Source organism: Clostridium sp. CTA-7, from assembly GCF_054768095.1.
The window spans coordinates 1-57,671 of sequence record NZ_BAAAAV010000002.1; the positions used below are offsets into that span (position 1 = coordinate 1).

At 28.9% G+C, this 57,671-nt stretch carries 50 protein-coding genes, 8 tRNA genes, 1 pseudogene and 2 riboswitches (1 of these 61 running past the window's edge); of the genes and pseudogenes, 50 read left to right on the top strand and 9 right to left on the bottom strand.

Going from position 1 to position 57,671, the window contains the following annotated elements; all coding sequences use genetic code 11:
- The 4 genes and pseudogenes from ACYUEX_RS02990 to rho all read left to right on the top strand — a co-directional run.
- Positions 1-152: pseudogene (locus tag ACYUEX_RS02990) on the top strand (ABC transporter permease); the annotation flags it as partial.
- Between the two features lie 23 nt (positions 153-175).
- Complete coding sequence (gene fsa / locus ACYUEX_RS02995; RefSeq protein ID WP_460286518.1) at positions 176-823, top strand: fructose-6-phosphate aldolase; 648 nt, start codon at positions 176-178, stop codon at positions 821-823.
- A gap of 233 nt (positions 824-1,056) precedes the next feature.
- A complete protein-coding gene (locus ACYUEX_RS03000; protein ID WP_460286519.1) occupies positions 1,057-4,590 on the top strand; it encodes a 5'-nucleotidase C-terminal domain-containing protein in 3,534 nt (1,177 codons plus the stop codon).
- A gap of 307 nt (positions 4,591-4,897) precedes the next feature.
- Positions 4,898-6,322, top strand: a complete 1,425-nt coding sequence (rho, locus tag ACYUEX_RS03005; protein ID WP_460286520.1) for a transcription termination factor Rho — start codon at positions 4,898-4,900, stop codon at positions 6,320-6,322.
- Between the two features lie 38 nt (positions 6,323-6,360).
- Here rho and ACYUEX_RS03010 read toward each other — a convergent pair whose 3' ends face one another.
- Both ACYUEX_RS03010 and rpmE read right to left on the bottom strand, forming a co-directional pair.
- Positions 6,361-7,461, bottom strand: a complete 1,101-nt coding sequence (locus ACYUEX_RS03010; protein ID WP_460286522.1) for an MGDG synthase family glycosyltransferase — start codon at positions 7,459-7,461, stop codon at positions 6,361-6,363.
- Between the two features lie 154 nt (positions 7,462-7,615).
- Positions 7,616-7,822 (bottom strand): 50S ribosomal protein L31, encoded by a 207-nt coding sequence (gene rpmE, locus ACYUEX_RS03015; protein WP_008676589.1) that lies wholly within the window; start codon positions 7,820-7,822, stop codon positions 7,616-7,618.
- Between the two features lie 151 nt (positions 7,823-7,973).
- Here rpmE and ACYUEX_RS03020 point away from each other — a divergent pair, with 151 nt between their 5' ends.
- The 24 genes from ACYUEX_RS03020 (at position 7,974) to mreB (ending at position 30,700) form a co-directional block, all read left to right on the top strand.
- Positions 7,974-8,561, top strand: coding sequence for a thymidine kinase (locus ACYUEX_RS03020; RefSeq protein WP_460286523.1), 588 nt, complete (start codon positions 7,974-7,976; stop codon positions 8,559-8,561).
- A gap of 17 nt (positions 8,562-8,578) precedes the next feature.
- Entirely contained in the window at positions 8,579-10,342 is a 1,764-nt protein-coding gene (gene prmC, locus ACYUEX_RS03025) for a peptide chain release factor N(5)-glutamine methyltransferase (RefSeq protein ID WP_460286524.1), read from the top strand.
- Between the two features lie 63 nt (positions 10,343-10,405).
- Complete coding sequence (gene prfA, locus ACYUEX_RS03030) at positions 10,406-11,491, top strand: peptide chain release factor 1 (RefSeq protein ID WP_460286525.1); 1,086 nt, start codon at positions 10,406-10,408, stop codon at positions 11,489-11,491.
- 52 nt (positions 11,492-11,543) lie between these two features.
- Positions 11,544-12,131 (top strand): hypothetical protein, encoded by a 588-nt coding sequence (locus ACYUEX_RS03035; RefSeq protein WP_460286526.1) that lies wholly within the window; start codon positions 11,544-11,546, stop codon positions 12,129-12,131.
- A gap of 20 nt (positions 12,132-12,151) precedes the next feature.
- A complete protein-coding gene (locus tag ACYUEX_RS03040; RefSeq protein WP_460286527.1) occupies positions 12,152-13,201 on the top strand; it encodes an L-threonylcarbamoyladenylate synthase in 1,050 nt (349 codons plus the stop codon).
- Between the two features lie 77 nt (positions 13,202-13,278).
- On the top strand, positions 13,279-13,728 hold the full coding sequence (gene rpiB, locus ACYUEX_RS03045; RefSeq protein ID WP_411168994.1) for a ribose 5-phosphate isomerase B: 450 nt from the start codon (positions 13,279-13,281) through the stop codon (positions 13,726-13,728).
- A gap of 31 nt (positions 13,729-13,759) precedes the next feature.
- A complete protein-coding gene (gene upp / locus ACYUEX_RS03050; protein ID WP_411168993.1) occupies positions 13,760-14,389 on the top strand; it encodes a uracil phosphoribosyltransferase in 630 nt (209 codons plus the stop codon).
- 491 nt (positions 14,390-14,880) lie between these two features.
- A complete protein-coding gene (gene wecB / locus ACYUEX_RS03055; RefSeq protein WP_460286528.1) occupies positions 14,881-16,032 on the top strand; it encodes a non-hydrolyzing UDP-N-acetylglucosamine 2-epimerase in 1,152 nt (383 codons plus the stop codon).
- 108 nt (positions 16,033-16,140) lie between these two features.
- The gene (locus ACYUEX_RS03060) at positions 16,141-17,322 is read left to right on the top strand and encodes an acetyl-CoA C-acetyltransferase (RefSeq protein ID WP_460286529.1); all 1,182 of its coding nucleotides are present in this window, start codon (positions 16,141-16,143) and stop codon (positions 17,320-17,322) included.
- 636 nt (positions 17,323-17,958) lie between these two features.
- A complete protein-coding gene (locus ACYUEX_RS03065) occupies positions 17,959-18,321 on the top strand; it encodes an ATP synthase subunit I (RefSeq protein WP_460286530.1) in 363 nt (120 codons plus the stop codon).
- A complete protein-coding gene (locus ACYUEX_RS03070) occupies positions 18,322-19,020 on the top strand; it encodes a F0F1 ATP synthase subunit A (protein ID WP_322412599.1) in 699 nt (232 codons plus the stop codon).
- A 75-nt stretch (positions 19,021-19,095) separates the two neighbouring features.
- Positions 19,096-19,326, top strand: coding sequence for an ATP synthase F0 subunit C (gene atpE, locus ACYUEX_RS03075; RefSeq protein ID WP_008676605.1), 231 nt, complete (start codon positions 19,096-19,098; stop codon positions 19,324-19,326).
- Between the two features lie 39 nt (positions 19,327-19,365).
- Complete coding sequence (locus ACYUEX_RS03080) at positions 19,366-19,848, top strand: F0F1 ATP synthase subunit B (protein WP_411170729.1); 483 nt, start codon at positions 19,366-19,368, stop codon at positions 19,846-19,848.
- Entirely contained in the window at positions 19,848-20,387 is a 540-nt protein-coding gene (locus ACYUEX_RS03085; RefSeq protein ID WP_460286531.1) for a F0F1 ATP synthase subunit delta, read from the top strand. The genes ACYUEX_RS03080 and ACYUEX_RS03085 overlap by 1 nt, the downstream gene beginning before the upstream one ends.
- Before the next feature lie 10 nt (positions 20,388-20,397).
- Positions 20,398-21,912 (top strand): F0F1 ATP synthase subunit alpha, encoded by a 1,515-nt coding sequence (gene atpA / locus ACYUEX_RS03090; protein WP_411168988.1) that lies wholly within the window; start codon positions 20,398-20,400, stop codon positions 21,910-21,912.
- 36 nt (positions 21,913-21,948) lie between these two features.
- Positions 21,949-22,800 carry an ATP synthase F1 subunit gamma gene (gene atpG / locus ACYUEX_RS03095; RefSeq protein WP_460286532.1) on the top strand — a complete coding sequence of 284 codons (852 nt, stop codon included), beginning with the start codon at positions 21,949-21,951 and terminating at the stop codon, positions 22,798-22,800.
- 15 nt (positions 22,801-22,815) lie between these two features.
- Entirely contained in the window at positions 22,816-24,207 is a 1,392-nt protein-coding gene (gene atpD / locus ACYUEX_RS03100) for a F0F1 ATP synthase subunit beta (protein WP_411168986.1), read from the top strand.
- A gap of 11 nt (positions 24,208-24,218) precedes the next feature.
- Positions 24,219-24,623 carry an ATP synthase delta/epsilon chain alpha-helix domain-containing protein gene (locus ACYUEX_RS03105; protein WP_460286533.1) on the top strand — a complete coding sequence of 135 codons (405 nt, stop codon included), beginning with the start codon at positions 24,219-24,221 and terminating at the stop codon, positions 24,621-24,623.
- A 205-nt stretch (positions 24,624-24,828) separates the two neighbouring features.
- Positions 24,829-25,476 (top strand): hypothetical protein, encoded by a 648-nt coding sequence (locus tag ACYUEX_RS03110; RefSeq protein WP_460286534.1) that lies wholly within the window; start codon positions 24,829-24,831, stop codon positions 25,474-25,476.
- 21 nt (positions 25,477-25,497) lie between these two features.
- Positions 25,498-26,757 (top strand): UDP-N-acetylglucosamine 1-carboxyvinyltransferase, encoded by a 1,260-nt coding sequence (gene murA, locus ACYUEX_RS03115; protein WP_411168983.1) that lies wholly within the window; start codon positions 25,498-25,500, stop codon positions 26,755-26,757.
- Between the two features lie 367 nt (positions 26,758-27,124).
- Positions 27,125-28,177: a stage II sporulation protein D gene (gene spoIID / locus ACYUEX_RS03120; RefSeq protein ID WP_460286535.1), complete on the top strand. Its 1,053-nt coding sequence runs from the start codon at positions 27,125-27,127 to the stop codon at positions 28,175-28,177.
- Between the two features lie 271 nt (positions 28,178-28,448).
- Positions 28,449-29,180, top strand: a complete 732-nt coding sequence (locus ACYUEX_RS03125; RefSeq protein WP_411168981.1) for a peptidoglycan DD-metalloendopeptidase family protein — start codon at positions 28,449-28,451, stop codon at positions 29,178-29,180.
- A 95-nt stretch (positions 29,181-29,275) separates the two neighbouring features.
- Positions 29,276-29,527 carry a sporulation transcriptional regulator SpoIIID gene (gene spoIIID / locus ACYUEX_RS03130; RefSeq protein WP_195262752.1) on the top strand — a complete coding sequence of 84 codons (252 nt, stop codon included), beginning with the start codon at positions 29,276-29,278 and terminating at the stop codon, positions 29,525-29,527.
- A gap of 138 nt (positions 29,528-29,665) precedes the next feature.
- Positions 29,666-30,700: a rod shape-determining protein gene (gene mreB, locus ACYUEX_RS03135; protein WP_411168980.1), complete on the top strand. Its 1,035-nt coding sequence runs from the start codon at positions 29,666-29,668 to the stop codon at positions 30,698-30,700.
- Between the two features lie 60 nt (positions 30,701-30,760).
- Here mreB and yyaC read toward each other — a convergent pair whose 3' ends face one another.
- Complete coding sequence (gene yyaC, locus ACYUEX_RS03140) at positions 30,761-31,282, bottom strand: spore protease YyaC (protein WP_460286536.1); 522 nt, start codon at positions 31,280-31,282, stop codon at positions 30,761-30,763.
- A 109-nt stretch (positions 31,283-31,391) separates the two neighbouring features.
- On the opposite strand from yyaC, the gene ACYUEX_RS03145 reads away from it, so the two are divergent.
- The 8 genes from ACYUEX_RS03145 to metK all read left to right on the top strand — a co-directional run bounded on the left by ACYUEX_RS03145 (position 31,392) and on the right by metK (position 34,226).
- A complete protein-coding gene (locus ACYUEX_RS03145) occupies positions 31,392-31,826 on the top strand; it encodes a hypothetical protein (protein WP_460286537.1) in 435 nt (144 codons plus the stop codon).
- A gap of 299 nt (positions 31,827-32,125) precedes the next feature.
- Positions 32,126-32,210, top strand: a tRNA-Tyr gene (locus ACYUEX_RS03150).
- 25 nt (positions 32,211-32,235) lie between these two features.
- Positions 32,236-32,310: transfer RNA gene (locus ACYUEX_RS03155), tRNA-Thr, on the top strand.
- A gap of 6 nt (positions 32,311-32,316) precedes the next feature.
- Positions 32,317-32,401 (top strand) — tRNA-Tyr (locus tag ACYUEX_RS03160).
- Between the two features lie 22 nt (positions 32,402-32,423).
- A tRNA-Val gene (locus ACYUEX_RS03165) sits at positions 32,424-32,499 on the top strand.
- Positions 32,500-32,524: 25 nt separating this feature from the next.
- Positions 32,525-32,599 (top strand) — tRNA-Thr (locus tag ACYUEX_RS03170).
- A 5-nt stretch (positions 32,600-32,604) separates the two neighbouring features.
- A tRNA-Tyr gene (locus tag ACYUEX_RS03175) sits at positions 32,605-32,689 on the top strand.
- Between the two features lie 150 nt (positions 32,690-32,839).
- A riboswitch (SAM riboswitch) is annotated at positions 32,840-32,948 on the top strand.
- A gap of 102 nt (positions 32,949-33,050) precedes the next feature.
- The gene (gene metK / locus ACYUEX_RS03180; RefSeq protein WP_411168977.1) at positions 33,051-34,226 is read left to right on the top strand and encodes a methionine adenosyltransferase; all 1,176 of its coding nucleotides are present in this window, start codon (positions 33,051-33,053) and stop codon (positions 34,224-34,226) included.
- Between the two features lie 39 nt (positions 34,227-34,265).
- Here the strand turns inward: metK and nagA are convergent, their stop codons facing one another.
- Positions 34,266-35,396, bottom strand: a complete 1,131-nt coding sequence (nagA, locus tag ACYUEX_RS03185; RefSeq protein WP_411168976.1) for an N-acetylglucosamine-6-phosphate deacetylase — start codon at positions 35,394-35,396, stop codon at positions 34,266-34,268.
- Between the two features lie 122 nt (positions 35,397-35,518).
- On the opposite strand from nagA, the gene recD2 reads away from it, so the two are divergent.
- From recD2 to prfB, 6 genes are all read left to right on the top strand, one after another.
- A complete protein-coding gene (gene recD2, locus ACYUEX_RS03190; protein WP_460286538.1) occupies positions 35,519-37,747 on the top strand; it encodes an SF1B family DNA helicase RecD2 in 2,229 nt (742 codons plus the stop codon).
- 14 nt (positions 37,748-37,761) lie between these two features.
- The gene (locus ACYUEX_RS03195) at positions 37,762-38,787 is read left to right on the top strand and encodes a hypothetical protein (protein ID WP_460286539.1); all 1,026 of its coding nucleotides are present in this window, start codon (positions 37,762-37,764) and stop codon (positions 38,785-38,787) included.
- Complete coding sequence (locus ACYUEX_RS03200) at positions 38,760-39,404, top strand: ComF family protein (RefSeq protein WP_460286541.1); 645 nt, start codon at positions 38,760-38,762, stop codon at positions 39,402-39,404. The genes ACYUEX_RS03195 and ACYUEX_RS03200 overlap by 28 nt, the downstream gene beginning before the upstream one ends.
- A gap of 442 nt (positions 39,405-39,846) precedes the next feature.
- Positions 39,847-40,383: a ribosome hibernation-promoting factor, HPF/YfiA family gene (hpf, locus tag ACYUEX_RS03205; protein WP_411168972.1), complete on the top strand. Its 537-nt coding sequence runs from the start codon at positions 39,847-39,849 to the stop codon at positions 40,381-40,383.
- 178 nt (positions 40,384-40,561) lie between these two features.
- Entirely contained in the window at positions 40,562-43,075 is a 2,514-nt protein-coding gene (gene secA / locus ACYUEX_RS03210) for a preprotein translocase subunit SecA (protein WP_460286543.1), read from the top strand.
- Positions 43,076-43,146: 71 nt separating this feature from the next.
- Positions 43,147-44,248, top strand: a protein-coding gene (gene prfB, locus ACYUEX_RS03215; protein WP_460286544.1) for a peptide chain release factor 2 whose coding sequence is annotated in 2 segments (ribosomal slippage) — positions 43,147-43,221 and positions 43,223-44,248 — 1,101 coding nt in all. Because the reading frame shifts where the segments join, the coding sequence is not laid out codon by codon here.
- A 29-nt stretch (positions 44,249-44,277) separates the two neighbouring features.
- On the opposite strand, the gene ACYUEX_RS03220 is transcribed toward prfB, so the two are convergent.
- Both ACYUEX_RS03220 and ACYUEX_RS03225 read right to left on the bottom strand, forming a co-directional pair.
- The gene (locus ACYUEX_RS03220; RefSeq protein WP_460286545.1) at positions 44,278-45,633 is read right to left on the bottom strand and encodes a M28 family metallopeptidase; all 1,356 of its coding nucleotides are present in this window, start codon (positions 45,631-45,633) and stop codon (positions 44,278-44,280) included.
- Between the two features lie 85 nt (positions 45,634-45,718).
- Complete coding sequence (locus tag ACYUEX_RS03225; protein WP_411168968.1) at positions 45,719-46,060, bottom strand: hypothetical protein; 342 nt, start codon at positions 46,058-46,060, stop codon at positions 45,719-45,721.
- A gap of 209 nt (positions 46,061-46,269) precedes the next feature.
- Here ACYUEX_RS03225 and ACYUEX_RS03230 point away from each other — a divergent pair, with 209 nt between their 5' ends.
- From ACYUEX_RS03230 to ACYUEX_RS03245, 4 genes are all read left to right on the top strand, one after another.
- The gene (locus ACYUEX_RS03230; RefSeq protein WP_460286547.1) at positions 46,270-48,444 is read left to right on the top strand and encodes a Tex family protein; all 2,175 of its coding nucleotides are present in this window, start codon (positions 46,270-46,272) and stop codon (positions 48,442-48,444) included.
- A gap of 50 nt (positions 48,445-48,494) precedes the next feature.
- Positions 48,495-48,612: riboswitch (FMN riboswitch) on the top strand.
- 213 nt (positions 48,613-48,825) lie between these two features.
- Positions 48,826-49,428, top strand: coding sequence for an ECF transporter S component (locus tag ACYUEX_RS03235; protein ID WP_460286548.1), 603 nt, complete (start codon positions 48,826-48,828; stop codon positions 49,426-49,428).
- A 204-nt stretch (positions 49,429-49,632) separates the two neighbouring features.
- Entirely contained in the window at positions 49,633-50,046 is a 414-nt protein-coding gene (locus ACYUEX_RS03240; protein WP_460286549.1) for a MarR family winged helix-turn-helix transcriptional regulator, read from the top strand.
- A gap of 43 nt (positions 50,047-50,089) precedes the next feature.
- Entirely contained in the window at positions 50,090-51,466 is a 1,377-nt protein-coding gene (locus tag ACYUEX_RS03245) for an MATE family efflux transporter (RefSeq protein WP_460286550.1), read from the top strand.
- A gap of 30 nt (positions 51,467-51,496) precedes the next feature.
- On the opposite strand, the gene rimI is transcribed toward ACYUEX_RS03245, so the two are convergent.
- Genes rimI through tsaE form a run of 3 tightly spaced genes read right to left on the bottom strand, consistent with a single transcriptional unit; the run spans position 51,497 to position 53,113 of the window.
- A complete protein-coding gene (rimI, locus tag ACYUEX_RS03250; protein WP_460286551.1) occupies positions 51,497-51,955 on the bottom strand; it encodes a ribosomal protein S18-alanine N-acetyltransferase in 459 nt (152 codons plus the stop codon).
- Complete coding sequence (tsaB, locus tag ACYUEX_RS03255) at positions 51,939-52,655, bottom strand: tRNA (adenosine(37)-N6)-threonylcarbamoyltransferase complex dimerization subunit type 1 TsaB (RefSeq protein ID WP_460286552.1); 717 nt, start codon at positions 52,653-52,655, stop codon at positions 51,939-51,941. Before tsaB ends, rimI begins: the two co-directional genes overlap by 17 nt.
- Positions 52,652-53,113 carry a tRNA (adenosine(37)-N6)-threonylcarbamoyltransferase complex ATPase subunit type 1 TsaE gene (tsaE, locus tag ACYUEX_RS03260; RefSeq protein ID WP_460286553.1) on the bottom strand — a complete coding sequence of 154 codons (462 nt, stop codon included), beginning with the start codon at positions 53,111-53,113 and terminating at the stop codon, positions 52,652-52,654. Before tsaE ends, tsaB begins: the two co-directional genes overlap by 4 nt.
- A 214-nt stretch (positions 53,114-53,327) precedes the next feature.
- Between tsaE and ACYUEX_RS03265 the strand changes: the two genes are divergently transcribed.
- From ACYUEX_RS03265 to ACYUEX_RS03280, 4 genes are all read left to right on the top strand, one after another.
- Entirely contained in the window at positions 53,328-54,221 is an 894-nt protein-coding gene (locus ACYUEX_RS03265; RefSeq protein WP_460286554.1) for a metal ABC transporter substrate-binding protein, read from the top strand.
- A 39-nt stretch (positions 54,222-54,260) separates the two neighbouring features.
- A tRNA-Trp gene (locus ACYUEX_RS03270) sits at positions 54,261-54,336 on the top strand.
- A gap of 158 nt (positions 54,337-54,494) precedes the next feature.
- Positions 54,495-54,570, top strand: a tRNA-Trp gene (locus ACYUEX_RS03275).
- 141 nt (positions 54,571-54,711) lie between these two features.
- Positions 54,712-57,671 carry the 5' portion of a two-component regulator propeller domain-containing protein gene (locus ACYUEX_RS03280; RefSeq protein ID WP_460286555.1) on the top strand. It continues 280 nt past the right edge of the window, so only the first 2,960 of its 3,240 coding nucleotides appear in the window; its start codon is at positions 54,712-54,714; its stop codon lies off the right edge, out of view.

Below are 57,671 nucleotides of genomic sequence, written 5' to 3' on the forward strand. Positions count from 1 at the left end.
TCAATCAAGTTATACCATCATTAGCATCTATACCAGGTGTATTATTAAAGATTTTCCCATACGTTGTTACTTTAATAGCGTTAGTACTATTCTCTAAATCATCACAAGCTCCAAAGGCTTCTGGTGAACCATTTGATGCTGGTAAGAGATAAGAAAGAATATGGAGGTTTAAGCTATGAAAATATTTATAGATACAGCAAATGTAGATGAAATTATATCTGCAAATGATATGGGGGTGATTTGTGGTGTTACCACAAATCCTTCTTTAATAGCAAAAGAAGGAAGAGATTTTAAGGAAGTTATAAAAGAAATAACTACTATAGTTGACGGACCTATAAGCGCAGAAGTAATTAGTCTTAAATATGATGAAATGGTAGGTGAAGCACTTGAGCTATCTAAAATTCATCCAAATATTGTTATAAAGGTACCTATGACCATAGATGGGCTAAAGGCAGTTAAAATATTATCTTCTAAGGGAATAAAAACTAATGTTACATTAATATTCTCTACTGCACAAGCTTTATTGGCTTCTAGAGCCGGAGCTAGTTATGTAAGTCCTTTTATTGGAAGAGTAGATGATATAGGAAGTAAAGGTATTGAACTTGTAAAAGAAATTGCATCAGTTTTTAAAACACATAATATAGAGACTGAAATTATAGCCGCAAGCGTTAGAAATCCTATACACAGTATAGAGGCTGCTTTAGCTGGAGCTCATATAGCTACAATACCATACAATGTTTTAGTTCAAATGACTAAAAATCCATTAACTGACATAGGGATAGAAAAATTCTTAAGTGATTGGGAAAATAGTAATAAGAAATAGAGAAATATATAATTTTATTATATGGTATGGTCATTAACTGTTAATTTATTTTTTAATCATATTAATGAAGTAAAAGCATTAATATGATTAAAATAATAAATTTTAAAACTACTTTTATTAACGACATCTGAAGTATTAACTAGAGATAATATAATTTATATCTAAGTACTTTAGATGTCTATTTTTATGGTTATTATTAATAATAACATAAATAAAAAATTAGGAGGGGTAAAATGAGAATTAAGAGAAATCTAAAAAAATTCTTAGCTTCTGCAGTAGCTTTTACTTTTATAATGGGTAATTTGCCAATGAATTTAGTAAAAGCAGCTGCTGAAGAATTAAACGCTAAAACAGTTCAAATTCTTGCAACTACAGATTTACATGGAAAATTTGTTCCGTATGATTATGCAAGAGCAACAACATCATATGGAGGATTAACTCAAATATCAACATTAGTAGACCAACAAAGAGAGAAAAATCCGAATACTATACTTGTTGATAATGGAGATAACATTCAAGGAAATTATAATCATTTATTTTTGAATGATGAAAAAAATCCTATGATGCTAGCAATGAAAGATATAGGATATGATTCATTTAATTTAGGAAATCATGAATTTAATTTTGGTATGGACAAGTTATTTAAAATAACGAATCAAATCAAAGATGATGTAAAGGTTTTATGTGCCAATTTATACAAGGATGGAAATAGAGTTTTTGATGCATATACAATCAAAGAATTACCTAATGGAATAAAAGTTGCAACAATTGGTGTTGCTACTCCACATATTGACAAGTGGGATGGGCCAAATTTAGTTGGTTATACACCTACTAATCCAACTGAAGAAGTTGCGAAGGTTATCAATGAAATAAAAAAAGCTGGTGGTGCTGATGTATATGTAGTTACAGCACATATGGGTTTCAATGGTGAATACGGCAAGGGAGATTCAGCAAAGGAACTTGCCGAAGCAAATCCAGATGTTGATGTAATTGTTATGGGACATAGTCATGAAACCGATGTTAAAAAAACAGCTGGAAATGCAATTTTAATTCAACCAACCAATAATGCCGGAAGTTTAGGCAAAGTAGAAATTACTTTAAAAGCAACTGAAAATAATGGATATGAAATAAAAGATAAAGTAGGATCATTTATATCTGTAAATAAGGATGTAGCTGAAGATAAAGCTTTATCAGAAGCTTTAAAAGAATATGACAATAAGGCAAAGGCAGATGCTAGTATCGTTATTGGTAAATTAGAAGGACCAAGTTTAGCAGACAAAAATGAAATAGCTGATATTCCAGAATCTTTGGTTAGAGATCAAGGTATAACAGATTTGGTTAATGAAGTTCAATTATATAACAGCAAAAAACACTTAGAATCAAAGGGAATAGATCCTAATTCAGGATATCAAGTATCTGCAGCTGCATTGTTTGATGCAAGTTCAAATATGTTATCTGGAGACATAAAGAAATCAGATGTATCAAATATATATAAATATGATAATAAACTTTACACAATAAAAACAAATGGAAAGCAACTTAAGAGATTTATGGAATGGACATCATCCATATATAATACATTTAAAACTGGAGATTTAACAGTATCATTAAATCCTGATATAAGATTGTATCAATATGATATGTTTGATGGTATTAGTTATGAAATAAATATTTCTAAGCCAGCAGGAAAAAGAATTGAAAATGTAAAGTTTGAAAAAGATGGAAAAGCTGTTGGAGATAATGATATAGTTTATTTATCAGTAAATAACTATAGATATGATTCAATACTTAATGCAACTACAAATCCTGTATTTGAACCAGGAACGCATGAAAAAATATATGATACAAATAATGATAAAATCTCAGATATGAGAGATTTAATAACTGATTATATAGTTAAAGTTAATGGTGGAACTATAAAAAGAAATATAGATAACAACTGGAAGTTAACAGGGGTTATTTATGATGAGGCCTTAAGAGCACAAGTAGTTAAATTAGTTAATGAAGGTAAATTAACTATACCTAAAACAGAGGATGGAAGAACTCCAAATGTAAAGAGTTTAACTTGGAGTGATGTTTTAAAAGCTCTAAATACAAGACGAATAGATATAATGAGTTTTAATGATTTTCATGGAAATGTAGAAGAAAGTGGCAAGAATGTAGGAGCAGCTAAATTAGCAACTGCTATTAAAGATAGAACATCTTTAAATGATTCAGCAAATTATGAAGCAATCCCATTATCAGCAGGAGATTTATATCAAGGAACTGCTATATCTAATTTAACTCATGGAGCACCTGTAACTGAATTCTTAAAAGAAATAAAATTAAAAGGTTCAGCAATTGGTAATCATGAATTTGATTGGGGAAGAGAAAATATACAAAAATGGGCTAAAGAAGGTGAGTTCGAATTCTTAGCAGCTAATATAGTTGATAAAAAAACAGGAAAAGCTGTGGATTGGGCAAAACCTTATAAGATTATTGAAGCAGATGGTTTAAAGATAGGTATAATAGGAATAACAACACCAGAAACTGCTTATAAAACAACACCAGAAAATGTAAAGGATTTAAGTTTCTTAGCTCCAGCAGAAGTAGTTAATAAATATGCAAAACAACTAAAAGAGCAAGACAAAGTAAATGCAGTAGTCGTACTTTCACACTTAGGAGCTAAACAAGACCCTGCAACAAAAGAAGTAACTGGAGAAGCAGTAGATTTAGCTAAGGCTGTAAGTAATGTAGATGGAATAATAGCAGCACATGACCATCAATTCACTAAAGCAAAAGTAAATAATATAAATATAATTGAAGCTGGATATAATGGAAGAGGATTAGGAACACTTTCATTTGATTTTGATGAATCTGGTAAACTTCTAGCAGTTAATTCTAATTTAGATGAACTATATAAGAGAAGTTCAAATATAGTTCCAGATGAAAATGTTTTAAATATAGTTAATAAGTATAGAGATGATTTAAGATATGTACTAGATGAAAGGATAACAGACTTAAGTGTTGATTTAGAGCATGATAGCTATAATGGGCTAACACCACTTGGAACAGTTATATCAGAAGCAATGAGAAAAATAACTAATTCAGATATAGCTATTACAAATGGTGGAGGAATAAGAGCTCCATTATCAGCAGGTGTTCTAACAATGGGAAATTTATATACAATAATGCCATTTGACAATACTCTATTTACAATGGAGTTAAAAGGTTCAGATATTAAAACTGCTATAGAACACGGAATAATGCCAGGCAATATGGGATGGGGTCAATTCTCAGGAATAAAGGTTTGGTATGATAAAGATGCTAAAGCAGGTGAAAGAGTTACATCTATTAGATTAGCAGACGGTACACCTTTAGATATGAATAAATATTATAAGGTAGTAACTAATGACTTTATGGCAAGTGGCGGAGATGGATATGACTTCAGCAATGCAAGAAACATGTCAGATACTAACTTAGTTATGAGAGATGAGATAATAAAAGAGTGGAAAGCTAATGGTGTAAATACCAATATACAAGAACTTTTAATAGCTGGTGTTGATGATACAAAGGATAATACAAAACCTGAAGAAGGCGGAAACACAGGAGAAAATGGAAGTACAGGAGAAACAGATAATAATGGGAATAAGGGGGATAACAATAACCCAAACAATTTACCAGCTACAGGAGGACAAAATTCAATGAATTTATTAATATTTGCTTTATTAATATCTGGAGTTGGATATGTTATGTTTAGAAAGAAGACAGAAGAAAAAGCTAATTAGTAATAAATAATTGTTTAAAGAACTATCTTATAATCTAAGATAGTTCTTTTTAAATATGTAAGTATTAAAATGATAAATTAGGAAATAATAGTAATAAAGCAATTAATAAAATTATCTTGAAAAATTAATTATATTAATTCATAATATAGGTACATATATAAAATCTATGAGATTCATATCTTTAAATTTATATCTGAAAATATCCCAAGTGAAATTAATAAACTATTTAAAACTTTGATTTGTATCATAGTTAATTTTATTAACTATAATTATGCTATAAATAAAAATAATATATGGAGGTGTAGTTTTGACTAAAGAAACATATGAAAGAAAAACTTTAGCAGAATTAAAAGAAATAGCCAAAGAGCTTAACATAAAAAATATAAGCAAGCTTAAAAAAAGCGAATTAATAGATGCAATAATTGAGAATTCACCAAAAAGTATAGAAAAGAATGGTGTAATATTACAAGAAAAGATAACTCCTAAGGTAAGAGTAGAAGATATAAGCGCAACAAATAATACTTTTACTAAGGAAAATAAAGAGGAAAATAAAGAAGAAAATAAAGAAGAGAAAAGAGAAAGATTAAAGGTTATGATAAATGAATCTAATACTGCAAAAGGAGTATTAGAGATATTAGAAAATAATAGCTTTGGATTTTTAAGATGTAGCAATTATCAAACAGGTGAAAATGATGTTTATGTATCGCCTTCTCAAATAAGAAGATTTAATCTTAGAACTGGGGATGAGGTAGAAGGAAAAGTTAGAGAAGCAAAAGAAGGAGAAAAATTCAAGGCGTTACTTTATGTTGAAAGAGTAAATGGAGAAAATCCTGAAAGAGCTGTTGGGAGAAAATCTTTTGAGACTCTAACACCTATTTATCCACAAGAGAGATTACATTTAGAAACTGATAATGAAGGTGATTTATCATCAAGACTTATGGATATAATTTGTCCTATAGGTAAAGGGCAAAGAGGAATAATAGTTGCTCCGCCTAAGGCAGGTAAGACTACTTTATTAAAGAAGGTTGCTCAAAATATATCTAAAAATTATCCAGATGTAAAGCTAATAGTTTTACTTATAGATGAAAGACCAGAAGAAGTAACAGATATGAAGAGATCTATAAATGGAGATGTTATTTACTCAACTTTTGATGAGGAGCCTCAAAACCATGCTAAGGTTTCTCAAATGGTATTAGAAAGAGCTAAAAGAATGGTTGAGCAAGGAAAAGATGTAGTTATATTATTGGATAGTTTAACAAGATTATCTAGAGCATATAATTTAACTATTACTCCAACTGGTAGAACTTTATCAGGTGGATTAGATCCAGGAGCATTAATAATGCCTAAAAAGTTCTTTGGAGCAGCGAGAAACATAGAAGAAGGTGGAAGTTTAACTATACTTGCAACTGCTTTAGTTGATACAGGTTCTAGAATGGATGATATGATATTCGAAGAGTTTAAAGGAACAGGAAACATGGAAGTGCATCTAGATAGAAAGCTTCAAGAAAGAAGAATCTTCCCAGCAATAGATATATACAAGTCAGGAACTAGAAAAGAAGACTTAATTCTATCAGAAGAAGAAAAAGAAGTTGCATATTCTATAAGAAGAGTTATGTATAGAGATGGAAATGTAGAAAATGTAACAGAAAAATTAATAAATATGCTTTCCAAAACTAAAAGTAATAAAGAGTTTATAAGTATATTTACAAAAAGTGAAATAGAAAAGAAATAATAAAATGCGTATAAGGGAATTACTCTTATACGCATTTATTACTTTAATATTAATTTATCAGCTAAATCTACTATACTTTGTTTAGAATAACAAGAAGATAATTTAGATAGTTTAAAACGCATTTGTTCTAATTCTTTAGGGCTAGAAATTAAATTATCTATTTCTAAATTTAATTCAAGTAGATTATCTACATATAGGGCATAGCCGTTAGAAGTTAAAAATTCTACGTTTTCTGTTTCTTGCCCAGGAATAGCAAATGGAATTAATAAAGGTAAGTTTTTATTTATAGCTTCACTTACTGTCAAACCACCAGGTTTACTTATTATTAAATCAGAGTATTCCATTAAAGAATCTATATCTTTAGAAAAACCTAATATGTGAAGTTTTTTATCTTTAATTGAATACTTATATTCATTTAGTAAAGTTTCTTTTAGATTTTCATTTCTACCACAAACTACCGTTATCCTAAGTTTATTTGAATTATTTAACAATTCTTTTAAAACGTAAGAAATATTTTTTAGTCCCATGCTACCACTCATTAATAAAATATTAAAGTAATCATCATTTTTAGCAGTTTTAACGTCAAAATTATTTTCTAAAAATTCATCTTTTACAGGAATTCCAAATGGAAAAATTATTCTAGAATCTATTCCTCTATTAGATAACTCTTTTCTTGTATATTCACTTGCTGTTATATACGCATCTATATTCTTATCAATATAAGTTGAATGAGCTTTAAAATCCGTTACTATAACTATAGTTGGTTTATCTAGGCCTTTTCTTTTAAGAGAGCCCATTATATTTACAGCAAATGGATGAGTAACTAAGATAATATCAGGATTAGTAGAGTTAATAAGCTTTGACAACTTTTTTCTAGTAAAAGAAAATACTATAGATAATAGTTTGTTCGTAAGCTTTGTATCTGTAATTTTGTATCCCAATCCATAAGTTTTAGGAAATAATGAAGCTGATATTTCATATCCTGTAATAAATAACCTAGTTAGAATTTTACTATTGTTCTTTAAAAAGTCATGACGTATTATTTCGTAACCAGACTTTTCAAAGGAACTAGATATAGAACTTGCTGCTTGATTATGACCTTCTCCTGTAGAAGTAGTTAATATTAAAATTTTCTTCATGATCATATAACACTCACTTTTCTAAAATAACATAATAAATAATTACCATTATATTATAATACAAATTTTAAAATAAAGCATAGAAAAGTAAAATTCTAAGATAAATTTAAGAAACAAAAGAAAAATGGGAAAGACTAAGTCTTTCCCAGAATTTCTATTTGTTAAGATTAAATCTCTTATTGAATTTGTCAACTCTTCCGCCAACATCAATGATTTTTTGTTTACCAGTGAAGAATGGGTGGCATTTAGAGCATATTTCTACTTTAAGTTCATCTTTAACTGAACCAGTTGTAAAAGTATTTCCACATGCACACTTAACTACAGCTTCGTGGTTGTATTTTGGATGTATGCCTTCTCTCATATTTTTCACCTCTTTCGACTACTTAAATAACCATTTGAGTATATCATAGGAGCATAGTTGAGTCAAGTTGGTTACATAATAAAAATATCTTTGATTAGTTGTAATATAAAATGCTATAATCGTAATATATCTAAGGAAAAGGAGACGTATTATGAGTAAATTATATTTTAGATATGGAGCTATGAATTCTGGAAAATCAACACATCTTATGCAGGTAGCACACAATTACGAGGAAAGAGGAATGAAAGCTATACTAATGAAACCTTCTACTGACAAAAAGGGTGGGGAAAATTTAGTTTCTAGATTAGGTGTTGAGAGAAAAGTAGATTTAGTTATTTTTAATGATGACAATATATTGGAAAAGGTTCAAGAATATAGAGATATCAACAAAGATATAGATTGTATATTAGTAGATGAAGTACAATTTTTAAAAGCAGATCAAATAGACCAGTTATTTGAATTAGCAGTTGTACTAGATATACCAGTGATTTGTTATGGTTTAAGAACTGATTTTAAAATGCAAGGTTTTGAAGGAAGTACAAGACTGCTATTACTTGCTCATAGCATAGAAGAAATGAAAACAATATGTAAGTGTGGAAGGAAAGCTGTGCTAAATGGAAGAAAAATTAACAATAGATTTGTTTTTGAAGGGGAACAAATTGCTATAGATAATGTAGATGATGTAGAATATGAATCTTTATGTGGACACTGCTATTTTAAATACAAAAATAATTTATAAATAGGAAGAGTGGTAAAATGAAAAAGTGTGATGTTGGAGGACAAGCTGTTATAGAAGGTGTTATGATGAGAGGGAGTAAAGGCCAAGCTACTGCTGTTAGAACACCTAATAAAGAGATCGAAATAGATTTTAAAAAGATAATTCCTATAACTAAAAAATATAAATTTTTAAATATTCCTTTTATTAGAGGTATATTCGTACTTGTTGATTCATTAATTACAGGAATAAAAACATTAAATTATTCAGCATCTTTTTTTGAAGATGAGGATGAAAGTGAATCAAAATTTGAACTTTGGCTTAAAAATAAGTTTGGCGAAAAAAGTAATGACTTAATAATTGGTGGAACTATGATTTTATCTTTTGCTATTGCAATAGGATTATTCGTTGCATTACCTACAGCAATTGCATCAATATTTAATTTATTAAATTTATCACCTGTAGCTTTAAATTTAATAGAAGCTGTAGTTAGAATAATAATCTTACTTATATATATGTATTCTATAAGTAAGATGGAGGATATATATAGAGTTTTTCAATACCATGGAGCAGAGCATAAATCAATATTTTGCTACGAAGCTGGTGAAGAATTAACTATAGAAAATGTTAAAAAGTTTAGTAGGTTTCATCCTAGATGTGGAACTAATTTTTTATTTTTAATTATGTTCGTAAGTATAATTATATTTAGCTTTACAGGATGGGGAGGTTTCTTAGAAAGAATTTTATTAAGAATATTACTAATCCCAGTTGTATCAGGAATAACATATGAGTTAATAAGATGGCTTGGCAAAAATAATAATAAATTATCTAAAGTAATAGCATATCCAGGTTTAAAGCTTCAAGAGCTTACAACAAAAGAACCTGATGATGATCAAATAGAAGTTGCTATTGCAGCTCTTATGAGTGCAGAGGGAATAAAGCCAAAAGAAAATACCATAGGTGAGTTACTTCAAATAGGCTCAAAGAGATTAAAGAGCAAAGAAATAGAAAACTATATGTTAGATACACAATTATTACTAGGAAATGTTTTAGCAAAGGATAAATTGTATATAATAACAAATAGAGACAAGAAGGTTTCTATTAATGATGAAAAAGAATTTTTTAAGTTAATAGAAAAAAGGGAAAATAGAATGCCTATTAAGTATATTTTAGGTGAAACTGAATTTATGGGTTTAGATTTTAATGTAAAAGAAGGAGTTTTAATTCCAAGAGGAGATACAGAAGTTTTAGTTGAAGAGTTATTAAAGCTTATTCCAGAAGATAAAAGTTTAGATGTTTGTGATTTATGTTCAGGAAGTGGTGCTATCGGAATAGCTCTTGCTCATTACAGAAAAAATATAATGGTTGAAGAAATAGATTATTATAAAACTCCAGAAGAAGTAACCAAGGAAAATATTATTAAGCAGGGTTTAGAGGATAGAGTTAAATTTATCAAAAGTGATTTATTAAAAGAGCCTATAGCCAAAGGAAAAAAATATGATATTATTGCATCAAATCCACCATATATAAGAGAAGAAGAAATAATTAGTTTAATGGATGATGTTAAAGATTATGAGCCTCATACAGCTTTAGATGGAGGGGTAGATGGATTAGACTTTTATAGAAGAATAATAGAAGAAAGTAAACTTGTTTTAAATGAAAATGGAATACTTGCATTTGAAATAGGTCATGATCAAGGTGAGGAAGTTACAAAACTGATGAGTTTATCAGGCTTTAATAGATTGAAAGTATTTAAAGATTTGGCAGGATTAGACAGAGTTGTACTTGGTTACTTTACTTATTGATAAATTTCTATCTTTTGTGATATAATAGGTAGATGTTAAAAAATATAGTACGGAGTGATATTTATGTTATTAGATAAATTGGCTTTTATAGAAAATAAATATGATGAATTATCTGTAAAGATATCAGATCCTTCAATTATGGCTAATCAAACAGAATGGAGAAAGCTATGTAAGGAACACGCTGATTTAGAAATTATAGTTAATGCATATAAGGAATATAAAACTGTTGTAGAAGATTTAAGTGCAAATAAAGAGATGTTATCAGAAGAAAGCGATAGAGAAATGAGAGAAATGCTTTCAGAAGAAATATCAATGCTAACAGCTAGAGAAGAAGAGTTAGAAAAGCATATACAAATACTTCTATTACCTAAAGATCCTAACGATGACAAGAACGTTTTTGTAGAAATCAGAGGGGGTGCAGGTGGAGATGAAGCTGCTTTATTTGCAGCAAATCTTTTTAGAATGTACACAAGATATGCAGAAACTCAAAGATGGTCAGTAGAATTAATGAGTGCAAATGAAACTGATATAGGTGGATTTAAAGAAGTAGTATTTATGATTAAAGGTAATGGAGCTTATTCAAAGCTTAAGTATGAAAGTGGAGTTCATAGAGTGCAAAGAGTTCCAGATACAGAATCAAGTGGTAGAATTCATACTTCAACAGCAACAGTAGCAGTTTTACCAGAAGTTGATGATGTTGAAATAGAAATAAATGAAAAAGACTTAAGAATAGACGTTTATAGATCTTCAGGTAATGGAGGACAATGTGTTAATACAACAGATTCAGCAGTAAGAATTACACATTTACCAACTGGCGTTGTTGTTGCATGTCAAGATGAAAAATCACAATTAAAAAATAAAGAAAAAGCTATGAAGGTTTTAAGATCTAGATTATACGAAGCTGCAGAAGCAGAGAGAAGTGCTGGTATAGCAGAGGATAGAAAGAGTCAGGTAGGTTCGGGTGATAGAAGTGAAAGAATCAGAACTTATAATTATCCTCAAGGAAGAGTTACTGATCATAGAATAGGATTAACCCTTTATAAGCTAGAATCATATTTAAATGGTGATATAGAAGAAGTAATTAATGCATTAATTACAGCAGATCAAGCTGAAAAAATGAAAAATATGGGTAATACTGACGCTATTTAATAAAAAAAGCCTTGCATTTAATTATGTAGGGCTTTTAAAGTAGGTGGGAAGAATGAAAATAAACAAAGCATTAAAAAAAGAAAAGAATCATAAAAAGCAATTCTTTATATTAATGTTAATATTATTTACAATACTTCCTTTAGTAGCTTTCTTATCACAAATTAAGGTTATATTTTTATGGGTATATTTAGCTATAATAGAATGTTTAATAACAATAGCTTGCATAACAAAGCTAAATTATCATAGGTTAAAATTTACTTGTAGCAACAATAAGCTTAAGTTTAAAAGTGGGTTGTTTTTTAAAGAATCAGTAATTATATGTGATAAAGTGGCAGTGGTACATACAGATAAAACTAAGGAAGATATGGATATAATACTAATAACTATTGTTAAGTTTAGAAATAGATATTTAAAAGAAATAACAAAAGGATTTATTAAAAGGTATCCAGAAGCTGCAGAAGAATATTTAAAGGCTAAAAAAATAAATCCAGAAGAAACATACTATTTTCAAGTTATAAAAAGAGGTGCTCTTAAAAAGTATAATTTATTAGATGAAATATATAAAAATTGTGTTAGGGCATCATACACATCTTCTGCTATAGAAAACATAAAGATAGCTAGAGAGCAAATAGAAATATAAAAAGAAAGAAGGTAGGACTTTTGGAAACAAAGGTAGCTATTATCAAAGATATTAATAATGATATTAAATACATAAAAGAAGCAGCTAAAATTATAAAGGATGGAGGAATTGTTACATTTCCAACAGAAACTGTATATGGATTAGGAGCTAATGCGTTAAATGATAAAGCTGTAGAAAAAATATTTAATGCAAAAGGAAGACCACAAGATAATCCTTTAATAGTTCATGTTTCATCAAAGGATATAAATAATCTGGTAAAGAATGTACCAGAAGTAGCACAAAAGCTTATAAATAAATTTTGGCCAGGACCATTAACAATAATATTAAATAAAAAAGAAATAATTCCTAATAGAACTAGTGCTAATCTTGATACAATAGGTATTAGAATGCCTGATAATGATATTGCATTAAAACTTATAGAGTTATCAGGATGCCCTATTGCAGCTCCTTCAGCTAATATTTCAGGAAGACCAAGTCCAACAGAAGTTGAAAGATGTATTGAGGATTTAAATGGAAGAGTTGACTATATTGTTGGAGGAAAAAGAAGTAATGTTGGAGTGGAATCTACTATAGTTGATTGTACAGTTAACCCACCAGTAGTATTGAGACCTGGTGGTATAACATTAGAAATGTTAAAGGAAGTTAATAAAGATATAAATATTGATGAAGCTATAAAAGGAAAACCAAATGAAAATTTAAAGCCAAAAGCTCCTGGAATGAAGTATAGACATTATGCACCGAAGGCAAAATTAAAAATAATAAAGGGAAATAAAGAAAAAACTATTGAAAAAATTAATGAAATGGTACAAAATTATATAGATAATCAAAAAGAGGTTGTAATATTATCAACTGATGAATTATATAATAATTTCAATAATTGCAAAGTAATTTCTTTAGGAAGTGAAAAGAATCTATATGAAGTAGCGAGGAATCTTTTTGAGTCACTTAGAGCTTGTGATGATTTAAATGTTGATGTGATTTTATGTCAGGCTTTTGATGAAAAAGGTGTAGGGCTAGCTATAATGAATAGATTAAATAAGGCATCAGGTTTTGATATAGTAGAAGTATAATTAGGGAGGGAAGGGGGATACCTTTTCCTTTTTATTATATAAAATTTACCATTATAATGGTTAGGAGGTACATTCTTATGAAGATAGCATTAGGCTCAGATCATGGTGGAGTTGAATTAAAGGAAGAAATAAAAAAATATTTAACTCAAGAAGGATATGAAATAAGGGATTTTGGAACTAGTTCCAATGAATCATGTGATTATCCAGATTATGCTATACCAGTAGCAGAAGCAGTAGTAGCAAAAGAATTTGATTTTGGAATTTTAGTATGTGGAACAGGAATAGGAATAGGAATTGCAGCAAATAAGATTCCAGGTGTAAGAGCAGCTTTATGTAGTGATACGTTTAGTGCACATGCCACAAGAGAACATAATGATGCAAATATATTAACTATTGGACAAAGAATTGTTGGGCCTGGATTAGCTTTAGACATAGTAAAAACATTTTTAAATACTAAATTTGAAGGTGGAAGACATCAAAATAGAATTAATAAAATAACAGAGTTAGAAAAAAGATATAATAAATAATATAATTGTTAATGCAATAGGAGGAATATAAATGAGTAAAGTAACACAAATAGATCATCCATTAATATTACATAAGTTGGCTTTTATAAGAAGTAAGGAAACTGGTTCAAAGGATTTTAGAGAACTAGTAGAAGAAGTTTCAATGCTTATGGCTTACGAAGTAACAAGGGATTTAAGTACAGAGGAAGTAGAAATAGAAACTCCAATTTGTAAAACAAAGTGTAAGATGTTAGCAGGTAAAAAAATGGCTATAGTTCCTATCTTAAGAGCAGGCCTTGGAATGGTAGATGGTATGCTAAAGCTTATACCAGCAGCAAAGGTTGGTCATGTAGGATTATATAGAGATGAAGAAACTCTTCAACCAGTAGAATACTTCTGTAAGTTACCTCAAGATATAGCAGAAAGAGATGTAATAGTAGTAGATCCAATGTTAGCTACAGGTGGATCAGCAGCAGATGCTATAACTATGTTAAAGAAGAGAGGAGCTAAGAATTTAAGACTTATGTGCTTAATAAGCTCTCCAGAAGGTATAGAGTTTGTTCAAAAAGCTCATCCTGATGTAGATATATATGTTGCTGGAATAGATGAAAAATTAAATGAACATGGATATATAGTTCCTGGGCTTGGAGATGCAGGCGATAGATTATTTGGAACTAAATAATTAAATTAATATAAATAAGGAGTAGCTTTTTATAAGTTGCTCCTTATTTAATGTCGAGGAAAGTATAAAAATTTAAAGTTTTGAAAATGTGATTATATAAGGCTTTTAGTAATTCAATGTAAAGAAGTAGAGTTGTTTTATACTTTCCTAACCTTCAGTTTGTAAGTGACATATGTAAGTTTGCGTTGACTTGGAGCGGAGCGAAGGAATAAGTAAACTTACATATCGCTACTTTTTTATTATTGAGCATAAAAAAGATATCTCAAATATATTTAAAAAAAGTTAGATTAATAGAGTTTAAATATAGAAAAATTAAGGCTTAAGATAGAGCAATATTTGTTTATTTGCTAGTAAGAGTGTATAATTATATAAGCATTGAATTTACGAAAATATGTAATAATTAAACTAGAATAAAGCTTATAAAAAATAGAAATAGTAAATATTAATAATGGAAATAATTTAATTTATATATAAATCAGGAGGAATCTAGAATGAATAAGAAAAAAGTTATAACTATATTTGGAACCAGACCAGAAGCTATAAAGATGGCTCCTTTAGTAAAAGAACTAGAAAAAAGGGAAGGAATAGATTCAAAGGTTTGTGTAACAGCACAACATAGAGAAATGTTAGATCAAGTATTAGATTATTTTGATATAAAACCAGATTTTGATTTGAACATAATGAAGAGCAAGCAAACTTTAACTGGAATAACTAATAGGGTTCTAGAAGGATTAGAAGAAATATTTTTAGAAGAAAAGCCTGATATGATACTTGTTCATGGGGATACGACTACTACATTTTCAGGAGCACTTGCAGCCTTCTATCAACAAATTAAAGTTGGGCATGTTGAAGCAGGTCTCAGAACCTTTGATAAATATTTTCCATTCCCTGAAGAAATGAATAGAAAACTTACGGGAGCATTAGCAGATTTGCATTTTGCACCAACAAAAGGTTCTAAAGCAAATCTTTTAAGAGAAGGTGTTAATGAGAAAGATATCTACATAACTGGTAACACTGTTATTGATGCTATGCTTCACACAGTAAAGGAAGAATATATATTTGAAAATGATATACTAAACACGATAGATTTTGAAAATAAAAAAGTTATAATGATTACTGCTCATAGAAGAGAAAACTGGGGGCAAGGAATAGAAAATATATGTGATGCATTAAGTAAGATAGTAGAAGAAAATAAGGATGTAGAGCTAGTATATTTAGTGCATTTAAATCCAGTTGTTAAGGATGTTGTAAACAGAAAATTAGGAGACAAGGAAAGAGTTCATTTATTATCACCATTAGATACTAAAGAAACTCATAATTTAATGAATAAGTGCTTTATGGTAATGACCGATTCAGGTGGACTACAAGAGGAAGCACCACACCTAGGAAAACCAGTATTAGTTCTTAGAGATGTAACAGAAAGGCCAGAAGCAGTTGAATATGGAACTGTAAAATTAGTAGGTACTGATATTGAAAAGATAATAACTGAAGCTAATAATTTAATAAATAACAAAGATGAATATACTAAAATGAGTAAGGCTGCTAATCCTTATGGAGATGGTTTAGCATCAAAGAGAATTGCAAATATAATTGAAGATTATTTTAACATAAGAACGTTAGAAATAGATGAATTTTTAAGATAGATTTTGAAAATTATGGTTGAATAAAAGGGATAAAGTGATATAATTAAATTGTGTTAATTGTTTAACAAATTAGATAATTCTGACTATTATATGGAGGAGATGTGGATTATGAGAGAAGTTATAATTGCAAGTGCAGTAAGAACTGCTATTGGTTCATTTGGAGGAGCATTAAAAGACGTATCAGCAGCAGAATTAGGAGCAGTAGTAATAAAGGAAGCTGTAGCTAAAGCAGGTATAAAGGGTGAATTAGTAGAAGAAGTTGTAATGGGTAATGTTATTCAAGCAGGGCTTGGACAAAATGTTGCAAGACAAGCAGCTATAAAAGCTGGATTACCAGTAGAAGTACCTGCTATGACAATAAATAAAGTTTGCGGATCAGGTTTAAGAACGGTTGCATTAGCAGCTCAAATGATAAAAGCAGGAGATGCAGACATAGTTGTAGCTGGTGGTATGGAAAATATGTCTCAAGCTCCTTATCTATTAAAAACATCTAGATGGGGCCAAAGAATGGGCGATGGAAAAATGGTTGATTCTATGATAAATGATGCCCTATGGGATGCATTTAACAATTATCACATGGGAGTAACTGCAGAAAATATAGCTAAAGAATGGAATTTAACAAGAGAAGAGCAAGATGAATTTGCAGTTAACTCACAATTAAAGGCTGAAGCTGCTATTAAGGCAGGTAAATTTAAAGATGAAATAGTACCAGTTGTTATACCACAAAGAAAGGGAGAGCCAAAGGTAGTTGATACTGATGAATATCCAAGGTTTGGTGCTACAATTGAAGGAATGGCTAAGTTAAAGCCTGCATTTATAAAAGATGGCACAGTAACTGCAGCTAATGCATCTGGTATAAATGATGGAGCAGCAGCTTTCGTAGTTATGAGTGCTGAAAAAGCAGAAGAATTAGGTATTACACCATTAGCAAAAATAGTTTCTTATGGACAAAAAGGATTAGATCCTTCAATTATGGGATATGGACCTTTCCATGCAACAAAAAAAGCTTTAGAAGTAGCAAATTTAAAAATTGAAGATTTAGATTTAATAGAAGCCAATGAAGCTTTTGCAGCTCAAAGTTTGGCAGTTGCAAAAGATTTAAATTTTGATATGAGTAAAGTTAATGTAAATGGAGGAGCCATAGCATTAGGCCATCCAGTTGGAGCATCAGGTGCAAGAATATTGGTTACATTACTTCATGAAATGCAAAAGAGAGATGCTAGAAAAGGTTTGGCAACTTTATGCATAGGTGGAGGAATGGGAACAGCTCTTATAGTTGAAAAAAAATAACTTTATATATAAAAGCTCTCGATATAAAATCGAGAGTTTTTATTTTGATATGAATTATAAAGATATTAATAGATAATAATAATAAATGAGAAAATATAATATTTACAATATAAAAGTGATATGTAGAACTGTATAAAATTTAAAGTAATATCTATAATAAGATTATTAAAACCTATATAACTGTTATATATATATAAAATATAAATACATACAAAAATATTTAGGAAAAATTATAAAGAAAAAAACTAAAAAATGAATAATCGAATAAATATTTATTCATCCTTTAAAATAGACACTAATAAATTATTACAGTATAAATGAATAAAAATTCATATAAACAAACAAAAATTGAAAAAAATGTAAATTTAATTTGAAAAAACTATTATGAAAATGATAACAACGGTAAAAATCTATATTTATAATATTCTGAATATTCTTCAAAATGAATAATAATTCTTTGATATTACTACACGAGAAGAAAATAGATGTAAAAATGAAGTTTGTTAAGTAAATAGAACTTAAATACTTAAAATCGTTAAATATAGATGTTAAATGTATTATATGAATAAATATAAGATTTTCATTAATGTTTTCAGAGTAATATAATAACAAGAGTTAGTTGGGAGTGAGGATAAAATGAGTAGAGAAATGAATAAGTTAATTTCTAATATGATAAAATATGATTTAATAGCAGGATTCATTTTTGTACTTATATTATCCTTTCTAATAGACTTAAAAGTGGCTTGTGTATTTTTATTAGGATTAATAGTATCATTAACAAATTCTATAGTTAGTGGATTAATCTTAGAATATTCTTTAAATAATGATAAAAGTATATTTTTAATTCTTGGATATATTATAAGAATATTTACTATCATTGTTATAGCATTGCCATTTTTAAATAACTTAATACAACTTATATCATATCTTACAGGATATTTATCACATTTTGTTTTGATAGTATTCTATTGGATAAAAACAGGGAAAGGAAGTGATTAAGTGGAACCACTAGAACCAATATGGTCTTACGTTGCTGGGCCAATTAAGATTGAAATAGTTCCAGAGGTGGTAATGCAGTGGATAACCATTGTGTTAATAGCTATTATTGCTATATGGTCAACAAGAAATATGAAGCTCAGACCTAATAAAAAGCAAGCAATAGTAGAATCTATATATACTATGTTAAAAAATGTAGTAACGGCTAATATGGGAGAAGAGTTTTTAGACATTATTCCTTTTATAGGAAGTTTAGCGGTATTTTTATTGTTTATGAATTTTACTGGATTAATAGGACTTCCTGTACCAACAAAGAACTTTACTGTAACAGTGGCATTAGCCTTAATAACTTTTTATATGGTACAATTTTATACTATACGAAAATACGGTTTGAAAAGTTATTTCGGAGGATATACATTCCCTCTTGCTATAATTACACCAATAAATATATTAGAGAGAATAATGCTTCCAGTATCATTGGCACTGAGACTATTTGGTAATATACTAGCAGCTACATTCTTAGTAGAATTGTGTTATGAAGCATTGCATCACATAGGATTTATAGCACAGATAGGAGTTCCTGTACCGTTACATGCATATTTTGATATTTTTGACGGTGGTATTCAAACAGTAATATTTGTAATGTTAACGATGATAAATATTAAAATGATAGCAGAACATTCAGGACATACAGAGCATTAATTTTTAGTTAAGTATTATATTAATTTATTAATTATATAATTATTATATTGTTTTATATTAAAGGAGGATTTTATTATGGAAATATCAATGAGAGCATTAGGAGCAGCTATAGCTGTATTAGTAGGTATAGGAGCTGCAATTGGAATAGGAAATGCAACAGCTAAGGCTGTAGAAGGAATATCAAGACAACCAGAAGCTAGTGGTAAGATAACTACTGCATTAATGCTTGGATCAGCTTTTGCAGAAGCAACTGCGATTTATGGCTTATTAGTATCAATCCTTTTAATATTCGTTGGAGTAAAATAGTGTCTTATGGCTCCAGAAGGGAGGTAGTTATATATGTTAATGGAAATAAATCCTAGCACCCTTATAGCCACTATAATTAACTTTATTATTCTTTTTGCAATTTTAAAATATTTCTTTTTTGCTAAGGTTGAGGCTATTGTTAGTGAAAGGGAAAATCTGATTAATGATCAACTAGATAATGCAGAAGAAGAATCAGAAAAAGCAAGAATGCTAGCAATAGAAAATGAAAGAGTATTAAAAAATGCTAGAGAAGAAGGTAAAAAAGTTACTGAAAGATATAAACAAAAAGCAGAAAAAATATATGAAGAAATAGTTGAAGAGGCTAATCAAGAAGCTAAGGTTATTTTAGAGAGGGCAAAAGTAGAAATCAATAGAGAAAAGGAAAAAGTAGAATATCAATTAAAGAAAGAGGCTATAGATTTAGCTATTGAACTTTCTAAAAAGGTTATAGAGAAAAATATAGATGAAGAAAAGAATAGAGAGTTAATTGGAGAATTTATAACCAAGGTAGGTAATTCATAATGTATGAATATTTAGACCGTAGATATGCATTAGCTCTTTACGAAGTAGCAGAAGAAAAAGGAAAAGTTCAACAGTATCTTCAAGATTTAAGAGAAATTTGTAACCTTATAGAAACAAATAAAGAATTCTACGAAGTAATTAAACACCCTCAAATTAGTACAAAAAAGAAAAAAAGGACTTTTATAAATATATTTAAAGGTCATATAGATGAGGAATTATTATCATTTTTATTAATTCTTATAGAAAAAGATAGAATACTTTATTTAAAAGAAAAGTTAAAGGAAATGGAAAAAATAGATTTAGAGAGAAAAAACACTCTAAATGGAATAGTAAAGACCACAGTTCCTTTAAATGAAGAAGAGTTCAGTAATTTAAAGTCTAAATTAGAAGAAAAGTATAATAAGAATATTATGCTTGAACAGATTATTGATGAAAGCATTCTTGGAGGAATATACGTAAGAGTTAATAATGATGTTATAGATGGAACAGTTAAATCTAAATTAGATGAGCTAAGAGATTTGATGCTTAGAACAGAATAGAGGTGAAGGTATGAATATTAAGCCTGAAGAAATAACTTCCATAATCAAAAAGGAAATAGAGAGATATGAAAAAGAAATAAAAACTGTAGACTCGGGTACTATAATCCAAATTGGTGATGGTATAGCAAGAGTTTACGGGTTAGATGATTGTATGGAAGGTGAATTATTGGAATTCCCTAACAATGTTTATGGAATGGCTTTAAACTTAGAGCAAGATAACGTAGGTTGTGTTCTTTTAGGATCAGAAGAAGGAATAAGAGAAGGCGATATCGTTAAAAGAACTAATAAAATTGTTGAAGTACCAGTAGGTGAAGCTTTATTAGGAAGAGTAGTTAACTCATTAGGAGATCCTATAGATGGAAAAGGTCCTATAAATAATTCTGGTTATAGATCAATAGAAGTACCAGCTCCTAGTATTATAGACAGAAGCTCTGTTAATGAGCCTTTACAAACAGGTATAAAAGCAATAGATTCTATGATACCGATAGGAAAAGGCCAAAGAGAGCTTATAATTGGAGATAGACAAACAGGTAAAACAGCTATAGCTTTAGATACAATATTAAATCAAAAAGGTAAAGATGTAATTTGTATTTATGTTGCTATTGGACAAAAACAATCAACTGTTGCAAATATAGTTAATACTTTAGAAGAGTTTGGTGCATTAGATTATTCTATAGTAGTAAGTGGTACAGCTTCAGAATCAGCACCATTACAATATTTAGCTCCATATGCAGGATGTAGTATGGGTGAATATTTTATGCATCAAGGAAAAGATGTACTTATAATTTATGATGATCTTTCTAAGCATGCAGTAGCTTATAGAACAATGTCATTATTACTTAGAAGACCACCAGGCAGAGAAGCTTATCCAGGAGATGTTTTCTATATTCACTCAAGATTACTAGAAAGAGCAGCTAAGCTTTCAAAAGAGAATGGTGGAGGATCTTTAACAGCTCTTCCGATAATTGAAACCTTAGCAGGTGATGTAACCGCATATATACCAACTAACGTTATCTCAATAACAGATGGTCAAATATTCCTAGAAGCAGATTTATTCCACTCTGGACAAAGACCAGCAGTAAATGCAGGTATATCAGTATCAAGAGTTGGGGGAAATGCTCAAATTAAAGCTATGAAACAAGTATCTGGTACTTTAAGATTAGAGCTTGCACAATATAGAGAGCTTGAGTCATTTGCTCAGTTTGGATCTGACTTAGATAAAGATTCTAAGAAGAGATTAGAAAAGGGTAAGAGATTAGTAGAGATATTAAAGCAAGATCAATATTCACCTATGGCAGTTGAAAAACAAATAGTAATTTTATATGCAATAGTGAAAGACTTTTTATCAGATGTCAAAGTTAGTGATGTTAGAAAGTTTGAGAGAGAGCTTTTAGAATATATGGATACTCATAATAGAGAATTATTAAAGAAAATAGTTGAAGTTAAGTCTTTAACTGATGAAATAAATGTAGAATTAGAAAAATCTATATTAGAGTTTAAGAAAATATTCTTACAAGATGCATAGCTTAAATAGCTATGCACTTCTTTAGGAGGTGGAAATTTGGGATCAGCAGGACTTATAGAAATAAAAAGAAGAATAAAGTCGGTTGAAAGTACAAGAAAGATAACAAAAGCTATGAATCTTGTAGCCACTTCTAAACTTAGAAAAACAAGGAAAGAACTTAATGATAATGAACAATACTATAGTTTATGTCAAGAAATATTAGATAATCTAATGGCTGTTTTACCACAAGATTATGAAAGTCCTTTCTTTAAAGAAGATTCTAAGAATTTAGATAAACTATATATTGTTATAGCTTCAGATACAGGTCTTTGTGGAGGCTTTAATGGTAATATAGCTAATATAATGAATGAAATGATTAAAGATAAAGGGTCATCAAAAGTAGTTGTGGCAGGAAGTAAGGGAATTTCTTATATGAAAAAATACGGATTTGATACTGTAAGAGAATATGTAGAAATTCCAGATATCCCTACTATAAAAGAAGTAAGGGCTATATACGAAGATTCTTTATATATGTTTAAAAGGGGAGAAATTGGAGAAGTTAATATAGTTTTTACAGAATTCATATCCCCAATAAAGCAAGAGGTTAGAATAGAGAAATTATTTCCTTTGCAAATAGAAAGTAAAGAGTCACAACAATTTTTAATTGAGCCTAGTTTAGAAGAGGTTTTAAATTCAAGTTTAGATGCATATTTTAAAAGCAAATTAAGAAGAGCTATGTTGCATTCAAAAGTTAGTGAGCAAAGTGCTAGAATGACTGCTATGGATGGAGCAACACGAAATGCTAATGATATATTACAATCTTTAAATCTTAAGTATAACAGAATAAGACAAGGAATGATAACACAAGAGATATCTGAGATTGTAGGAGGAGCAGAAGCTCAAAAATAGTAAGGAGGTATTGCTATGCCTGAAAAAGTAGGAAAAGTAGTTCAGGTAATTGGACCTGTAGTAGATATAAAATTTAATTCAGATGATTTACCTAATATCTATAACGAAATAAGAATAGATATGGAAGAAAAGTTATTAGTAGTTGAAGTTGAACAACATATGGGAGATGACATTGTTAGAACTATAGCTATGGAATCTACTGATGGCTTAAAAAGAGGTATGAAAGCTGTTGACATGGGAAGATGTATATCTGTTCCCGTAGGTAGGGAAGTTTTAGGAAGAGTATTTAATGTTCTTGGTCATCCTATAGACAATGCTGGTAATGTAGAAATTAAAGAGATGTATCCAATTCATAGACCAGCACCTAGCTTTAAAGAACAAGCATTAGAACCACAAATGTTTGAAACTGGAATTAAAGTTATAGACTTATTAGCTCCATATCAAAAGGGTGGTAAAATAGGTTTATTTGGAGGAGCTGGAGTAGGTAAAACAGTTCTAATACAAGAGCTTATTAATAATATAGCTAAAGAACATGGAGGTCTTTCTGTATTTACAGGGGTTGGAGAAAGATCAAGAGAAGGTAACGACTTATATTATGAAATGAAAGAATCAGGAGTTATCGATAAGACAGCTCTAGTATTTGGTCAAATGAATGAGTCACCAGGAGCTAGAATGAGAGTATCATTAACAGGTCTAACTATGGCTGAATATTTTAGAGATCAAGGTCAAGATGTTCTTTTATTTATAGATAACATATTTAGATTTACTCAAGCAGGATCAGAAGTTTCTGCTTTATTAGGAAGAATTCCTTCAGCTGTTGGATATCAACCAACTCTTGCAACTGAAATGGGAGCACTTCAAGAAAGAATAACATCAACTAAGAATGGATCAATAACATCTGTTCAAGCAGTATATGTACCTGCAGATGACCTTACAGACCCAGCTCCAGCTACAACATTTAGTCACCTTGATGCAACAACAGTTTTATCAAGAAGTATAGCAGAGCTTGGAATATATCCAGCAGTTGATCCATTAGAGTCTAATTCAAGAATATTAGATCCAAGAATAGTAGGAAGAGAGCACTATGATATAGCTACAGAAGTTAAAAATATCTTAGAAAGATATAAAGAGTTACAAGATATAATTGCAATCTTAGGTGTAGATGAATTATCAGATGAAGATAAAAAAGTAGTTGCAAGAGCAAGAAGAATTCAAAGATTTTTATCTCAACCATTTACAGTTGCGGAGCAATTTACAGGAATGCAAGGTAGATATGTTCCAGTAAAAGAAACAGTAAGAGGATTTAAAGAGATTTTAGAGGGCAAGTATGACGATCTTCCAGAATCAGCATTTTTATTTGTTGGATCTATAGAAGAAGCTATAGAAAAAGCTAAGACCTTAAGATAGGGGATGATGTTATGAGTAAAACTTTTAGTGTAACTATAATAGCCCCTGGAAGAGAAGCTTTAGTAATGGAAGCAGAAAGATTGACTACTTTAACTAAAGATGGTGAAATTGAATTTAGAGCAAATCATACTCCAATAATAGTAAGTACTATTCCAACTACAACATTAGTAGTTAATGGAGGTAATAAGCAAGAAATGTTCACATCATCAGGAATAATTTATATAAAAAATAATGAATTAAAGTTCTGTTGTGATGCCGTAGAGATGCCTTCAGATATTCACATTGATAGAGCACAAGAATCAAAGGTCAGAGCGGAAAGAAGATTAAAAGAAGGTAAGGATATAGATGTTGAAAGAGCTAAAAGATCATTAGCAAGAGCAAATGCAAGAATTGGTACCTTAGATACGAATAATTAACTTTAAGATTAAAAATAGAGTAATAAAAGAATTATGAAATTCTTTTATTACTCTATTTTTCATTTTACTAAAATACTATAAGTGTAAATAGTGACAATTAATCACAAAATTCAACCTAATCTATATATTATATTATAGCTATAGATTTTGAATAAAAAAGAATAAATTGGACAATACTTAAAAAAGAAAGGTATGGGGGGAATTTATGAAAAAAGTCATAAAAGTTATATCTTCTTTAATCTTCTCTTTGTTAATTATTGGGGCATTTCCAATTAAATCTGAGTCCATTTCCAATAAATTTAATTTAATAGAAACTCAGTTAATGGATACAAATGACTTTGTTGAAAATGGCGTTAAGATCGAATATAGTGTAAATCAATCTATATATAAAGAGAAAATTCTAATTGAAGAGCAATTAAAAAAAGTCTTTGGAGAAAATGTAGATATAAATAATAATAGTATTATTTATAGAGATGACTCCAAAGAAATAAAAGTATTATTATGGAGTGATAATGAAAATACAAAAGTTCAAATCACTTATATAAATAATAATAAGAATACCAATACTCTTGAAATTAGAAAAGAATTAAAAAAAATCCAAAATATTTCAGCAAAAAATATAAAATATTTTGATTTTGTAAGGGTAAAAATAATAGAGGATCAAAAACAACATCTGTTGGAGGTACTAAGGAACAATATAAAACAGGATACTTTAGAAATATTAGATATTTATAATGGTTCTGTAGCAAAGGGAAGATTATATGATGGAAATAGAATCAGTATAGGTCATATTAAATATGATACAGGAGAATATCTAATTATAGGAACACCAGTGATATTCGTAACATACTAACAATTCATTATGGAGGATAATATGGAAAAAATTGTAGTTGAAGGTGGTAATAAACTAAGAGGTGAAGTGAATATTAGTTTAGCTAAAAATTCTGTTTTACCAATAATAGTTGCAGGTATTTTAAGTCCAAATGATATTATTATCAATAATGCACCTATGTTAGAAGATGTAGTAGTTTTAACAGATTTGTTATTAGGAATGAACTGTGATATAGAAAATGACTCAAAAGGTAATTTAAAGATAAATACTTCTAATATTAAAGCAATTGATATGAATACTGAGTTAATAAGAAAAATGAGAGCATCTTTTCTAATTATGGGACCAATGCTATCGAGATTTGGAAGATGCAAAATTTCCATGCCTGGAGGATGCAATATAGGTAGTAGGCCTATAGATTTACATTTAAAAGGATTTAAGCTTTTAGGGGCAGAGATTGAAATAGGACATGGTTTTGTAGAAGCGAAGGCTAAAAAACTTAAAGGAAATAGAATATATTTAGATTTTCCATCTGTAGGTGCAACTGAAAATTTGTTAATGGCGTCTGTTTTGGCTGAAGGCACAACAATTATAGAAAATGCTGCAGAAGAACCAGAAATATGGGACTTAGCTAATTTTCTAAATTCAATGGGAGCTAAAGTTCAAGGAGCAGGAATGGGGAAAATAACAGTAGAAGGCGTAGATTCTTTAACTGGGATAAGCTATAAACCTATATATGACAGAGTTGAAGCAGGAACCTTTATGGTTGCAGCAGCTATAACAAATAGTAAGATAATCATAAATGGAGCTAATGAAGACCATTTAAGACCTACAATAGAGAAATTAAAAGAGTGTGGAGTAAAGTTTGAGAGTATAAAAGAAAATGTTATGTTAGTTGATGGAACAGATAAGAAGAGACCTGTTGATATAAAGACATTACCTTATCCTGGTTTTCCAACTGATATGCAAGCTCAAATGATGACATTATTGTCGGTAACAAAAGGATCAAGTATTATAACAGAAACGATATTTGAAAATAGATTTATGCATGTTGCAGAATTAGTAAGAATGGGAGCAAATATAAAAATTGATGGAAGAACAGCAATTATAGAAGGAGTAGATTCTTTAACAGGATGTGATGTTAAAGCTACTGATTTGAGAGCTGGAGCAGCTATGATACTAGCTGGGTTAGTGGCTCAAGGAAATACAGAAATTAGTGATATATATCATATAGATAGAGGTTATGTGAATATAGAAGAAAAATTTAGAGGCTTGGGAGTTAATGTATATAGAGTTGATAAATAGATATATTATAAATAATTATAGCTATATTCGCCTAATTAAAGAACTTAGATTTATTCTAAGTTCTTTAATTTTATACTTTAATATATAGGAAAGCATAAAGATTTGAAATTTTGAAAATATCAATATATAAGGCTTTTAGGAATTAGATTTAGAAAAGTAGATTTGTTTTATACTTTTCTTACCTTCAGTTTGGAAGTGGACATATGTAGGTTTGTGTTGATTTGGAGCGGAGCGACGGAATAAGTAAACTTATATATGTTCACTTTTTTTATTATAATGATTTAAATAACTCAACATAAAGAATAAAAAATAAAGTATAATTAGGAAATTTTAACATATATTAAATTGTATTAGTTAAAGGGAGGCGATGTTTTTGAAAAATAAAATAAGTTCAATGAGAGATTTAGTAGAACTTGGACTTTTCAGTACTTTAGTTTTAATATTTATGATTGTAATTCCAATGATTGTAATCAAATCTTCTTCAGTAAGTGCATTAGAGGAAATTTCTCAAAATGGTATAGAAGATAATGTTGGTTCAAACGAAAATAAGTTTATAACTTTATCTGGAAATGATGTTATAAAAGTTTATATAACTAATGAAGACAAGATAGTAGATATACCTTTAGAAGAGTACGTAAAGAGCGTAGTTTCAGGAGAAATGCCAGCAAGCTTTGAAATAGAAGCTTTAAAAGCACAAGCTATAGCAGCAAGAACTTATGTATCTGCAAAAAGAACTAGACCCTGTAATAATGCTAAAGGTGGCGATGTTTGTGATACTACACATTGTCAAGTGTATATAAGTAAAGAAATTAGGTTAGAAAAATGGGAGAATAGTAGTAGTGAGAACTGGTCAAAAATTTCAGAGGCTGTTGATGCTACAAAGGGACTGGTTTTAGCATATAATAGTGAATTAGTTCAATACCCACAATTTTTCTCTACAAGTTCAGGAAAAACAGAAAATGCTGTGGATGTATTCTCGAGCGATGTTCCTTATTTAGTTTCTACTGAAAGTAAAGGGGAAGAAATAGCTCCTAAATACACAGATGAATCCAAATTTAACATAGATGATTTTGTAAATAAAATAAATTCCAAATACGCAGATGCAAATATTAGTAAGGATAATTTACAAGGTAATATAGAGATTTTATCTAGAAGTGATGCTGGTGGGGTAAAAGAAATAAGATTTGGTAAAGCAAAAGTAAAGGGAACAGATTTCAGGTTATCTTTTGGCCTAAACTCAACAAATTTTGATTTTAAAATAAGTGGAAATGAAGTAATATTCAATTGCAGGGGCTATGGACATGGAGTTGGTATGAGCCAATGGGGAGCAAATGTTATGGCTAAGGATGGTAAAAAATATGATGAAATTTTAAAACATTATTATACAGGTATTGATTTAAAGGAAGTAAAATTTAATTAAGAATCATAAGTATGTTTAAGTAAGTAGTAAAAAGTAATGGAAATTTAATTAAAAGTTTTAATTTTTAAAAGACAATATACATGTTTATTTTAAATAGGCATATATATTGTCTTTTTATATTTTACATATTTAAAGTGAATACAACAACTAGTTAGATGATAGTTTAGATGAGGTTTTTTGTTATTAAATGTAGAAATTTGATGTAAATAAATCAATTTGCATTTGTATTAATTTATGATAACGGGCAAGAATACAAAAAGGAGGTGTTGATATGGACCAAAATAAGAAAGACAAGGTAAAAGACTTTTTCAGAAAGGAGGGCTTTTATTTAGTACTATTCCTTTGTTTGTGTGTAATTGCAACTGTTGCAGTAGTTACAACGAAAAGAAATAAAGCTTTAGAACAAAGTAATAAAGCAGAAAATGAATTCACTTTAAATATTGATGATAAATCTACTTCAGAAGTTCAAAAGCAAAATGCTGACAGGGTTGAAAATAATCAAAACAATGAATTAGCACAAGAACAAGAGGTAGCATCTACAGAACAAGATGTTAATGTTTCTGCTGGAACGAATGTAGAGGTTAAATTTAAAAAACCTTTAGAAGGATCAATTGCAAGAGAATATTCTTATCCAAAGCCACAAGCTATGAGCGATGGAAGCAGTAGGAATATTAGAGGAATAGATATAAAAGCTAGTGTTGGAACTGAAGTTAAATCTGCTGCAGTGGGAGAAGTGAAAGAAGTTTCAAGCAAAGTTGAAGAAGGAAGCTATGTAGTTATTGCTCATGCTAATGGATTATATACAAAGTATTGTAATTTATCCAAAGACATAAGAGTAAATGTTGGAGATAAAGTAACAGAAGAAACTGTTATAGGAACTGTTGGAAACAGCTCAAAAATATTTACCAATGATGAATTCGGTGAACATTTGAATATACAAGTTCAAGATGTAAATGGAAAAGATTTAAATCCAACAACATATTTTACGTTTAATCAAGAATAATAAATAATTCATCAGTCATTTGGTTTAAATGACTGATGAATAAATTAGATACTAATGGTCACATATTAATAGTTTATCCAAAGGGAGGTAATATTTTGAAGGATTATATAGAAGAAAGAGTTTTAGAGGTTGCTAAATATATAATAGATTCTAAAGATACAATTAGGAAGACAGCTAAGGTATTTGGAGTTAGTAAAAGCACTATTCATAAAGATATGACAGAAAGATTACCAAAGATAAATCCAGCTATAGCAGAACAAACTCACTCTATATTAGAGTTAAATAAAGCAGAAAGACATATTAGGGGTGGAAAAGCCACTAAAATGAAATATAAAACAGCAGAGTAAGTAAATGATTACGAATTTAAGTACAAACATATTGAAGGATTACCATATTCCATATATAATAATAAATATGCTAATAATGCAAAATAAGAGAAATTTTGAAAGATTTTATAGTGCGAAAAGAGTAGGAGTGAACAAGGAATGTGGTTTTGGAGAAGTGGGAGCGATCTAGGAATAGATTTAGGAACAGCAACAGTTTTAGTTTATGCAAAAGGTAAGGGGATAATATTAAAGGAACCATCAGTTGTTGCAATAAATAAAAATAATAATAAAATACTTGCTGTTGGAGAAGAAGCAAGGAAGATGATTGGAAGAACTCCAGGTAATATAGTTGCAGTAAGGCCATTAAGAGATGGTGTTATATCAGATTATGACATAACTGAAAAAATGTTAAAAGAATTTATTAGAAAAGCATATGGAAAAAGTAAAATTACAGCTCCTAAAGTAATGGTATGTGTTCCATCACAAGCAACAGAGGTGGAAAAAAGAGCAGTTATTGATGCTGCCAGAAATTCTGGAGCAAAGAAAGTACATTTAATAGAAGAACCTTTGGCTGCTGCAATTGGTGCAGGATTAGATATAACTAAACCTAGTGGCTCTATGGTAGTAGATATTGGTGGTGGAACTACTGATATAGCTGTAATATCCTTAGGGGGAGTTGTAGTAAGATCATCAATAAAAGTAGCTGGAGATTCATTTGACGATGCTATAATAAAGTATGTACGAAATAAGTACAAGATAATGATAGGTGAGAAAACGGCAGAAGAGTTAAAGGTAAATATAGGATCAGCATTTAATGGATCAAGAAACTTAACTGCTATGATGAAAGGTAGAAATTTAATTACTGGATTACCAGATGAGGTTTCTATTACATCAGAGGAAATAATTTATGCACTAAAAGAATCAGTATCGTTAATTGTCGATAATGTTAAATTTGTATTAGAAAAAACACCACCTGAACTTGCTGCTGATATAATAGAAAAAGGCATTTTAATGACTGGTGGAGGATCTTTATTAGATGGATTAGATAAGCTAATAGAGCATGAAACAGGAGTCAATGTCGATGTTGCTAATAACTCTGTAGAAGCAGTAGCAGAGGGTACAGGCAAGGTTTTAGGATATCTAGATAAAATAGAATCTAGTCTATCAGACAAGGAAATAACTTTGATAGAGTAGTAGAATATTATACATATTATATATAATTGATTGTAAAAGGGAGTATTTTATTGCTCCCTTTTATTTATTAATAATCTTATATGCTTCAATAATTGAAGAAGAAATCACTTTAGCCATTTCCATAACTAAATTTAGACGAATGCTTCTAGATGTGAAAATTTCTGCATTTTCACTTGAATCTATTATTCCTATTATTGAGGCAATTCCAACATCAGGTAAATTTTTACCAACACCTTTTCCAGGATGTATTGGATAATCTCTGGTATGTATTTCACCAATTGAGCTATATTCACCTAAGCAAGCATCTATACCTATAGTTAAGGATTTAGGATGCAATTTATTAATTTCATTCAATCTTTTATTTATATTTAAAGCATGTATTGGAGATTCTATTGTTCCGTACACTGGGAGAGGGAAGGCTTTTTCTGTTAGAAATGTGCCAACCATTGGACCTAAGCAATCACCAATACATTTATCTGTTCCTATACAAACTATTATAGTATTTTCCGTAATATAATTTTTAATAGAATTTGCTATTTCAATATGAGAATTATAAGAGTTATATAATACTTTACGCTTCACTAAAATTCACCCCCGCCATAAAAGTATATGTTTGATAAAGATTAATTATAATAAAATGTATAAAAATCATAAAAGAGGAAATTAATCAAATAAAAGGAGATGAAATAGAATGAAGAGATTACTATTTTCTACCATTACCATAATAATTAGTATAGTTATCCCAATATATTTTTTATTAGTGTGGGAGCCATTAAAAAGTGAAGAAGTTATTAGTGAAAATGTAGTAAAATACAATAAAGAAGAAGAGTTTATTAGTGAGGAAAAAAATAAATCTACAATTATTATAAATCAAGTAGATTCCTCTAATAATTTGTTTGGACATTTAGATAAAGCTAGAAAAGAAAAAATAAATGTATTAATTAGAAATTTAGCTATAGTAGATATAATAAAAGTTAATGACTATTTTTCGGATAGAGAAAATACAGTTAACATTACAAAAGGTATGTCTTTAGTAAAGCAAAGAATGTCAAATAAAGAATATGAAGAGTTTAAGGATATTATAAGTGATTATATTGATTTAGATATTATAGAAAAAGAAGTATAAGAAATTATTATTTAAAAAATTATTTTACTTATAGCAATATATATTTATTAAAAATTATTACAAGTTGAAGTGATGTTTATTTAATATCTAATATAGAATAATTATGACAGAAAAATTGTTAATAAAAAAGATATTAGCATTAATTAGAAGAAAATAAAAGAAAAACAGAATAAATTAAATATAGTTTCTTTAAATGAGTAAAAATTGTACTTGAAATTAAGATATAATAAATATATACTAATCATTGTCGGTTGAGAAGATACAAAGTTTACTTAACTGAAATTAAATAAATTTTAAACGGGGGAGTTCCCGAGTGGCCAAAGGGGGCAGACTGTAAATCTGTTACGTTTCGTTTCGATGGTTCGAATCCGTCCTCCCCCACCATTTGAAATTTATTAATTTATAATATGCTGGCATGGCTCAACGGTAGAGCAGCTGACTTGTAATCAGCAGGTTGTAGGTTCGATTCCTATTGCCAGCTCCATAAAATGGGGGAGTTCCCGAGTGGCCAAAGGGGGCAGACTGTAAATCTGTTACGTTTCGTTTCGATGGTTCGAATCCGTCCTCCCCCACCATTTTATAAAATTTTATTATTATGGAAGCATAGCTCAGCTGGGAGAGCATCTGCCTTACAAGCAGAGGGTCACAGGTTCGATCCCTGTTGTTTCCACCATTTGAAATTTATTAATTTATAATATGCTGGCATGGCTCAACGGTAGAGCAGCTGACTTGTAATCAGCAGGTTGTAGGTTCGATTCCTATTGCCAGCTCCAAATGTGGGGGAGTTCCCGAGTGGCCAAAGGGGGCAGACTGTAAATCTGTTACGTTTCGTTTCGATGGTTCGAATCCGTCCTCCCCCACCACAAAAGGCAAGTTTACTTGTCTTTTTTTATATTTTTAAATAATTTAATATTTTATGAGTTAAGGAATCTAAATATGTAATTATTTTAGGTTTTATTGTTGACTATTAATATTAAAGATGATATAATCTGAAAAGTAAAATTTGATATTAGTTCTTATCCAGAGAGGCGGAGGGAAAAGGGCCCGATGAAACCCGGCAACCTACTTCAGTAATTTTGAGTGTGGTGCCAATTCCTGCAAAGTAATTTTGCAAGATAAGAAAGATTATGACTTTTAACATCTCTTCTTATCGAAGAGATTTTTTTATTTTATAAATTAAATTAATTAGAATTAATATCAAATAAAATGAAAGGAGAAATGAAAATGAGAAGATTATTTACATCAGAATCAGTTACAGAAGGGCATCCAGATAAAATATGCGACCAAATTTCAGATGCTGTATTAGATAGTATTTTAGCTAAAGATCCTATGGCAAGAGTTGCTTGTGAAACAGCTGTTACAACAGGAATGGTATTGGTTATGGGAGAAATATCAACTAATTGTTATGTTGATATTCCAAAGTTAGTTAGAGAAACTGTAAAAGAAATAGGCTATGATAGAGCTAAATACGGTTTTGACTGTGAAACATGTTCAGTACTAACATCAATAGATGAACAATCAGGTGACATTGCTATGGGTGTTGATGAAGCATTAGAATCTAGAGCAGGGCAAAAAGATGATGTTGAAGCAGTTGGAGCAGGAGACCAAGGAATGATGTTTGGTTTTGCAACAAATGAAACAGAAGAGTATATGCCATTACCAATAGCTATGGCTCATAGATTATCAAGAAGATTATCAGAAGTAAGAAAGAACGGAACTTTACCATACTTAAGACCGGATGGAAAGACTCAAGTTACAGTTGAATATGATGATAATAAAGTTATAAGAATAGATGGAATAGTAATATCAACTCAACATAGTGAAGATGTATCTCAAGAACAAATAAGAGAAGATTTAATGGAGCATGTAATTAAAGCTGTAGTTCCAGCAGAATTATTAGACGATAGCACAAAGTATTACATAAATCCAACTGGAAGATTCGTTGTTGGAGGACCACAAGGAGATAGCGGATTAACTGGAAGAAAGATAATAGTTGATACTTATGGTGGATATGGAAGACACGGTGGTGGTGCTTTCTCAGGGAAAGATCCAACTAAAGTTGATAGATCAGCAGCATATGCGGCTAGATGGGTTGCTAAGAATTTAGTAGCAGCTGGAGTAGCTGATAAATTAGAAATTCAATTAGCATATGCAATTGGTGTTGCTAAGCCAGTTTCTATAGAAGTAGAAACATTTGGAACTGGAAAGAAATCAGAAGAAGAAATAATTTCAATAGTTGAAAAAGTATTTGATTTAAGACCAGGAGCTATAATAAGAGATTTAGAATTAAGAAGACCAATCTACAAGCAAACAGCTGCATATGGTCACTTTGGAAGAAATGATTTAAACTTACCTTGGGAAGATTTAAATAAAGTAGAAGAAATAAAGAAGTATCTTTAAAATAAAAAATGCTCCAATTTTGAATTGGAGCATTTTTATTTATACTAATACTTTACCAGCAACTATAACATTTTTTACATTTATGTCTTCATCAAATAAAACCAAATCTGCATCGAAGCCTTCTTTTATAAGACCTTTTCTATCTTCAACTTTACAATGTCTAGCAGCATTAAAAGTTGCCATTTTTACAGCTTCGTTTAATGAAAGACCAACATTTTTATATACATTTTTAATAGCTTTATCTAGAGTTAATATTGAACCAGCTAAGCTTCCACTTAAAAGTCTTGCAGCTCCATCTTTAACAACAACCTCTTGACCTCCTAATGCATACATACCATCAGGCATCGCACATGCCATCATTGCATCAGTGACTAATAAAACTTTATCAGTTGTCTTTTGATTATAAGCTATTCTAAGTGATGGATATGATATATGGATACCATCAGAAATTGTTTCTGTAGTTACTTCGCTATCAAATATAGCACCTACAACTCCAGGTTCTCTATGAGCAAATGGTGTCATTGCATTAAATAAGTGAGTTGAGTGGCAGCAACCACATTTAATTCCTTCCATAGCTTCATCGTAAGTAGCTTTAGTATGACCTATAGAGCAAACTATTCCTTTTTTTGATAACTCTTTTATTAATTCCTTAGCGCCAGGAACTTCAGGAGCAATTGTAATTGATACAACAGCATCTTCAGCATCTCCTACCATAGCATTAAAGTTTTCTATTGTTGGAGGAATCAAAAAGTTAGGATTTTGAGCTCCAATAGCTTTTGGGCTTATGAAAGGTCCTTCAAGATGAGCACCTAAAACGATAGCACCATCAGTACCATTTTCTTTAGCTTCTTTTATAATTTCCATTGATTTTCTTATATCATCTATTGCTACAGTCATTGTAGTTGGAGTAAATGAAGTAGTTCCATGTTTAACTATAGTTTTAGAAATTTCATTAATTGCTTCAAATGTGCCATCCATTGTATCATGACCACCAGCACCATGGATATGAACATCTATAAAGCCTGGAGATAAATATAATCCTTCTGCATCAATTATTTCATTATCATTTGTATTCTTTGGGTTTATTTCTTTGATTTTTCCATTTTCAATTAGAACAGATCCCTTTTCTATCTTATCAAGATATATTATGTTGCAATTTTTTATTATCATGTAAGCACCTCCATATTGCTAATATTGTATAATATTAAGAATTTAAAATTTTTAAATTATGATATAATTATATAATAAAATTGTAAATATTAAAATATCATTGAAAGATTTGGAGAGATAGCATGGAATTTCTAAATGGAATAGTAGAATCTATTGTATTCAAAAGTGATGATACAGGTTATGTAGTATCAAAAATAAGATCAGATAAAGAGTGCATAAGTGCAGTTGGGATAGTTCCCTTTTTAAAAGAAGGGCAATATGTTAAATTAAAAGGACAATGGGTATTACATAAACAATTTGGGCGTCAATTTAATATAGAAGAATATGAAGAAATACTACCAGATTCTGTGGAGGGGATTGAGAAATATTTAAGTACTGGAATAATTCACGGAATAGGGCCTATAACAGCGAAAAAAATTGTCAAAAAGTTTAAAGAGAAAACATTAGATATATTAGATAACAATATAGAAAGACTACAAGAAGTTGAGGGTATTGGAGAAAAGAAGTTTAAGATAATATATGAATCATATATAGAACAAAAAGATTTAAAAGATATAATTATATATTTTCAAGGGCATGGTATGACTACAAATCAGTGTATAAAAATATATAAGAAATTTGGAGTAGATGCTAAGTCTATAATTTTAGAAAATCCTTACATACTTTCAGATGAAATATCAGGAATAGGGTTTATAACTGCAGATAGGATAGCAAAAAGCCTTGGTATAGAAACAATATCACCATTTAGAATACAAAGTGGCATAAGATATATATTAAATCAATTTTCAGCAGCTGGAAATACATATATGCCAAAAGAAAATTTAATAAATGAAGTATCAAAGATTTTAGTAGTTCCATCAGAACTAGTAGAAGAAAGCTTGTATAATTTAGCTTTAGAAACAAAGATAAAAATTGAAAAGATAAATGATATAGAAGCAATATTTTCACTACCATATTATTATTGTGAGCTTGGAGTAACAAATAAAATAATAACATTAAGCATAGAAAATTTTAGGACTATAAATTCAGACATTGAATTTGAAATTGAAGCTTTTGAAAGAAAAAATAATATAAAATTTGCTTCTTCACAAAGAGAAGCAATAATTGGAGCCTTTGAAAATGGAATAGAAATAATAACAGGGGGACCAGGAACAGGTAAAACTACGATAATAAAATCTATAATAGAAATATATGAAAATAGTGGAATGAAGGTTTTATTAGGAGCCCCAACAGGAAGAGCGGCTAAGAGAATGACTGAATCTACTGGAAGAGAAGCAAAAACAATACATAGATTGCTAGAAATGGGAGTAAGTGAAGAGGAAAATTCTTATTATGGAAAAGGAGAATCAGAACCATTAGAGGCAGATGTAATTATAATAGATGAGGCATCTATGATAGATATAATGCTTATGCATAGTTTGCTTAAAGCTATAAAGCTTGGAACAAGATTAATAATAGTTGGAGATGTAGACCAACTTCCTTCTGTTGGTGCTGGAAATGTATTAAAAGATTTAATAGAAAGTAATTTTATAAAGGTAGTAAGACTTAGGGATATATTTAGACAAGGAGAAGAAAGTCTAATTGTGACAAATGCTCATAAAATAAATAATGGAGAAATGCCATACATAAATAGAAGAGATGGAGATTTTTTCTTTGAAAATAAGGAAGACCTTGATGAAATATTACTTACAATAATTGATTTAATAAATAGAAGATTACCTAATTTTAATAGATCCTGGGATAAATATAGAGATATTCAAATACTAACACCTACAAGAAAAGGGATACTAGGAGTACAAAATTTAAATAATAAACTTCAAGAGATCTTAAATCCTAAATCTAGTAATAAAAGGGAAAAGGAATTAAAAGATGTTATTTTTAGAGAAGGTGATAAAGTGATGCAAACTAAAAATAATTACTCTTTAAAATGGATTAGAATCAATGGAGAAGGAGATAATGAAGGTGTAGGGGTATTTAATGGTGATATGGGGTTTATAAAAAGTATAAACGAAGAAGAAAAAACAATGACAATAATATTTGATGATGAAAGAAAAGTAGTTTATGACTATATTTATCTAGATGAATTGGAGTTAGCTTATTCCATAACAATACATAAAAGTCAAGGAAGTGAGTTTAAAGTAATAATTACACCTGCTTTTATGGGATCTCCATTTTTAATGAATAAAAATTTATTATATACAGCTATAACTAGAGCAAAGGAATTAGTAGTTGTGGTTGGAATCCCTAAGGCTTTAAAATATATGGTTTCTAATACAAAAAGTATGGAAAGATATTCTTCGCTTAGAGATAGAATTGTAGATATTACAAGTAAAGATATTTTTATTGAATAATGAGGAGAGGTTAAATGTTAGATAAAAGGTTAATAAGCCTTAAAGAATTGAATGATTGTAAATCTAAGATAAATAAATGGTATAACAAACAATCAAAAATATTAACTATTATAACTAATCCATACAATACTGCATTAGTGTATTTAGATCTAATAAGTTCATTATTGAAAGAGAATAAAAGAATATTGTATGTATGGGGTGAAACAGATGTAAATAAAGAAATAATAGAGGGTTTAAAAGAGAATGAATTAAAGTTTAAATATTCTTATATAAATGAAAAAGAAGGAAAAGAAAATTTAATTTTTACAAACTTTAAAAATATTAATAAAATAAATGATTATTATGATTTATGTATAATTGATGATATAAGTAAATTTTCTACAACTTCAAAAGAAGAGATTAGAGAGTACATGGAATACTTATACCTATATAGCAATAGAATTTTAATATTATCTGTAGAAAAAATAGTTAGTATGGGAAGAAGTATATTTTTATCAGACTTAACAAGAAATAAACCTTTTGTAGAGCCTAGGATAATAACTACTAGAGTAAAATTAGATGAAGATATGCCGTACACGCTATATGACTATTTAATGTGGTTTAAAAATAACAATAGAAAAGTTATAATTTTTATTCCATCAGAGGAAAAAATAAGTAAACTATATAATTATTATACAGAGGATTTAAAGATTGAAGATGTAAAAATAATCAAATTTTTAAAAAATGATAACCTAAAAAAAATAGATTTGCTCTACAAATCAAAAAACAGAAGCATATTTGTAATTACAAACAATATAAGAAGTTATGTTAAAGATACAAATGATATAGATATAGTAGTACTATTTTCAGACGATATATTTTATAGTTACAAAAAGATAATATATTTTTGTGCTGAGGTAGGAAAGAACATTAGTAATGATAGTAAAATAGGGGAAGTTCTTTTGGTGTCTAAAGAAATATCAGAAGACATGGACAAGGCTAAGGAAATAACAAGGGGTTATAACAAAGAGATATGGGAAAAAGGTTTATTAAATTATTAAAAGTATTTATTAATGAATTATTAGATATACTATACCCACCTAAGAATAAATGTATAAGTTGCGATAATGAGTATATTGGTTTGTGTAAGACCTGTCAAAAGAAAATAATGAGAGTAAAAGAAAGCTCTAAAATTTTATCATATGGATACTATAGTGGAGTAATGAAAAATTTAGTATTAGAATTTAAATATAGGAAAAACTTTTTGGCAGGAAATATATTAGCCAATTATTTATATGAATTAATAAAAGAAAATAATATTAAAGCTGATGGGATTTTTTTTATTCCAAGCAGTAAAAAGTCACTAAAAGAGAGAGGATTTAATCAGTGTGAATTTATAGCTAAAATAGTAGGGGATAGACTAGGTGTACCAGTTTATAAAGATATAATAAAAATAAAGAATATAAAAGAACAAAAAACATTATCTAAAGAAGAAAGATTGAAAAATATAAGTGGAGCTTTTGAGGCTGTAAGCAATATTAATATAAAAAATAAAAAGGTAATTTTAATAGATGATGTGGTAACAACTGGGGCAACATTATTAGAATGTGAAAAATTATTTATAAAAAATGGAGCTTGTTCTATAAAAATGTTGACAGTTGCCAAAAGTTATATATAATAATTAATGTAAAGCTAGGTCTGTGGATGAAAGTCGATGCTAGTCGCAGGCAAAACGATCCACGTAAGTTGGAAAAAATTTCTAATGAGCATGGTGCGGTATAGAAGTAAGTCCTACCAAGAAAATTGAGAGAGTTAGTAGTGAGAGGTTAATTCCGAGTAGCAAAAGCTCCAGTAGGCGAGTGTGGGGGCAAAAGCCAGGTCAGCTAGTTTTAAAAAATATCCATTAGTTTTAAAAACTAATGGATATTTTTTTAGCAAAATTTATAAAATATAGAGAAAATAGAAGTTATGTTGAGTAAAATAAAGCGAATTTTCTGTCAATTAACCTTGAACACTCTTGCTTAAAAAGATTCCAAGGTGGTATAATATATATATAAAACAAATAAAAATTTTAAATCTACTGAGTAAGATTTAATCTTACAGAGAGGGGATGAACTTATATGAAAGTTTCAGTAATAGCAAAAAATACTACAGCAACACCAGCATTAAAGGATATGGTGGAAAAAAAGCTTTCAAAGGTGAAAAGATACTTTGATCCAGAAGTAGAGGCAAAAACTACTTTATCAGTACAAAAAAATAAACAAAAGGTAGAGATTACAATACCATTTAATGGAGTAATATTAAGAGCAGAAGAATCAACTGAAGATATGTATAAATCAATAGACTTAGTAGTTACAAAATTAGAAAGACAAATTAGAAAGCAAAGAACAAAGTTATCTAGAAGAAATCATGAGTCATTAAGATTCCCGCAGTTAGATGAGGCTACTTTAAGTGATGAAGTGGTAGAAACAAATGGGGAGGTTGTTAAGGTTAAAAAGTTTGGAGTTAAGCCTATGTCAGTAGAAGAAGCTGTACTTCAAATGGAATTAATAGGACATAACTTCTTTGTATATCAAGATTCAGATGAAAATAAAATATGCGTTGTATATAAGAGAAAAGATGGAGATTATGGTTTATTAGAGCCAGAATACATTTAATTAATAAAAGGAAGTGCATTGCGCTTCCTTTTTAGTTATAATATTATTAAAAAGTAAGTTATTCCTTGAATTAATTGTTATTAAAATGGTATAATTTATAAATGAAATTTAATAATTAGAATCTTTAGGTACGATAAAACTAATCAAATAAAATAAAACGATTGGAAGGAAAATAAGTATGGGATTTTTGGAAAAAGTATTTGGTTCATATAGTGAAAGAGAAGTAAAAAAGTTACAAAAAGTAGCAGATAAAATAGAAGAACTAGATGAAAGTATGCAAAAGTTATCAGATGAGGATCTTAAAGCTAAAACTGATGAATTTAAAAAAAGAATACAAAATGGAGAAACTTTAGATGACATCTTACCAGAAGCCTTTGCAGTTTGTAGAGAGGCTGCATGGAGAGTGCTAGGGATGAAGCATTATAGAGTTCAACTTATAGGTGGCATGGTTCTTCACCAAGGAAGAATTGCAGAAATGAAAACTGGTGAAGGTAAGACTTTAGTTGCAACATTACCACTATATTTAAATGCTTTAACAGGAGAAGGAGTTCATTTAATAACAGTTAATGATTACTTAGCAACAAGAGACGTAGAATGGATGGGTAGGCTATATAATTTCTTAGGTTTAAGCACTGGCTGTATAGTTCATGGCTTAACATCTGAACAAAGAAGAGCAGCTTATGGAGCAGATATAACTTATGGAACTAATAACGAGTTTGGTTTTGATTACTTAAGAGATAATATGGTGATTTATAAAGAAGAAAAAGTACAAAGAAAGTTAAACTTTGCAGTTGTTGACGAAGTTGACTCAATACTTATTGATGAAGCTAGAACTCCACTTATAATTTCAGGAGCTGGAGAAAAATCAACTAAGTTTTATAATGTTGCAGATAACTTTGTAAAGCAATTATTAGCAGAAAAGGACTATACAATAGATGAAAAAGCTAATTCTGTAATGCTAACTGATTCTGGAGTAGAAAAAGCAGAAAAAGCATTTGGAATAGATAACTATGCAGATGCAGAGCATTTAGAGTTACAACATTATATAACTCAAGCATTAAAAGCAAATTATGGAATGAAGATAGATAAGGACTATATGGTAAAGGATGGTCAAGTAATAATAGTTGACGAGTTTACAGGTAGACTTATGGAAGGTAGAAGATATTCAGATGGACTTCATCAAGCTATAGAAGCTAAAGAAGGAGTTAAAATAGAAAGAGAATCAAAAACTCTTGCTACAATAACATTCCAAAATTACTTCAGAATGTATAAAAAGTTATCAGGTATGACAGGTACAGCATTAACAGAAGAAAATGAATTTAGAGAAATCTATGCACTAGATGTTATAGTTGTTCCTACAAATAGAGCTATTGCAAGAGCAGATAGAAGTGACTTAATATATAAAAATATAAAAGGTAAGTATAATGCTATTATAGAGGATATAATAGAAGCTAATAAAAAGGGTCAACCAGTTTTAGTAGGTACAGTAAGTATAGAAAGGTCAGAATATTTATCATCTCTATTAAAAAAGAGAGGGGTTAACCATAAAGTACTTAATGCTAAGTATCATGAGCAAGAAGCTGAGATAATTTCTCATGCTGGAGAATTAGGTAGTGTTACTATAGCTACAAATATGGCAGGTAGAGGTACAGATATTAAGCTTGGAGAAGGCGTAAAAGAATCTGGTGGATTAAAGATAATTGGTACAGAAAGACACGAATCAAGAAGAATAGATAATCAGTTAAGAGGTAGATCTGGTCGTCAAGGAGATCCAGGGGAATCTGTATTCTATATATCATTAGAAGATGACTTAATGAGAATATTTGGCTCTGAAAAGATTCAAGGTTTAATGGATAAATTAGGTTTAGAAGATGATGAAGCTATTGACCATAAAATGGTGAGTAAGGCTCTAGAAAATGCTCAAAAGAAGGTTGAAGGTAATAACTTTGATATAAGAAAGAATCTTATAGGGTATGATGATGTTATGAACATGCAAAGAGAAGTTATTTACAAGCAAAGATCTGAAGTTCTAGAAGGTAAGGACTTAAGGGAACAAATTAACGGAATGGTAAATGAAATAGTTTCTGATGCTGTTAAGGCTCACTTAGATGGTGTAAATGAAAATTATGAAGAAGAAATAGGAAAACTAATTCAATACCTAGAAGATATATGTTTACCTCATGGTACAGTTAAAAGTAAAGATTTAATAGATTTATCTAATGATGAAATAATTACTAAATTAATAGATATATTAATGAAAGTTTATCTTGAAAAAGAATTAGAATTTGGTGAAGAGCAATTTAGAGAAGTTGAAAGAGTAATACTTCTTAGAGTAGTAGATCAAAAGTGGATGGATCATATAGATAATATGGATCATTTAAAACAAGGAATTGGATTAAGAGCATATAAGCAACTAGATCCAATACAAGCATACCAAATGGAAGGTAGTGCTATGTTTGAAGAAATGATAAATGGAATAAAGTTAGATACAATTAAGTTCCTATTCCATATTCAAGTTCAAAAGCCTGTTGAAAGAGAAAGAGTAGCAGAAGAAACTTCAGCAAGTCATGGCGAGGGTGGTTCAGAAACAAAGAAACAACCAGTTAGAAATGAACCTAAGGTAGGTAGAAATGATCAATGTACATGTGGAAGTGGTAAGAAGTATAAAAATTGTTGTGGAAGAGAAGTTTAAAAAAGTGCCTACATGGCACTTTTTTAAAACTTTAATATATTAATAATAAATAAAAAAGATAGGGTGATTATATGATAATTAAGTTAGAAGCAGAATTACTAAAACTTAATGATATAAAAAAAGTTACAAAAGAAATGGGGGCTTCTCTTTGACAAGGAAGCACTTGAAAAGCAAGTAAAAGAGTTAGAACTTCAAATGCAAGAAAGTGGATTTTGGGAAGATATAAAAAGAGCTGAAGGAGTTACAAAGGAAAGTAAGAGAGTTAAGGATAAAATAGACAGATACGAGTCATTAGTTTCTAGAATTGATGATGTTGAAGTATTATCAGAATTAGTTGATGATGAAGATCAAGAATCTATTGATGAAGTAATAAAGGAAATTAGATTAATAGAAAAAGATGTAGAAGAATATAGAGTAGAATTACTTTTATCTGGGGAATATGATAGAAATGATGCTATATTGAATTTACATGCTGGAGTTGGCGGTACAGATGCAAATGATTGGACTGAAATGCTTCTTAGAATGTATACAAGATGGTGTGAGAAAAAAGGATTTAAAGTTGAAACCATTGATTATCTAGAAGGTGATGAAGCTGGAGTAAAAAGCGTAACATTAAAAGTTAAGGGTGAATTTGCTTATGGCTATTTAAAAGCAGAAAAGGGAATACATCGATTAGTAAGAATATCTCCTTTTAATGCTAATGGTAAAAGGCAAACTTCTTTTGCGTCAATTGAAGTTCTACCAGAGCTAACAAAAGATCAAGATATAGAAATAAAATCAGATGACTTAAAAATAGATACATATAGGGCAAGTGGAGCTGGTGGTCAGCATGTTAATAAGACAGAATCTGCAATAAGAATAACTCATATACCAACTGGAATAGTTGTTCAATGTCAAAGTGAGAGAAGCCAATTTTCAAACAAGGATACAGCAATGTCGATGTTAAAGTCTAAGCTTATAGAATTAAAAGAAAGAGCACATAAAGAAAAGATAGAAGACTTAACAGGAGAATTAAAGGATATGGGATGGGGAAGCCAAATAAGGTCATATGTATTCCATCCATATAATTTAGTTAAAGATCATAGAACAAATGAAGAAACAGCAAATTTAAATGCAGTTATGAACGGAGAAATAGATAACTTTATCACAGCTTATTTAAAAAATAGCAATTAAAAGGATTTAGCAAAGCTAAATCCTTTTAATTATCCTAATTTTCTCTTTTTTATATGATTTATAAAAGGTGCAGAAACTAAGAAGCCGAATAGAATAGCAAATATAAATAAAGAAGCTTTACTATGAAAAAATACAGTAAACGGACTATAACAGTAGGCGTTTATTTTATCTTCTATAACATTATAAGCACTATCTATAGCATCAGTACTTATATGTTCAACGGTGTCATTAGGGGTATGAATTTTAGACATATCGCTATGACAAAAGCTTAGAGCATCTATACCTAAATTATTAAAGCTTGCATGATCACTTGAATCCTCATATATAACATTTGTAGATACATTATTTTTCTTAGAAATCTTTTCAATAGACTTCAAAAGCTCTGATTCATTATCTTTAAATGAGGCTCCAAGCATTAAAGTAAGAGGATAGTCTTTACTACCAATCATATCAAAATTTACTACTTGAGCTCCTTTTAATTTATCAATATTGCTTTCAGCAAAACTTTTAGAGCCTAGCAGTCCAAATTCTTCTGCATTCAAAGCTGCAAAAATAATATCTCTCTTAGGAGTTCCATAATTAGATAATGTTTTTTGAAGTTCTAATAAAAATGCAGTGCCTGATGCATTATCTAAAGCCCCATAATAGGTATTCTTAAGTCCATCTTGGCCTAAGTGATCGTAATGAGCAGTTAAAACAAGTGGAGAAAGATTCTTAGAAGATCCTTTTAAAACTCCAACTATATTTACTAAGTCTTTTTCACATGTTGAAAATGGTAAATTAACAGATACAGTAAATCCTTCTCTTATAGAGTCTAATATTTTATTATAGGTATTAGTAGTTATTAAAACCATCATGTCATACGGGAAATTACTTATAAATGAACTTCTAAATGAAAATTCATTATTAGGAGCAACATAAAATAAACAATTACCGTCTTTTGTTATTACTTCTATAGAGTTTGTATAAATATTTACCTTATCATCTTTAGAAAAACTTAAATTATGAATTCTAAAGTTAATCATATCTTCTTTATAATCAACACCATATTTTAAGGATTCTATAACTTTATCCTCTGAAGAAACTTTAAGATAAGGAGAGCTATTATTATTTATTGGACATGTTGTTTTAAAGTCTTCTTTAAAACTTTCATTAAGTGGAACTAATTTATTATCTTCAAAGTTTTTTCTTATTATTTCTCCCACAAGTGAATTTCCATTACTACCTGCTAGTCTACCTCCGTAAGTTTCTGAAGATAATATAGCAATATTTTCCTTTACGTTATCAGCATTAAATGGCAAATATGTAACGTTAAAAAATATAGAAGTACATAAAAGTACTAGACTGGTAATTAGTGATATTGAATAAAATATTTTCTTTTTCATAAAATATACCTCAAATAATAGTTATATTTAATACTATTACGTGAGGTATAAAATTATGAAAATAAATAAAAATAAGGAGATATATTTAAGCTTTTTTATAAATTAGCTCTATAAATCCATAAATTAAAGAAGACAGAATACAAATATAAATTAAAATGTTTATTTGATTTGTAACAATTGAAAAAACACCACCAACTATTGATGAAAATAATATTATACAATTTATAAATTTGGACAATCCTGATTTATTAATTATTATTTCTTTAGTTGATGATATAAGAATTAATATTAAGGTTAAGAAATATAAAACATATCTTAAAGTATTAGAAAATTCAATTATGTAATATTCATTTAGAATTATAAAAACTATGAAGAATATAAGTAAAATATTTATTATCTTATTAATTAAAATTATAAACTTATTCATATACATCACCCATCTGTAAAAATTTTACAATTATAATTATAAACCTTATTTTACATAATATCAATATTGTAATTGTATTTAATATTTAATATTTTATATATGTATGCACAAAAAAATGAATTATATGTTACATAAATGTGCAATATTGTATTATAATATCATTATGTAAATTTTGGAGAAAAATTTCTAATATATTTTAGGAGGACTTTATGGTTGATATTGTTGAAAGATTATCATCTGAATTAGGAATAAGTATGACTCAGGTAAATAACGTAATAACTTTACTTGATGATGGTAATACAGTTCCGTTTATTTCAAGATATAGAAAAGAGCAAACAGGTGCTTTAAGTGATGAAGTATTAAGAAAATTTCAAGAAAGACTTACATATCTTAGAAACTTAAAGGATAGAAAAGAAGATGTGTTAAGACTTATAGAGGAACAAGGGAAATTAAATGATGATATATTAAAAGCTTTAGAAAGTGCTAAGACATTGACAGAGGTAGAGGATATATATAGACCTTATAAACAAAAAAAGAGAACAAGGGCTACTATGGCATTAGAAAGAGGGTTAAAACCACTCGCTGATATAATATCTGGTGGTGAATTTAAGGGAGATGTTAATAGTGAGGCAGTTAAGTTTATAAACGAAGAAAAAGATGTTAGTAGCATAGAAGATGCAATTAATGGTGCTTTGGATATAATAGCAGAAGAAATATCAGATGAAGCAAAATATAGAAAATGGATAAGAGAATTAGTATTCAAAGAGGGAAAGATACAATCAACAGGAGAAAGTGATGAACATACACCTTTTGAAATGTATTATGAATATAGTGAAGAAATATCTAAAATACCACCACATAGAATTTTGGCTATAAATAGAGGAGAGAATGAGAAAATATTATCTGTTAAGATAGCTGTAAATGAAGATAAAATAATAAATTATTTAGAAAAAGAAATATTAAAAAACATTACAGCTACTGATGAATATTTAAAAATAGCAATAAGAGATTCATTAAAAAGACTAATATATCCATCTATTGAAAGAGAAGTTAGAAATGAACTTACTAACATAGGTGAAGAAGGAGCTATAAAAATATTTAAGGAAAACTTAAAAGCATTATTAATGCAACCACCTATTAAAGGAAAAGCTGTTATGGGGTATGACCCAGGGTTTAGAACAGGTTGCAAAATAGCCATACTAGATAGTACTGGAAGATTTTTAGATAAGTCCACAGTATATCCGACAGCACCACAAAATAAAGTTAAAGAAACTAAGAAAATATTAAAAGAATTAATAAACCAATATAATGTTGAAGTTATTTCATTAGGTAATGGAACTGCTTCAAGAGAATCAGAAGAAGTAATATCTGAAATAATATCGGAAGTAAAAAAAGAAACAGGAAAAGAAATAGCATATGTTATAGTATCAGAGGCAGGAGCATCAGTTTATTCAGCCTCAGAACTTGCGACAAAGGAATACCCAGATTTAGATGTTACAGTTAGAGGAGCTATTTCTATAGGAAGAAGATTACAGGATCCTATGGCAGAGTTAGTTAAGATAGATCCAAAGGCTTTAGGTGTTGGGCAATATCAACATGATGTTACTCCTAAAAAGCTTGATGAATCTTTAAAAGGTGTTGTTGAAGATTCTGTTAATAAAGTTGGAGTAGATTTAAATACTGCAACACCATCATTACTTACTTATGTTGCAGGAGTAAATTCAAGTATTGCAAATAATATAGTAAGTTACAGAGATGAAGTTGGTGCATTTAAAAGCAGAAAAGAATTATTAAAGGTTAAAAGGCTTGGACAAAAAGCTTATGAACAATGTGCAGGTTTCTTAAGAGTTATGGAAAGTAAAGAACCTTTAGATAATACATCAGTACATCCAGAATCCTACGATGCTGCAAGAAATTTAATACAATTACTGGGATATACTAAAGATGATTTGAAAGAAAATAATCTTAAAGATATAGATGAAAGAGTAAAGGATAAAGAGCTTTTAAATATTTCTAAAGAACTAGAAATTGGGGAACTTACTCTTTCTGATATAATAAAAGAACTTAAAAAGCCAGGCCGTGATCCAAGAGAAGAAATGCCAAAGCCTATTTTAAAGACAGGAGTAATTGATTTAAAAGATTTAGCAGAAGGTATGATACTTATGGGAACAGTAAGAAATGTATCAGACTTTGGAGCTTTTGTTGATATTGGAGTTCACCAAGATGGTTTAGTTCATAAAAGCCAAATGGCAGATAGATTTGTAAAGCATCCATTAGATATTGTAAAGGTTGGAGATATAGTAAAAGTTAAAATATTAGAAGTAGATAGTAAAAGAAACAGAATTTCCTTGTCAATGAAAGGAATAAAAGAAGAAGATTGTTAAAAATCTGCTTGCAAAAATGTATAATTAAACATATAATAATATTATAAATAAATTATCTTCAGGGCGGGGCGTAATTCCCCACCGGCGGTATAGCCCGCGAGCTAAATTTTAGCATGATTCGGTGAAACTCCGAGGCCGACAGTATAGTCTGGATGAAAGAAGGTAAGTGGTTAGATATTGCTTGATATTTATGTTAAGCACATCTTATTTCTTATGGATTTTATGCCCTGATATATTTTATATATCAGGGATTTTTTTATTAAAATGAATCTAAATAAGATAAGATGGTAAAATTAATAAAGAAAATTGTTAAAATAATATCATTTTATTGAAGTGATCTAACCTATTGCCCCAGAGGATAGACTTTTGGGAGGAGAAAAAATGAACAATCAACAAAACAAAAACCTAAACAAATTTATTAAAATTTCACTTTTAGGTGCAATAGCAGTGGTGCTTATGTACTTTGATTTTCCAATACCGTTTTTACCATTTCCATGGCTTAAGATTGACTTAAGCGATATTCCGGCACTTATGGGAGCATTTGCATTTGGACCAATGGCAGGTATTGTTGTAGAATTGATAAAGAACTTATTGATTTTAATAGTTAAGGGAACGGCAACAGGTTTTGTAGGAGAAACAGCTAACTTTATAGTAGGTATTTCTCTAGTAGCTCCAGCGGCATGGGTTTATCACAGAAATAAAAGCAAGAAAACAGCTTTACTTGGAATGATTTTAGGAATAATATCAATAGAAATTGTAGGAATATTAGCAAATGTATATTTCTTATTACCAGCATTCGGAATGCAAATGGCAAAAGAAGAGTTAATAAGATATGTTACTTTAGGATTACTACCTTTCAATGGTATAAAATCAATATTAGTATGTGGAATAACTTATGTTTTATACAAAAGAGTTTCAGTAGCAATTTTTAATGTAGATTCAAATTTTGACAATTCTAAAAAGAGAAAGTTAAATTCAATATAGCAATAAGGCTAACTGTTAATTTGTTTAATAGTTAGCCTTATTTATATTTATTATGTTTTTTAGATGTTTATTTTAATACACCTTATTGTATAAATAAAAATATCTTTATTAAATTGGAAATATAAAATAGTTGCATATACAACTAAATATGATATAATCTAAAATGGTTGTATATGCAACTATTTTGAAAGGTAGGTAAACATAGTGGGAAACTTAAAATGTGAAAATATAGCTAGATATATTTCTCAAATACAAAGGAAAGCAAATATATTTTTCTTAAAGGAATTATCCCATTTAGGAATTGGATATGGGCAATTTCTTTTTTTAATGGAACTATATGAAGAAGATGGCGTAAGACAAGAGGATTTATCCGAAAAACTTAATATAGATAAAGGCACAACTGCGAGAGCTATAAAAAAGTTAGAATGTGAGTCATTTATATATAGAAATGAAGATAAAAATGACAGAAGAGCTTATAGAGTTTTCTTAACAGAAAAAGGAATTGAATTAAAGGATGAGATATATAAAGTAGCTATAAAGTGGGAAAATAATCTCACTAAAAATCTAACATTAGAAGAAAAAAATATTATGTTAAACTTACTGAAAAAATGTATATAGATAAAATTTTATATAGACAAAATGTTAAAAAAGAGGTGATTTAATGGGAACTCAACAATTACTTGCAAATGAATCAATAGGTAAATTATTATTGAAGTATTCTGTACCTGCAATAATAGGTATGATTGTAAATGCTTTATATAATGTTGTTGATAGAATATTTATTGGAAATATACCAGAGGTAGGTTCACTAGCTATTACGGGAGTTGGCGTAACTATGCCTATTACAACTATAATTCTTGGGTTTGCAATGCTTATTGGTATTGGAGCAACTACATCAATATCAATAAAACTTGGGCAAGGCAAAAAAGAGGAAGCATCTAAGGTAATTGGAAATGCAATAACTTTATCAGTAATTATTTCAGTTATATTAACTATTATAGGATTAGTTTTTGGTGATGTAATACTAAGTAAATTTGGAGCAAGCAGTGAAACTTTATATTATGCCAAATCATATATAAACATAATTTTACTAGGAACAATATTTAACTTAATAGCATTTACTATTAATAATACAATAAGAGGGGATGGAAATCCTAAATTAGCAGCAATTATTATGGTAATTGGGTGTATAACAAATATAGTTTTAGATGCAGTATTTATTTTTATATTTAATTTAGGAATACAAGGTGCAGCGATAGCAACTGTTATATCTCAGTTTTTAACTGCAGTTATAGGAATTAGTTATTATGTTAGTGGAAAATCTAACTTAAAATTTGTTAAATCAAGCTTAAAATTAGATAAAGAAATAACTATTGAAATATTATCAATAGGGGCAGCTCCTTTTTCTATGCAAATAGCAGCAAGCTTAGTTCAAGTTATATCTAATAATGTTTTAAAGACATATGGAACTGATTTAGCAATAGGAGCAATGGCTACTATATCATCAGTAGCATTAATGTGTTTAATGCCTATATTTGGTATAAATCAAGGAGCACAACCTATAATTGGATTTAATTATGGAGCAAAACAAGAGGAGAGAGCTAAGAAGGCTTTTAAGCTTTCAGCTTTAGTAGCCACAATAATATTAACATTTGCATTTATAATAGTTCAAATATTCCCAGAAGCCATAATAGGGATATTTAACAAAGATCCTAAGTTTATGGAAATATCAGTTAAAGGAATGAGAATATACTTGCTTATGCTTCCTATAATAGGAATATCAATAACAGGATCAAATTATATTCAATCTATAGGAGAAGCAAAAACAGCAATGTTTTTAAGTTTGCTTAGACAAGTAATTTTATTGATTCCATTTATATTAATTTTACCAAGAATTTTTGGATTAGGACTAAATGGAGTTTGGATTGCGCAACCAGTTAGTGATGTTTTATCAACTACAATAACTGCATTAATATTGGTAAAAAGTATGAAAACAAAAGAAGAAAAAGAAGAGCCATTACTAAAAAAGGCTAATTAATAGAAAAAAGGTATAAACTTTATATAGAGTTTATACCTTTTTATTATTAAAGTAAGTCATTAAAATAGCATCTTCTTTAGTGTCCTCATAATATCCTTTTCTAAGACCATTTTCAATAAAAGAAAATTTTTTATAAAGATTTTGAGCAGAAATGTTTGAAGCTCTTACTTCTAAGTTAATTAATGAACAACTTAGATCATCACACATGTTTATTAGTGAAGATAATAATTTACTACCTACTCCAAGTTTCCTATAGTTTGGATGAACAGCTATGTTAGTTATATCAGCTTCTCCAACTATAATCCAAACTCCAACGAAACCTATAACAGAGTTTTTTTCTATATCTTTAGCTATTATATATTTAGCTAATGGATTATTTAATTCACCTGAAATGGAACTTCTACTCCATGGGGTAGAAAAACATAAGTTGGTTATATTTAAAACACCATCAATATCTTCGTCAGTCATTAAACTATAGCTTACCTTCATTTTCTAAAGCTAACCTCTTTTCTAGTTCCCTCTGAGCTTGAGGCTTTTTTAAATAAAATGGAGAAGAATTTAATTCATCATATTTATTATCTAGTAATAATTTAATGCCTAAGTCACCTAAAGATGAGGCTCTTATTACACTTAAATGATTAGGTGCAAAAGAAGCATTAGGAAGATTTTTTGATAAATAATCTCTATGCTTGATTAATCCATCACCTGTAAATATTACTTTTTCATTTTTGGTTTTTAATAACTCAATTAATTCATCTAACTCAATGGCAGAATAATCAATTAAAGCTTCTAAGTTTCCATTATTGTTTCTGTATAGACAGGTATATACACTATCTCTTAAAGCATCCATTATAGGGCATATTATTCCATCAAAGCTTATAAGAGAATATGCAAGAGCATCTAAACTTGATACACTAATATAAGGTTTATTTGACCCAAAACTTAAGCCTTTTATTGTAGCCATGCCAATTCTTAAACCTGTAAATGAACCTGGACCTTTTGAAACAACAAATCCATCTACATCATCAATCGATAGATTTGAATCTTTTAATAATTTATCTATAATATCCATTATCAAAGTTGAATGTTCCATTTTATTATTTAATGTATATTCAGCTATTAAAGCATTTTCACTTAAAAGTGCAGCGGTTGCTACTTTAGAAGCTGAATCAATACTTAAAACTATCATAAATTTAACTCCTTTATATAATTATATCGGTCTCCATATGGAGTAATTGAAATTTTTCTGAAATTTTCGCCTTTTGATAAGTCCTTCTCTATTAAAATATGTAAATATTCCTTAGGTAAAATTTCTTCTATGTAATTAGCCCATTCAATTATAGAAACACCTTCTGAGAATATATAGTCATCAAATCCAATTGCATAAATTTCATCGGGATCACTAACTCTATAAACATCAAAGTGATATAGTTTAAGCCTACCTGAATCATATTCATTAACAATAGTAAAAGTGGGGCTAGTTATATGTTCATCAATGTGTAATCCTTTAGCAATTCCTTTAGTTATATGAGTTTTACCAGTTCCTAAATCACCAGTTAAACAAATTATATCACCTGGATTTAAAAGTTTACCTATGGAATAACCTATATTAGTAGTTTCTTCCAAATTATTAACGTAAAAATGCATAAATAATCTCCTTTCTAAATATTCTATATTAATATATTCTATCCAAAATAATAAAAAAAGGAAAGTTAAAATAATATACATAATATGGTAAAACGAATTGAATTGTAGTAAAATATAAATAATTTACTGTATAAGTAATTTGTAATTTTTATATATTAATGATAAGATATGATAAAAGTAGAGAGAGATTATATATTCCTTGGAGGAAAATTTTATGAAAAAATTAACATATGCGTTAGTTATTTTTACTTCTATTTTATTTTTAGGACTAACTTTTTCTTATAATCCATTAATGGCTAATCCTACTGATGAGTTAGATGAGCAAAAGGATATTTTTTTAAACATATTAACTGTTAATAAAGAACAATATAAAATGGTTAAATCATTAGTTGGTGATAAACATAGTGTTGAATATCTATTAAATACTGAAAAGGACATTAAAGCTTTTCAGGTTAATGATAATGTTCTAAATAATATCTTGAATATGGATTTATTTATATACAATGGATTGGGATATGAAAAATGGGTAAATGATATAATAGAAAATTCTAAAAACTCAAATTTAGCAATTATAAATATGAGTAGAGGAATAAGGCCAATGGTAACAGAGTTAAAAGCAGTAAATGAAGAAAATCCATATTACCTATTAGGGTTTAGTGAATATAAGATTGCACTATATAATATAAAATCTTCACTACAAGAGAAGGACATTAAAAATAGAAGCTATTATGAAGATAATTATAATAAGGTTGTTAAAGAATTAGATGATTTCTTGACAAAGACAAAAGAAGATTTAAAAAAGTATAAAGATTATATTATAGTTACAGATACAGATAAATTTGACTATTTGTTTAGAGATCTTGGAATACAAGCTAAGAAAATAAAAGATAATAGCATAAAAAATATTATTAATGATAGCGATATAAAGGAATCTAACATTGTATTTGTTCATGATAATGAATTAGGTCATATAGATGATTTAAAAAATAAAATAAAAGTCGATTGTATTTATATAGAGTTAAACACAGAAAGCAATGATGATGTATTAATTGATAATACAAGCAAGTTAATTAATAGCATAAAAACAAAAACTAATATTAATAGTTGATTTTTATGTTTACATAAGATATAATAGTTATTGTTGCAAAGGGGTATAGCTCAATTGGTAGAGTAGCGGTCTCCAAAACCGTTGGTTGTGGGTTCAAGTCCTACTGCCCCTGCCAAGTAAAAGCCAGCGATTCTAAATCGCTGGCTTTTTGTTTTGTTATGTTATATAGTTATAGTTAATAGGTAATATAGTATTAAAATGAGACTTGATTATAAGTAATGAATTATTATCTTGACAAAGATTAAAATATCATGATAGAATAATTTTTGTTGGAGGGGTATAGCTCAATTGGTAGAGTAGCGGTCTCCAAAACCGTTGGTTGTGGGTTCAAGTCCTACTGCCCCTGCCATAAGAGAGTGTAAGATTTTACACTCTCTTATTTTTTCATGTTTTTTATTAGATTAAAGTCAACTGCAATTATTTATATAAAATTTGCCAAAATCTGATATAATTAATAATATATTTTAAAATTTATCTATGAGGGATGAGTATGAGGAAAAAACTATACAAGGTATCGTTTATAATTTTTATAAGTATTACTCTATTAATAAATATAAGTTATGATGCATTAGCATTAACTAATGAAGATAAAAATATTAATTTCAAAAGAATTACAATAGAGGATGGTTTATCTCAAACATCTGTTGAGTATTTATTTCAAGATAGTAAAGGGTACATGTGGATTGGTACAGCTGATGGGTTAAATAAATATAATGGTAATAAATTTGAAGTATTTAGATATGGAAAAGATAAACCCAATAGCATAAGTGGTAATTATATTTCTGCGATTAATGAAGATAAAGAAGGTAATATATGGGTTGGAACTTCTAGGGGATTAAATAAAATAAATATTAATACAAAAGAAATAAAAATTTATTTACCTGGAGTAGACGGATGTGATTTGTCAAACTATAATGTAACAGAAATTTTAGTAGATTCAAAAGGTGAGATATACATAGCTACAGAAGATGGGTTAAATATTTATAATAAAGAAAGTGATAACTTTGAAAGGCTATATAACTCTAGTGAAGAAAAGAGCTCTTTAAGTAGTCAATTTGTTTATTCTATTGTTGAAGATTCTTATGGGGATCTATGGGTAGGAACAGAGGATGGATTAAATAAAATTGTAAATAGTTCAAAAGAAATTATAAAATATTACTCTAATGAATCAGTTAATTCAATTAGTGATAATTTTATTTTTAAATTATATGCAGATAAATCAGATAATTTATGGATTGGTACATATAGTGGAGGGTTAAATAAATTAAATTTAAAAACAAATGAAATAGAAACATTTATCAATGATTCTAAAAAAGATTCATCTATACCTGGTAATTTTGTAAGGTACATATTAAGGGATAGTAGAGGTCTTTTATGGGTAGCAACTAATAATGGATTAAGCAGATTTGATGAAAATGAAAAAAAGTTTATAACATACGAATCAAAAATATATGATCCTCAAAGTATAGTAAGTAATAATACATTAAGTTTATTTGAAGATAAATCTGGAACTTTATGGGTGGGAACCTATGATGGAATAAGTTTATTTAATCCAAAAACCTCATTTAAAAATTATAAGAATGATCCTTTTAATGCTAATTCGATAAGTGAAAACATGATTGCTGGAATATATGAAGATGATGATGGGCTTTTATGGGTAGGTACAGTGCACGAAGGATTAAATGTAATAGATAGAAAAAAAGGTGATATAACAAAATTTAAAAGCTCAGATGATTTTAATTCATTAAGTAATGATTATATTAGAGATATAGCGGGAATTGAAAATGAAATTTGGATCGCAACAGAACATGGATTAAATAAATATGATAAAAAAACCAAAAGCTTTACTAGATATTTTAACAATCATGATGAAAATAGTTTAGTCTCTAATGACGTAAGAACTTTATATATTGATGATGAGGGACTTTTATGGATAGGCACTAGAGATGGGTTATGTACTTTCGATAGAAAAGAGACCTTTAAATCATATAAAAATATTTTACTTAGTAATGGGATAACAGAAAACATATTTTCTGATATAGTACAGGATAAATCTGGAGTTATATGGATAGCATCTGGCTTAGATGGAGGTCTAATAGGTTTAGATAAAAAGACAGGAATTATAAAAAACTATAGAAATAATGAAGACGATGAAGAAAGTATAAGTTTTAATGCAATAAAATCAATTGGAGTAGATAATAAAAATAATCTTTGGATAGGAACGCAATATGGACTAAATAAATTTAATAAATACACAGAAAAATTTCATAGATACACAGAAAGTGAAGGTTTATCAAATAACTTTATATATGGAATTTTAATAGATGATAATGGAAATCCATGGATGAGTACAAATTATGGAATATCTAAATATGATGTAGATAAAAACAAGTTTATAAATTTTAATGTTACTGATGGATTACAAGGAAATGAATTTAATGGTTTTTCTTACTTTAAAAGTAAGAAAGGCGAAATGTTCTTTGGGGGAATTAATGGACTTACTTGTTTTTATCCATATGAATTAGAAGAAAAAAAGTTTTCTCCAAATGTAACTATAGATAAAGTTTATAATGGTGAGAATGAATTATTAGATTTATCAGATATAAATATAGATTATAAAAATAACGACATACAATTTAATTTTTTTATGCCTGATTATAGAAATGTTAGTAAGATTCAGTATTCGTATAAACTAGAAGGACTGGATGAAAATTGGATTTTTTCTGATGATAGAAATTATGCAAGTTATACAAACCTAGATTCGGGAATATATACCTTTAAAGTAATTGCTAGAAACTCAAGTGGTGAATGGAGTATTCCAACTTCTGTAACATTTAAAGTTGGAATGAAGCCTTGGGAAACACCAATAGCATATTTAATTTATGGAATAATTATAGTTATAATAGTATACATAATATGGAATAGAGTGAAAATATTAGATAGCTTAGTAGAGCAAAGAACACAAGAGTTAAATAATAAGTTTAAAGAGAATAAGGATTTGTATGATAAACTTATTAAAAATGAAAAATATAAGAATAATTATTTTGTTAACTTATCTCATGAGCTTAGAACTCCACTTAATGTTATTATATCTACTCAGCAATTAATAACAAAACTAAATGAAGAGGATAAATTAATATCTAAAGAAAAGTTAGATTATTATATGACGACATTAAGAAGAAATTCGGATAGATTACTAAAATTAATAAATAATATAATAGATACATCAAAAATTGAATCAGGTTCATATAAGCTTAAAATAGAAGAAAATGACATAATTTATTTAGTGGAAGAAGTTGCATTATCTATGAAAGACTTTGTTGAAGCTAATGGAATAGAGCTCATTATTGACCCAGAAGTAGAAGAAAAGGTAATAGAATGTGATGAAAGTGAAATAGAAAAATGCATAGTAAATTTGATTGGAAATGCTGTTAAGTTCACTCCAAAGGG

Coding starts and splice junctions, on each gene's coding strand:
- fsa (WP_460286518.1), top strand. CDS start 176: ATGAAAATATTTATAGATACAGCAAATGTAGATGAAATTATATCTGCA.
- ACYUEX_RS03000 (WP_460286519.1), top strand. CDS start 1,057: ATGAGAATTAAGAGAAATCTAAAAAAATTCTTAGCTTCTGCAGTAGCT.
- ACYUEX_RS03010 (WP_460286522.1), bottom strand. CDS start 7,461: ATGAAGAAAATTTTAATATTAACTACTTCTACAGGAGAAGGTCATAAT.
- rpmE (WP_008676589.1), bottom strand. CDS start 7,822: ATGAGAGAAGGCATACATCCAAAATACAACCACGAAGCTGTAGTTAAG.
- ACYUEX_RS03020 (WP_460286523.1), top strand. CDS start 7,974: ATGAGTAAATTATATTTTAGATATGGAGCTATGAATTCTGGAAAATCA.
- prmC (WP_460286524.1), top strand. CDS start 8,579: ATGAAAAAGTGTGATGTTGGAGGACAAGCTGTTATAGAAGGTGTTATG.
- prfA (WP_460286525.1), top strand. CDS start 10,406: ATGTTATTAGATAAATTGGCTTTTATAGAAAATAAATATGATGAATTA.
- ACYUEX_RS03035 (WP_460286526.1), top strand. CDS start 11,544: ATGAAAATAAACAAAGCATTAAAAAAAGAAAAGAATCATAAAAAGCAA.
- rpiB (WP_411168994.1), top strand. CDS start 13,279: ATGAAGATAGCATTAGGCTCAGATCATGGTGGAGTTGAATTAAAGGAA.
- upp (WP_411168993.1), top strand. CDS start 13,760: ATGAGTAAAGTAACACAAATAGATCATCCATTAATATTACATAAGTTG.
- wecB (WP_460286528.1), top strand. CDS start 14,881: ATGAATAAGAAAAAAGTTATAACTATATTTGGAACCAGACCAGAAGCT.
- ACYUEX_RS03060 (WP_460286529.1), top strand. CDS start 16,141: ATGAGAGAAGTTATAATTGCAAGTGCAGTAAGAACTGCTATTGGTTCA.
- ACYUEX_RS03065 (WP_460286530.1), top strand. CDS start 17,959: ATGAGTAGAGAAATGAATAAGTTAATTTCTAATATGATAAAATATGAT.
- atpE (WP_008676605.1), top strand. CDS start 19,096: ATGGAAATATCAATGAGAGCATTAGGAGCAGCTATAGCTGTATTAGTA.
- ACYUEX_RS03080 (WP_411170729.1), top strand. CDS start 19,366: ATGGAAATAAATCCTAGCACCCTTATAGCCACTATAATTAACTTTATT.
- ACYUEX_RS03085 (WP_460286531.1), top strand. CDS start 19,848: ATGTATGAATATTTAGACCGTAGATATGCATTAGCTCTTTACGAAGTA.
- atpA (WP_411168988.1), top strand. CDS start 20,398: ATGAATATTAAGCCTGAAGAAATAACTTCCATAATCAAAAAGGAAATA.
- atpD (WP_411168986.1), top strand. CDS start 22,816: ATGCCTGAAAAAGTAGGAAAAGTAGTTCAGGTAATTGGACCTGTAGTA.
- ACYUEX_RS03105 (WP_460286533.1), top strand. CDS start 24,219: ATGAGTAAAACTTTTAGTGTAACTATAATAGCCCCTGGAAGAGAAGCT.
- ACYUEX_RS03110 (WP_460286534.1), top strand. CDS start 24,829: ATGAAAAAAGTCATAAAAGTTATATCTTCTTTAATCTTCTCTTTGTTA.
- murA (WP_411168983.1), top strand. CDS start 25,498: ATGGAAAAAATTGTAGTTGAAGGTGGTAATAAACTAAGAGGTGAAGTG.
- spoIID (WP_460286535.1), top strand. CDS start 27,125: ATGTTTTTGAAAAATAAAATAAGTTCAATGAGAGATTTAGTAGAACTT.
- ACYUEX_RS03125 (WP_411168981.1), top strand. CDS start 28,449: ATGGACCAAAATAAGAAAGACAAGGTAAAAGACTTTTTCAGAAAGGAG.
- mreB (WP_411168980.1), top strand. CDS start 29,666: ATGTGGTTTTGGAGAAGTGGGAGCGATCTAGGAATAGATTTAGGAACA.
- ACYUEX_RS03145 (WP_460286537.1), top strand. CDS start 31,392: ATGAAGAGATTACTATTTTCTACCATTACCATAATAATTAGTATAGTT.
- metK (WP_411168977.1), top strand. CDS start 33,051: ATGAGAAGATTATTTACATCAGAATCAGTTACAGAAGGGCATCCAGAT.
- nagA (WP_411168976.1), bottom strand. CDS start 35,396: ATGATAATAAAAAATTGCAACATAATATATCTTGATAAGATAGAAAAG.
- recD2 (WP_460286538.1), top strand. CDS start 35,519: ATGGAATTTCTAAATGGAATAGTAGAATCTATTGTATTCAAAAGTGAT.
- ACYUEX_RS03195 (WP_460286539.1), top strand. CDS start 37,762: ATGTTAGATAAAAGGTTAATAAGCCTTAAAGAATTGAATGATTGTAAA.
- ACYUEX_RS03200 (WP_460286541.1), top strand. CDS start 38,760: ATGGGAAAAAGGTTTATTAAATTATTAAAAGTATTTATTAATGAATTA.
- hpf (WP_411168972.1), top strand. CDS start 39,847: ATGAAAGTTTCAGTAATAGCAAAAAATACTACAGCAACACCAGCATTA.
- secA (WP_460286543.1), top strand. CDS start 40,562: ATGGGATTTTTGGAAAAAGTATTTGGTTCATATAGTGAAAGAGAAGTA.
- ACYUEX_RS03220 (WP_460286545.1), bottom strand. CDS start 45,633: ATGAAAAAGAAAATATTTTATTCAATATCACTAATTACCAGTCTAGTA.
- ACYUEX_RS03225 (WP_411168968.1), bottom strand. CDS start 46,060: ATGAATAAGTTTATAATTTTAATTAATAAGATAATAAATATTTTACTT.
- ACYUEX_RS03230 (WP_460286547.1), top strand. CDS start 46,270: ATGGTTGATATTGTTGAAAGATTATCATCTGAATTAGGAATAAGTATG.
- ACYUEX_RS03235 (WP_460286548.1), top strand. CDS start 48,826: ATGAACAATCAACAAAACAAAAACCTAAACAAATTTATTAAAATTTCA.
- ACYUEX_RS03245 (WP_460286550.1), top strand. CDS start 50,090: ATGGGAACTCAACAATTACTTGCAAATGAATCAATAGGTAAATTATTA.
- rimI (WP_460286551.1), bottom strand. CDS start 51,955: ATGAAGGTAAGCTATAGTTTAATGACTGACGAAGATATTGATGGTGTT.
- tsaB (WP_460286552.1), bottom strand. CDS start 52,655: ATGATAGTTTTAAGTATTGATTCAGCTTCTAAAGTAGCAACCGCTGCA.
- tsaE (WP_460286553.1), bottom strand. CDS start 53,113: ATGCATTTTTACGTTAATAATTTGGAAGAAACTACTAATATAGGTTAT.
- ACYUEX_RS03265 (WP_460286554.1), top strand. CDS start 53,328: ATGAAAAAATTAACATATGCGTTAGTTATTTTTACTTCTATTTTATTT.